We start from the raw sequence: 56,600 nt of genomic DNA on the forward strand, positions 1-56,600 counted from the left end.
CCACCGCGTCTTCCAGGCGGCGGATCTGCTGGCTCACCGTGGATTGGGTCAAGTGCAGGCGCTCGGCGGCGCGGGTGAAATTGCCGCAATCCACCACGGCGACAAAACTGCGCAATAACACAGGATCAAACATGCTCGTCACCATTGCGTTTGCCACTGATTGGCATGGTTATATTTAATTTCAGAATACTCTGGCGGCTGGGCATACTTCACGCCTCTTTTGCGCAGACGACAGGCCGTGCATGACGCTCAACCATTCATTCGCGGGAAAACTCGCCGGCTGGGGCCTTTTGGTCGTACTGGGCCTGAACCTGCGCCCCATCCTCAGCTCTATCAGCCCCTTGCTCGGCGAGATCCGCCAAGCCACCGGCCTGAGTTTCCAAAGCAGCGCCCTGCTCACCAGCCTGCCGGTGGTGTGCATGGGCCTGGTGGCGCTGGTCGGTGTGCGCGTGGAAGCACGTCTGGGCGAACGACGCGGCATCGCATTGGGCCTGATGATGATTCTGCTGGCCTGCCTGGCGCGCTGGTTGATGGGCCAGGCGTCGGCGCTGCTGGTTACCGCGTTGCTGGGCGGCGCCGGTGTGGCGTTGATCCAGGCATTGGTGCCGGCGATGATCAAGCGCGAATTTCATCACCGCGTGCCGGTGGCGATGGGTGTGTACTCGGCCTCGTTGATGGCGGGCGGTGGCCTGGCGGCGTTGCTCAGCCCGCTGGTGGCTACGCATTTTCAGCAATGGCAGGCGGGGCTTGGCGTGTGGCTGTTACCTGCGCTGGGGGCATTGCTGCTGTGGGCCTGGCTGCCGTTGGGCGCGGCGAGAAACCTGCAAATCGCGCCGGCATTCAAGGGGCTGCGCAATCGTCGGGCCTGGCTGCTGGCGTTGTATTTCGGGCTGGTGAATTGCGGCTACATGAGCATGGTGGCGTGGCTGCCGGCCTACTATCAGCAACTGGGCTGGGGCGTGTTGCCCAGCGGTTCGTTGCTGGCGTTCATGACCATTTTCCAGGTGATCGCCGCGCTGCTGATGCCGGTGCTGGCTCAGCGCGGTATCGACCGTCGCCCGCTGCTCGGCATCAGCCTGCTGGCACAGACTGTCGGCTACCTCGGCCTGATCCTCGCACCGCTGGAGTACCCGCACCTGTGGGTGGCCTTGTGCGGTTTTGGTCTGGGCGCGTGTTTCGCCCTGAGCCTGCTGCTGACCCTCGACCACCACCGCGACCCACGCCAAGCCGGGCAACTGGCGGCCTTCGTGCAGGGCGTGGGCTTTTTGATCAACGCGGTTTCACCCTGGCTGACCGGCTGGCTGCGCGAACTCACCGGCAACTTTGTCAGCGCCTGGGTGGTGCTGACGGTCACGGTGCTGGCGATGCTGGTGGTGACTCGGGTGTTCAGCCCGGCCACCTACCGCACTGGCTCAGAAGTCGTAGCGGCCCGTCACGCCTAGGGTGCGCGGCGTGCCCAGCAAGCCTTCGTAGCCGCCGTTGCCGCCGGTCCACAGGGTGGTGTAGTAGGTTTTGTCGAAGGCGTTTTTCAGCCACAACGACACATCCCACTGCCCTTGCTGGTAGTTGCCGCGCAGGCCGGTAGAGAGGTTGACCACCGCGTAGGCCGGAATCTGCCCATAGTCGGAATCCTCCACCGTGCCCACCGCTTTGGAGCGAAATGCGTAGCTGGCGGTCACGTAGGGTTCGAAGCCGTTATCCAGGTTCCACTTGTACTCGCCGTTGGCGTTGGCGATCCACTTGGACGCGCCCACCACTTGGTGGCCGCTCAGGTCGCAGGAGGCCGGCGCACCCGGGCGCAAGCTGACTTCCGGTGGGCACGGCGCATCTTTGTAAGACAGGTAACTCACATCGTTGAACGAGCCATTGATATTCAACGTCAGGCCCCGGATCGGCACCAGCGTGCTTTCCACTTCCACGCCGCGCGAGCGCACGGAACCGGCGTTGGTCAGGTATTGCACGCGGTTTTCCTGGTCGTAGGCGTTGGTCTGGTAGCCGTTGACCTGGGTCCAGAACAGGTTGGCATTGAGTTGCAGGCGGCGGTCCCACAGCGTGCTTTTAAACCCCAACTCGGCGTTGTTGGCGCGCTCGGTGCCCACCAGCAGCGAATCCGCCCCGGCCGTCGGCGCAGAGCCCACCACCAAATTGACCCCGCCGGACTTCTCGCCATGGGACAACGTGGCGTAGCCGAGCAGGTTGTCGTTGAAGTGATAGCTCAGGTTGAGCAACCCCGACGGCGTGGCGCTGTACTGGTTGAGATCGCCGGAGTCATACGCGCCGGTGCGCCCACGCCGCGCCGTGGCAGCGGCGCCGGTGACCGCAGCGCCACCCAAAGGCGCATTGCGGCTGACCCAGGCGCTTTTTTCTTCGTAGGTGCCGCGCACACCGGCGGTGAAATCCAGGCGCTCCGTGAGGTGCCAGGTGCCCTGAGCGAACAGGGCAAAGCTGTCGGTGCGAATATGCCCGTTGCCGACGCTGCTCACATCATTTAGCGCGCCGGTTGGCGTGCCATTCCAGATATCCGCCTTGGGCCCGTAATAGGCGAAGGATTTGTTATCCAGCGAGTTGCCGAAGTAATAGGCGCCCAGCACATAGTCGAAGAAACCGCCGGTGGGCGAGGCCAGGCGGAATTCCTGGGACCACTGCTTATCTTCCACCGACACACCGGCGTTATACGACGCCGGCACGTTGAGGCCGTCGTCATTGCGCGGGGTGAAATTCCACCAGCGATAGGCGCTGACCGAAGTCAGGGTGAAGTCACTCGGCAACGTCCAGTTGGCCTCCAATGAAGTGCCGCCCTGGAACACGGTGACATGCTGGTCGTTGTCCAGGTTGACCTTGCGATGGGTGCCATCCACCAGGCTCGCGCCCGCCGCTGCGGCCCGAGACTGATAGAGGTTGGTGCCATTGATGGTCGGCCCCGTGCTGTACAGCACGCGGGTGCCGGCGCTGGAATCCTCCTCGTTGTAGTCACCGATCCAGCGCAGGTTGAAGGTGTCGCTGGGCTTGTACAGCAACTGCCCGCGAAAGCCCTGGCGTGAGCCGCCGTTAAGGTCATGGCCGTTGTATTCGTTTTTGATGTCGCCATCGCTGCGTGTGCGATAGGCGGAAAAACGCCCCGCCAACTCGTCGGTGAGCGGGCCGGAAATCGTGCCCTTGGTCTGGAAATAACCGTCCTCGCCCAACGAGGTTTCAATGCTGCGCTCCGGCGTAAAACTCGGCGCGCGCGTGCTGATATTGATCACGCCTGCCGTGGTGTTCTTGCCGAACAAGGTGCCTTGCGGGCCGCGCAAAACTTCAAGCTGCTCGATGTCCATCAAGTCGAACACCGCCATGCCCGGCCGCCCAAGGTACACGTTGTCGATATACAGCCCCACGCTGCCCTCCAGGCCGTCGCTGGCCGGGTTATTGCCCAACCCACGAATCGACACGCTGGATTGACGCGCATGCATGTAAGCGACGTTGACGCTGGGCACCAGTTGCTGCAAGTCCTGAATGCGGTAGACCCGCTGGCTCTCCAGCGCCTGGCCGCCGATGACGCTCATGGGCGTCGGCACTGCCTGGGCGCTTTCGGTGCGCCGCCGGGCGGTGACAGTGACGGTCTCAAGCTGGCCGCTGGCGTTTTCGCCCTTGCCGGCAGGCGCAGGTGTTTCGGCGGCCTGGGTCGGCGACCAACTGGTGCTGCCGGCCACCAACATGGCCAGGGGCAAGGACTTCAACAGACTCATAAGCGGCTCCGAAACCCGGAAATATCAACTATCAGATATTCCAAAAGGTTATTTATTTATGTTTTATCGAACATTTACTGCATAAGAGATAGCCTTTATAAGGAGTCGACCTAATGCATAGCCAATGCATTTCCCGGATATTTTTGATGTGAAAAATGCATATCGACTTACGCCAACTTCGCCACTTCATTGCCCTTGCCGAACAACGCAGTTTTGTCGCGGCGGCGCTGGCCGTGAACCTGTCGCAGTCGGCGTTCAGTCGCAGCATCCAGGCGCTGGAACACAGTGCCGGTTGCCAACTGGTAGACCGTGGCCGCAAAGACCTGGCGCCGACCAAGCAAGGCCAGGTGCTGCTCGAACATGCACGGCGCCTGGTCAGCGGCGCGCAGGCGCTGGCCAACGAGATCAGCCAGTTCAATGGCCTGGAAGCCGGTGAACTGCGCTTCGGCTGCGGCCCGGCGCCCGCTGCCGGGTTGATCCCGCGTGCCATCGGCAGTTTTATCGGGCGCTACCCCAAGGCCCGCGTGCAGTTCCAGGTGGATGACTGGCAAAGTTTGAGCAAACGCCTGCTCAGCGAAGAGTTCGAGTTTTTCGTCGCCGACACCCGCCACTTCGAAGCCAACCCGGACTACCACACCCACCGCCTGCGCGCGCGGCGCTGGTACTTCTGCTGCCGCGCCGGGCACCCGCTGGCCGAGCGCGAAAGCGTCAGCGCCGCCGAGCTGATGAGCTACCCGCTGGCGGTGACGATTCGCCCGCCGAACCTGCGCAAAGTCATCGTCGACCTCAGCGGCCGGCCGGATTACCTGCCCAATGTGGAGTGCGAAAACGGCTACAGCTTGATGGGTGTGGTGCTGCGCTCGGATGCGATCGGCATCGTCAGCGCCAACAGCGATGTGCTGCACATGGCCCGGAGTGAGTTGGTGTGCTTGAAGATTGATGGGCTGGCTGAGGACTTGGAAGAGCGCTATACCCGCTACGGGATTGTCAGTCGGGCGGGGTATCGGTTGTCGCCGTTGGCGGAGGCGATGATTGAGCAGATCAAGCAGATCGATGAAAGAGACGAGGATGCTTACGCGTTGGAAAATATTGCGGTTTGAACGGAACAATCGAGCTCGATTTCCCCCCAAGCAAAAGCCTCAAAAAATATAGAATCCATGCCAGCAACAAAAAATTAATAAAGAATAAATAAACACCTAACAACTCATTCATATCCTTTTTAATCACTAAATACCGAGTAATTCCTCAAGCTGAAAGACGGTATTCGACACTCAGCCCGAATAGCACCACACACTGGCTGAGACTCCCTCAGTCAATCATGCCGAGCTTCGGCCCGTTAAATTTCAATATTGCTGCGCTTATGGCCTCCGGAATAATAACGTCCATCGCGTCCAATCTCTTCGGCGAACAACGATCGCATTATATTGAGTGGGATGCCGCCCAGTGGCCGTTGGGATATAGCACCCACTATTTTGATGACAATCAGGCAGGTGTTTAATGGACTGTATTTTCTGCAGCATTGCCCGCGGGGCTGCTCCCACTCATCTCCTATGGGAAGATCAGACCCACATGGCGTTTCTCTCCATATTTCCCAACACACCGGGGTTCAGTGTCGTTATACCCAAAGCCCATCAGGGCAGCTATGCGTTTGCCGAGTCCGACAGAGTGCTTTGCGACTTGGTCATCGCGGCCAAAAAAACTGCGAATCTTTTGGACCAAGCGCTGGAAGGTGTGGCGAGAACGGGAATGATTCTGGAGGGTTATGGCGTCGATCACCTGCACGCCAAATTATTCCCAATGCACGGGACCGGGGAAGACAGCGCCTTCAAAAAAATCAGCTCGAACGTGGACAAATATTTTGAGCGTTATGAAGGCTATATCTCCTCCCATGACGCAGCCCGGGCAGACGATAAATGGCTGGCAGAACTGGCTGTTCATATCAGATCTTTCGCCAGGCAAGGCAGCTCCCATACTTGAAATGCATTCCCCCTGTGGGAGCGGGCTTGCTCGCGAAGGCGCCAGAAGCAACACCCATGCATTCCCTGCATAAAACCCAGTCCTCAAATGCACTTGCCAGCCCACCACCCGAACAGCGAAAACCTTCACCTTTCCTCTGTCCGGTGAAGCCCCATGTCCCAACCCAACCCCGTGCGCAATGTGCTCTACATCATGTGCGATCAACTGCGCCGCGATTACCTGTCGTGCTACGGCCACGCGCATTTGCACACGCCGAATATCGACCGCCTCGCCGCTGCCGGCGTGCGCTTCAGCCGCGCCTACACCCAGGGCACCATTTGCGGGCCGTCGCGGATGTCGGCGTACACCGGGCGTTATGTCAGCAGCCATCAGGTGGCCTGGAACGCGGTGCCGTTGCCCTTGGAAGAGCTGACCATCGGCGACTACCTGCGCCCCCATGGCATCCGCACCGCACTGGTGGGCAAGACCCACGCCACGCCGAACCTGGAAGCGTTGCAGCGCCTGAATATCGACCCTGAAAGCCCGCAGGCCGAGCCCTTCAATGAGGTGGGTTTCGACGCGTATTTGCGCCACGACGGCATCTACCCCGACAGCCCGCTGTTCACAGAAAAACGCGAGTCCGCGCCCTACACCCAGTACCTGCGCGAGCACGGCTACGACGGCACCAACCCTTGGCATGAATGGGCCAACGCCGCCGCCGGTGAAAACGGTGAGGTACTCAGCGGCTGGCATATGCGCAACGCCGGGCTGCCGGCGCGGGTAGCCGAGCAGCATTCGGAGACCGTCTACACCACCGACCGTGCCATCGACTTTATCGCTGAACAAGGCGAGCAGCCGTGGTGTTTGCACCTGTCATACATCAAGCCGCACTGGCCCTACATCGCGCCAGCGCCGTACCACGCGCTGTATGGCGCCGCGCATATCCAGGCGCCGATTCAGCCTGCGCACACCAGCGATCATCCGGTTTACCAGGCTTTTCGTCAGCATCAGGAAAGCGTGAATTTTTCCCGTGATGAAGTGCGGCTCACGGTGATCCCGACCTACATGGGCCTGATCAAACAGGTCGATGATCAACTCGGGCGGCTGTTCGACGTTCTGCAAAGCAACGGCCGCTGGGACGACACGCTGATCGTGTTCACCAGCGACCATGGCGACTTCCTCGGTGACCACTTCCTGGGCGAAAAAGAGTTTCTGCTGGAGCCTGCGGTGGGCATTCCGCTGATCGTGCGCGACCCGCGTGCCAGTGCCGATATCAGCCGTGGCACGGTGGATGAGCGCCTGGTGGAAACCATCGACGCCCTGCCAACGTTCCTCGATGCCCTGGGCTTGCCTGCCGCAGACCATCGCCTGGAAGGCCGCTCGCTGATCCCGCTGCTGCACGGCGAACCGATCAGCTGGCGTAATTACGCCATCGCTGAATACGACTATGCCTTCCAGGCCCCGGCGCGCGAGCGTTTGGCGCAGCCCATCGACCGTTGCCGCATGACCATGGTGCGCAGTGAGCGTTGGAAATACCTGGCCTATGACGGTTTTCGTCCACAGTTGTTTGACCTGCAGAATGACCCGCAGGAGTTACACGACCTGGGCGCCGACCCGGCCTATGCGGCGGTGCGCGAGACGCACTTGGGGTATTTGTTCGAATGGCTGCGTGGGTTGAAGCGGCGTACCACCATCAGCCATGCGGAGGTTGATTCGCGTGGCCAGTGGTTCCGGTACGGTGAGCCGGAAGCGGAAAAGGTGGTGAAAATCGGCGTCTGGTAAACATACAAAAAACTAATGTGGGAGCCGACTTGCTCGCGAATACGGTCTGTCAGTTGCAAATATGCTGACTGATCCACCGCATTCGCGAGCAAGCCCGCTCCCACATTTTTGATCTGCGACTTAGCTCATAATCCCTTTGTGGTCTGGCTGCGCTGCCCTTGCACACTCACCGGCACATCGCCCTTGAGCGTCACCCGACGCACGATGCGCTCCTGGGTGCCGTAATCGTCCACCGCGTAATGCTGAGTCGCGCGGTTGTCCCAGATCGCCACGTCGCCGGTGTCCCAGCGCCAGCGCACGGTGTTTTCCAGGCGGGTGACGTGGCCTTGCAGCAGGTTGAACAGCTGCGCAGATTCGGTCTGGGAGTAGCCTTTGAGGCGTTTGACGAAGTGGCCCAGCAGCAAGGTTTTTTCGCCGCTGACCGGGTGTACACGCACCACTGGGTGCTCGGTTTCATACACGGTGGAAGTAAAGATTTTGCGGTATTCCTCAAGCTTTTCTACCGACACATCCGGCTTGCGCCCGGCGTAGTCATACTCGTTGCTGTGCACGGCCCACAGGTTGTCGGCGAGTGCGCGCAGGTCGGCGCTGAGGTCGTTGTAGGCGGCGGCCGTGTTGGCCCACACCGTGTCGCCACCAGACTTTGGTGCCAGCACCGACCGCAGGATCGAGGCTTTAGGGTAGGCATCAACAAAGGTCACGTCGGTGTGCCAGGAATTGGCGCGCTGGCCACGGGCACCGTCCAGCTCCAACAGGAAGCGCGTACCGTCGCGCACCGGCACCGTCGGGTGTGCGATCGGCTCGCCGAGCAGGTGCGCGAAGGCTTCCTGGCTCTGATCATCGAGGTGGGTTTGTTCGCGGAAGAAGATCACTTTGTACTGCACCAGCGCTTGCTGGAGGGCCTCGACGGTGGCGGCATCCAGGTCACCGGAGAGTTTGATGCCACGGATCTCGGCGCCGATGCGGCCGGCCACCGGGTGGATGTCGAGCGTCTGGGCGACGGGTTGAACAGCTAATGCGGCGTTGCTCATTGTGATGACCCTCATGTGCCTGCTGATGGTGGGATGCTTTCCTGCAACGCTCTATTCATATGCAATTTAGATCTAGCAAATGAATCAATGCTTCGTTGACGGAATAAGAGCTTGCATTTAAAACCTCAGCTCCCACGGTCGCAAATGCCTTCGACCTATTTTTCAAATGCCGGGAAAGCATATGGATCTTCGCCAACTTCGGTACTTCATCGCCCTCAACGAACACCGCAGTTTCGTGCGTGCAGCCGACGCCATGGGCATCACCCAACCGGCGTTCAGCCGCAGCATCCAGGGGCTGGAACAGGAGTTCGGCTGCGTGCTGGTCGACCGTGGCCACAAGGACTTGCGCCCCACGCCAGAGGGCCAGGTAGTGCTGCAACATGCCTTGACCCTGGTGCACGGCGCCGCGCTGCTGAGCAGTGAAGTCACGCGCATGACCAAGCTCGACGCCGGCGACCTGCGCTTCGGTTGCGGCCCGGCGCCAGCGGTAAAACTGGTGCCGGACGCAGTGGCGCGTTTTATCGGCGCGCACCCGAAAATCCGCACCCGTTTCCAGGTGGATAACTGGGAGAAACTCAGCCGCGCCTTGAGCCGCGAAGAGATCGAGTTCTTTATCGCCGACATCCGCCAGTTCGAGGCCGACCCGAACTTCCAGACCCGCGCATTGACGCCCAAGCGCGGCGTGTTTTTCTGCCGCCCAGGGCACCCGTTGCTGGCCAAGGACAGCCTGTCGACCAACGACATGTTCGACTACCCGCTGGCCTCGCCGCTGATCTCCCAGGGCATTCGCAAACTGCTGGCGAACCTGAGTGGGCGCATGGATTTTTCACCCAGCATTCAGACTGAACACTTCCCGGCGCTGGTAAAAATCGTGCTGCAATCGAATGCCATCGGTGTGGGCACCGAGGAAGCCTTTGCCGAGGATATCGCACAGGGTTCGCTGGTGCTGCTGCACTGGCGCAACCTGCCGCAGAACATGGAGACCATGAGCGCGCGCTGCGGGATTGTCAGCCGCACGGGGTCGAGGTTGTCGCCGGCGGCGAAGGCGATGATTGAGACGCTGGTGGAGGTCGACAGGCAGGAGGTGAGTGTGGCGGTTTGATGGGCCTCTTCGCGAGCAAGCCCGCTCCCACAGGTTGGAATGCATTCCAAATGTGGGAGCGGGCTTGCTCGCGAAGACGGCAGCCCAGACACCACCTCTGTCAGAGGCCCGCAGCGGCCAGGTTCGGCGCCACCCAGTCACTCACCTGAAACGACTTGCGAATCAGCCGTTCCTTGGACGCCAAGTCCACCGCGCCCTGCAACTTGCCCAGGAACACCGGGTCCAGGGTCGCCGGGAAAATCTCGCTGAGCTGTTGGTCTTTCAAGTCGTTGGTCAGGATCACCGGCGGATAACTGGCACGCCCCGACACCAGCTCGATATAGGCTTGCTTGTTGCTGTCGGTGGTCAACCACTGCACCGCTTGCTGCTGGGCCTTGAGCAACTTGGCCACCGCATCAGGGTGTTCGTCGACAAATTGTTTGCTGCCTACCAGCACCGCCTGGATGCTGCCGGCACCGCCGAGGTCCTTGGTGGTGAGCGGTATTTCCGCCAGCCCTTTAGCCTGCAACGCCGTCAGGTTCGAACCGCCCCAGGTCGCATCAATCTGCTTGGCGGCCAATGCCGCGCCCGCCGCGTTGAAATCCAGGTTGATGACTTTCAGGTCCTTTTCATTCAAGCCCTGGCTGGCCAATGCGCTGTCGAACGACAACTGGCTGGCCGTGCCACGGAACACCGCCACACGCTTGCCCTTGAGGTCCTGCAAGCTTTTGATCCCCGAGCCCGGCACCACGCCCAGGTACTGTTTGATGTCACGCGCGCTGGCGCTGAGCAAACGTGTGTCCAGCCCATTGGAGCGACCGATGATCGCCGCCAGATCGCCCAGGTAGGCCAGGTCTACCTGGCCATTGGCGAAGGCTTCATTGATCACGGGACCGGCGCCCTTGAAGTAATTCCACTGAATCTTGATGCCTTGATCGGCAAAGGCTTTTTCGAAGATCTGCTGCTCGCGCAACACATCCGTTATACCGCCGCCGCTGTGCTGGCTGCCGGCACTCAGGTCAGGCACCGCGATGCGGATTTCCTTGAGGTCGGCAGCGTGCACCAACCCGGCCAGGGCGGTGCCCGCGAACAGGCTGATCAGACGTTTGAAGGGCAGTTTCATAAGCGCAGCTCCTGGTGGGCGACGGTCGCCTGGGGAGCAGAAAGTAGGCATAGCCCGAGCAAAACTTTAAATACTATAAATTCACAATTTAATAGCTTTTTGGACTATGCGAGCTAAAACGCTGGCTCCAGCGGCGTATGCATAAACAGCATCAAAAATATTCTTCGAATGCATTGGATGCGTGCCGGGCAGAGGCTTTAAATGATTTTTCTTATCTCACAATCATCTTGATTCCATTTTTATAAGATCGAAATCACATAACGCCGACGGAGGTCAGCCATGGCCCGCACTTCACAGTTGAGCCTGCCGCTTTCAGCCTCCATGCCGCGCTGGCCCTTGCTCGGTGAGCGTCTGCTGCCCTGGCTGTTGCCGCTGGCGCTGTTTGCGCTGTGGTGGTTGGCCAGCCGTCATCAGTGGATGAGCGAACAAATTTTGCCCGCACCTTCACTGGTGTGGAGCAGTGCTGTGGAACTGGCCGGCGGTGAATTATGGAGCAACCTGGCGATCAGCTTGCAGCGTTTGTTCTGGGGGCTGCTGGCCGGTATCGGCGCGGGGGCCGTATTGGGTGCGCTATTGGGTTTCAGCGCTCGCGCCGAACGCCTGGTATTCCCCACGTTCAGCGCGTTATCACAAGTGCCGACCCTGGCCTGGATCCCGTTGTTCATGGTGTTTTTCGGCATCGGCGAAACCTTGAAACTGGTGGTGCTGGTGAAGGCGATTGTGGTGCCCGTCACCCTGCACACACTGGTCGGCGTGCGTGACGCGCAACCCACTCTGCGTGAAGCCGCCCGCGTACTGCGCCTGCCTACCCATCTGCTGATTCGTCGGTTGATACTGCCCGCTGCATTGCCGGCCTTCATGGCCGGTGTGCGCCTGGCGCTGGCGGCGGGCTGGACCTCGTTGCTGGCCGTGGAGCTGCTGGCGTCCAGCGAAGGCATCGGCTACCTGATGGTCTGGGCGCGCCAGTTGTTCATGCTCGATAGTGTCTTCGTGTGCATCGTGGTCATCGGGGTGCTGGGCGTGGTGATGGATCGCGGCATCGGCTGGCTGGACCGCAAATGGGTGCACTGGCCGCACCCGGCCACTGCGCAGATTCGCCGCGGCCCGCGTTATGAGGGGTGGCAACGCCTGCAACCGTGGGTGTTGCCGCTGCTGTTGCTGGCGTTGTGGCAGCTGGCGACGGATCAGGCTTGGGTAGACCCGAATATTCTGGTCAGCCCATGGGCCGTGCTGCAAACCGCCGCCGCCGGCGTGCTGGATGGCAGCCTGTCCGGCGCCTTGGGCAAAAGCCTCGGCCGCACGCTGGGAGGCTTGTTGCTCGGCGGCAGCCTGGGGTTTGCCATGGGTTTGTGGCTGGGTTTGTCGCGACGCAGCGAGCGAGTGCTCGGGCCCACCCTGGCCGCACTGCGCCAGATCGCAATTTTCGCCTGGGTGCCATTACTCACCGCCTGGTTCGGCCTGGGTGAATTGGCCAAGTGGGTGTTTATCGCCCTGGCGGCGTTTTTTCCGCTGTTTATCGCCACCCAGCGCAGCGTGTTGAACCTGTCGCCACAGCTGCGCGAAGCCGCGCAAGTGCTGCGCCTGAATCTGTTCCAGCGCCTGCGCCGCCTGGTGCTGCCGGGCGCGGCGGCGGGGATCTTCGCCGGCCTGCGCCTGAGCCTGATCTATGCCTGGCTGGGCACCATCGGCGCGGAATATTTCATGCCGTCCAATGGCGGCATCGGCAGCCTGATGATCGGCGCCCAACAGCTGCTGCGCATGGACCTGATCATGGGCGGCATGTTGCTGGTCGGCCTCACCGGCGCCACGCTCAACCTTATCGGCCAACGCATCGAAACCCGCGCCACGCGCTGGAGACACGCATGAACGCACCTATCGTCAGCTTCAACCATGTGGGCAAGACCTTTGACGTCGACGGCTTTGAGCTGGAGGCGATTCGCGAATTCAACCTGGACATTGCCGAAGGCGAGTTTGTGGCGATTGTGGGTTCCAGCGGCTGCGGCAAATCCACCCTGCTGCGCCTGCTGGTGGGGCTGGACACGCAGTTTCGTGGCGAGATCCGGGTGGATGGCAACGCCGTAAAGGGCATTGGCAGCGAACGCGGCATCGTATTCCAGGAACACCGATTGTTCCCCTGGCTGACCGTCGCAGAAAACATCGGCCTGGGCCTCGTCAACGAGCCGTTGAGCGAGGCCGAGCGCAACCGGCGCATCGGTGACTTTATCGAATTGGTGGGCCTTACAGACTTTACCCGCGCTTACCCGCATCAGCTGTCCGGCGGCATGGCGCAACGTGTGGCTATCGCCCGAGGTCTGGTGGCCAGCCCGCGCATTCTGTTGCTCGACGAGCCGTTCGGCGCCCTCGATGCGCTGACCCGCCAGCAGATGCAGGACGAGCTATTGGCGATCCGCGCCCGCGCTCAAATCACCACGGTGCTGGTGACCCACGATGTGGAAGAAGCGATCTTCCTCGCCGACCGCGTGGTGGTGATGGAGCCGCGACCCGGGCGGATCAAGCAGGTGGTGGACATCGCCCTGCCCCATCCGCGCCAGCGCAGCAGCTTCGAGTTCCACCAACTGCGCGAAGAGCTGCTACATGAGCTGATCAGCGACGACCACTATCAGCCGCCGTTGCGCGAACAGATTCGCGACCTGCCGCTGGCGTTTATTGCTTGCTGAACGCCAGTTCGGCGTCCGGCCGTTCCTGGCGTTCAAGCCGGTTGGCGCGGGTAAACGTACCGATATCATTGAAGCGCACGCCCATCTCGCGCATCACCGGGTGGGCGACCTTGGCGGTCATCTGGCGGATGTAGAACGGCTCCTTCACCACAAAATGGTGGATGCCGTGAGTGCTGCCGAAGTTGAAGCAGAACGCCTGCAACGGCCACATCCACCACGGGTTGAGCACCTGGGTTTGCTGGATCACGTTGCCCAGTTCCACATCACCGTAATAGTGCATGTTGGAGCTGACAAAATGCAGGCAAAAGGTGCGCAGCACGTTAGGGCCGATGATCACCACGGCGGCGATATCAATCACCTGCATCATCTGCAAGGTACCGGCGGACCACTGGATTGGCACGCCCATCAGGCTGGCGATGCCATTGGCGGCATGAAAGCCCAGGAACACATACCACGCGCCCCAATGCAGCAGCGCCAGCGGTGCGTAGACCAGCAGCGAGCGTTTGAGGATCTTGAGTTTGTGACGCCAGGTTTTGGCCCGCAGCATGCGGATAAACGCCGACATCACGTTATCGCCCACCATCAGCAACCGCGCGAACCCCCACGGCTCGCCATTGGTAATGGCGCGCTCTTCCATATCGGTTTCGGTGCCGGACACCTTGTGGTGGTTAAGGTGCAAATGCCGGCGTATCCACGGGTTGATGGTGCTCGGCCGCGCCAGCCACACCAGGCCCATCATCAGGTTGTGCGGCACGCGTTGCTTGCGAAAATACATGCTGTGGATCAGGTCATGTTCCAGCTCGTGGGTCAGCGAAGCGAGGAAGGCATTGAGCAGCAGGCACGCCCACCAAGCCATATGGCCGGTGATGTAGAGCGCCGCCGAGCCGAGCATGCCGAGCAAGGCAAAGGCCAGGATACCCGCGCCCAACGCGTCCTGATGCAATAGCCAGGGGTGCTGTTGGCGCAACCGCACGCCTTCGGCGAGCACCACTTCACGGATTTTTGCCGAGCGCTGTTGCGCGTTCATCTGTTGGGGACTTGCAGAAGTACCGTCCATGCTCCCATCCTCTTGTTAAGTGATACGTCCATCCTGCCCCACGCGATCGGGCGGGACGCTAGCCCCGGACGCCAACCTGTTGACCGCAAGCGCCAATCACCATGACTGAACCCACCTCCCTCGCCAGCTGGACCCGCGCCCTGCGCAAGCAGCTCGACGCCCTGAACCTGGACAGCGCCGCGCTGTGCATCGAGGCCGGGCTCGACCCGCAGCAGATGGACGACCCCAATGCGCGTTACCCGCTGTCGGCCACGACGCGCCTGTGGGCGCTGGCAGTGCAGGCCAGCGGCGACCCGGCGATCGGCTTGCGCGTGTCGCGGTTTGTGAGCCCGACCACCTTCCATGCGCTGGGTTATGCACTGGTGGCCAGCGGCAGCCTGCGTGAGGTGTTCGAACGCATCGTGCGGTATCACCAGGTGGTCAGCGATGCCCTGACCCTGGAGCTTAGCGGAGATGGCGAGCGTTACCGCTTTCGTCTGCTGCAACCTGCGGACAGTCCGGCACCCGCGCTGGAAGCGATTGATGCGTTTGCAGCGATCTATGTGCGCACCTGCCGTAATCGCCTGGGCCGTGACTACGCGCCGTTGGCGGTGTACCTGCGGCGGCCGGAACCGGCGGATCCAAAACCCTGGCACACGGTATTTCGCGCACCGGTGTTTTTCGATGCCGAGGAAGACCGCCTTGAATTTTCCGCCCAGGACTTCGACAGCCACCTGGACGACGCCAACCCGGAGTTGGCCGAGCACAATGAAACCGTACTCAAGCGCACCCTGGCCCAACTGCAACCGCTGACGTGGGAGCGCAAGGTGCGCGCGGCCATCGAGGCACAACTGCCCGAGGGTGAGCCGAGCGCCGAACGCATCGCCCAGGCGTTGCACCTGAGCCTGCGCAGTCTGCAGCGGCATCTGGCGGATGAAGGCTGTCGGTTTGATGCGTTGCTCAACGAGTGCCGCGAGAACCTGGCACTGCTGCACTTGCGCGATCCGCACTGCTCATTGGCCGAGATCGGTTATTTGCTTGGGTTTGCCGATACCAGCAGTTTCAGCCGCGCGTTCAAACGCTGGACGGGGATGACGCCGGGGCAGTTTCGCGATGGGCTGCGTTAGGTAGGGCCTCATCGCAGGCAAGCCAGCTCCCACAGGGGAATGCATTCCAACTGTGGGAGCTGGCTTGCCTGGGATAGCGGTGGCTCAGCGACCACGCCGCAAGAGTTTTTTCACCCGCGCGACAAGCACCTTGGCATCAAACGGCTTGAGCAAATAATCATCCTCATGCAGTTCCAACCCACGCAAGCGGTCTTCAATCCCGCCCGGCGTGGTCAGGAACAACACCGGCGTCTCACCCTTCAACCGGATCGCCTGCTGCAACTTCCAGGCATTCAGGCCCGGCAGCATCACATCCAGGATCACCAGGTCGTACTCAGTGCTTTCAACCAGGCGCAACGCCGCCATGCCATTGGCCGCGACTTCGACGCTGTAACTGGCCTCGTTCAAGCCCTGGGCCATCCGCTGTGCCTCTTCGGATTCATGTTCCACTAACAGCACGCGCATAACACACCTCGATTAATCAGGCTTGCAGGCTAACACCCTCAGGTGTGCGCCGCCTCACGCAGTCGCCGGGCATCGAGGATTTCGATCTCGCCGTAACCCAGGCGCACGATGCCTTGGGCCTGCAGGTCCTTGAGCAAGGCGTTGGTGGTCTGGCGTGACAGGCTCAACATGGCGGCCAGGTCTTCCTGGGGCAGTTGCAGCACGCTTTTTGAAGACTCGGCCTCGCCGTAACCCTCGACGATCATCAACAACCGATGCGCCAGGCGCACCGAGGCCGGCATCAGGCTCAGTTGCTCGATATTGATAAAACTCAGGCGCAGCTTCTGGCTCATCAATAACGCCAGATCACGCCAGTACTGCGGGCTTTCATTGAGAATATTCAGCAGCGCCTGTTGCGGCACCTGCAGCAGCGTGCACGGGCCGACGGCGCAGGCGTCATGGGTACGCGGCAGGCCATCGAACAGGCAAATTTCACCCAGCCAAAACGGTGATTCCACCAGGCTCAACAGGGCTTCCTTGCCATGCTCATTCACCGCGCTGATGCGCAAGGCGCCGTCGAGCACCGCGTACAGGCCACAGGGCGGGTCGCCACGCTTGAACAGGTATTGCCCGGCCGCCAGCTGCCGCTGCCGTGCGTGGGCCAGCAGGCTATGCTGAAAAGGCGCAGGCAGGTGGCTGAACCAGTGGCCGGTGGCCAAGCGAGTACGCCATTTCTCTGTGTCCATGAGCACTCCGAAGATTGTCGCCCAGTTGACAGTCAATCCCAGGCTGGCAGGGCATGATCAAGCATCCTACAGGAGGAACAACAATGAAAAGCCTCGTCGACCACCTCAGCCAATACGCCGCCTACCACCGCGACCCGCGCAATATCGCCAGCCACTTTATCGGCATCCCGCTGATCGTCGTCGCCGTGGCGGTGCTGTTGTCGCGCCCCGAATGGGCCGTCGGCAACCTGTGGATATCTCCGGCGGTGGTGCTCGCGTTGTTGTCGGCGTGGTTTTACCTGCGCCTGGAACTGGCGTTGGGCGTGCTGATGACGGTACTGATGGGCTTGTCGGTGTGGGCCGGGCACGAGCTGGCGGCGCAGAGCACACTGGTGTGGCTGAGCAGCGGCATCGGCCTGTTTGTGGTGGGCTGGGTGATTCAGTTTGTCGGGCACTACTACGAAGGCAAGAAGCCGGCGTTTGTGGACGATGTGTCGGGGCTGATTGTGGGGCCGTTGTTTGTGGTGGCGGAGCTGGCGTTTTTGCTGGGGGTGCGGCATGAACTTAAAGAGCAGATTGAGGCGCGGTCCGGCCCGGTAGAACGCCGCGACCTGAAGTCGAGCCAGCTCCCACATGATCGTTCCCACGCTCTGCGTGGGAATGCAGCCCAGGACGCTCCGCGTCCCAAAGCGTGACGCAGAGCGTCACAAGAGGCGTTCCCACGCAGAGCGTGGGAACGATCGGAGGGTCAGGCTTTTTGCCAGACCTTGGGCTTGAAGAACAAGGTCTCGCCACGCGCCAAACCCGTCAGGCTGTCGTGATCTTTCACCACTTCGGCCTCGATCAGCTCGCTTTGGCCTTCGACCTTCAGCGTTACCCGTGTGGTGGCGCCGAGTGGGCGAATATCGCGTACTTGCGCCGCGTGGTGGTCTTCCAGCTCATGGCGTGACAGCGACACTTCGTGCGGGCGGAACAGCACGTGCTTGTCTTCGCCCAGGTGCAGACGGTTGGAATCACCGAGGAAGTGATAGACAAAATCGCTGGCCGGGTTTTCGTAGACTTCGCCCGGTGAGCCGATCTGCTCGATCACGCCCTTGTTCATCACCACGATACGGTCGGCGACTTCCATGGCCTCTTCCTGGTCGTGGGTCACGAACACCGAGGTGAGGTTGATGTCTTCGTGCAGGCGCGCCAGCCAGCGGCGCAGCTCTTTACGCACCTTGGCGTCGAGGGCGCCGAAGGGTTCGTCCAGCAGCAGCACTTTGGGTTCTACCGCCAGGGCGCGGGCCAGGGCGATACGCTGGCGCTGGCCGCCGGAGAGTTGTTCCGGGTAGCGATCCGACAGCCAATCAAGCTGCACCATGTTCAGCAACTCGTGAACCTTGACCGCAATCTGGCTTTCGCTCGGGCGCTGGTTTTTCGGCTTCATGCGCAGGCCGAAGGCAACGTTGTCGAACACGGTCATGTGGCGGAACAACGCGTAGTGCTGGAACACAAAGCCGACGTTGCGATCCCGCACGTCGTGGCCGGACACGTCTTCACCGTGGAACACGATGCTGCCGTCATCCGGGGTTTCAAGACCCGCGATGATGCGCAACAAGGTGGTTTTGCCGCAGCCGGACGGGCCCAGCAACGCCACCAGCTCGCCACTCTGGATGTCCAGATTGATGCTGTTCAGGGCCTTGAAGGCGTTGAAGTTCTTGCTGACATTACGGACTTCGATCGACATGACTTATTCCTCACCGGCGCTGTTGCGCAGGCGGTTGATACGGTTCTCGCTCCACTGCTTGAGCAGCAGGATGAAGAGCGCCAGGATCAGCAACAGGCTCGCGACGGCAAACGCGGCGACATGGTTGTATTCGTTGTAGAGGATCTCGACGTGCAGCGGCAAGGTGTTGGTCACGCCGCGAATGTGGCCGGACACCACCGACACCGCGCCGAACTCACCCATGGCCCGCGCGGTACACAGCACCACGCCGTAGATCAGGCCCCACTTGATGTTCGGCACGGTCACGTGCCAGAACATCTGCCAGCCGTTGGCGCCCAGCAGGCGTGCGGCTTCTTCTTCCTGGGTGCCCTGCTCCTGCATCAGCGGGATCAGCTCACGAGCCACGAACGGCACCGTCACGAAGATGGTCGCCAGCACAATGCCGGGCAGGGCAAACACGATCTGGATGTCATGGTCTTGCAGCCACGGGCCGAAGAAGCCCTGGGCGCCGAACATCAGCACGTAGACCAGGCCCGCGATCACCGGCGACACCGAAAACGGCAGGTCGATCAACGTGACCAGAATGCTCTTGCCACGGAACGAGTACTTGCTCACACACCACGCGGCGCTGACGCCAAACACCAGGTTGAGCGGCACCGAGATCACCACGGCGATCACCGTGAGCTTGAGTGCCGACAGTGCGTCGGGTTCAAGGATCGCGGTGAAGAACGCGCCGAGGCCGTTCTTCAAGCCCTGGGACACCACGATAAACAGCGGCAGCAGCAGAAACAGCGCGAACACCAGCCAGCCCAGTGTGATCAGGATGCGCCGCGACACCGCGCTGCCACGACGGGCAGCGTTGGCCGAGGACGCGGCGGAAATAGACGATTGGGACATGTTCCGCGCCTCCTTATGGGGTTTCAATGCGTCGCTGCAGCAAGTTGATCAGCAGCAGCAGGACAAAGGAAACCACCAGCATCATCACGCCGATGGCGGTGGCGCCGGTGTAGTCGTATTGGTCGAGCTTGACCATGATCAGCAACGGCAGAATCTCGGTTTTCATCGGCATGTTGCCGGCGATGAAGATCACCGAACCGTACTCACCCACGCCTCGGGCAAACGCCAGCGCGAAGCCGGTCAGCCAGGCGGGCAGCAATGCGGGTACGAGAATGTAGCGGAACACCTGCAAAGGCTTGGCGCCCAGGCAGGCGGCGGCTTCTTCGATCTCACGCGGGATATCGGCCAGCACCGGCTGCACCGTGCGCACCACGAAGGGCAAGGTCACGAAGGTCAGTGCCAGGGTGATGCCGATGGGGGTGTAGGCGATTTTAAAGCCCAGGTCGGTTGCGAACTGCCCGACCAGACCGGCCGGAGCGTATAGCGCGGTGAGCGCGATACCGGCCACGGCGGTGGGCAGGGCAAACGGCAAGTCGATCATTGCATCGATGATCTTGCGACCGGGGAAGGTGTAACGCACCAGCACCCAGGCCAGCAGTGTGCCGATCACGCCGTTGATGATCGCCGCGACGAACGCGGTGCCGAAGCTCAGTTTCAACGCCGCCAGCACCCTCGGTGCGGTAATGATGGCCCAGAACTGATCCCAAGTGAGTTGAGCGGCATGTACAAACATCGCCGCCAGGGGGATGAGTACGATCAGGCTGAGGTACACCACGGTGTAGCCCAGCGTCAGCCCGAAGCCGGGTATGACGGGGGAAATACGACGCGACATAAGAGTCCTTGGTTAGCGGAACTGACACACAAAACCCGCAGGTGAATGCGGGCTTCGTGAGTGTGTGTTTCTCGGCTTACTGCGCCGTGTAGATCTGGTCGAACACGCCACCGTCGTTAAAGAATTTCGGCTGGGCAGTTTTCCAGCCGCCGAAGTCTTTGTCGATAGTCACCAGGTCCAGTTTCGGGAACTGCTGGGCGTATTTGGCGGCAACTTTTGCATCGCGTGGGCGGTAGAAGTTCTTCGCCGCAATCTCCTGACCCGCCGGGCTGTACAGGTGTTTGAGGTATTCGGTGGCGATCTCGGTATTGCCCTTTTTCTCGGCGTTTTTGTCGACCACGGCAACCGGCGGCTCCGCGAGGATCGACAGGGACGGCACAACGATATCGAACTTGTCGGCGCCACCGTCTTCTTTAAGTGCCAGGAACGCCTCGTTTTCCCAGGCCAGCAACACGTCACCCTGACCGTTGTTGACGAAGGTGATGGTCGAACCGCGAGCGCCGGTGTCGAGGATCGGCACGTGCTTGAACAGCTCTTTTACGTATTCCTGGGCCTTGGCTTCGCTGCCGCCGGATTTGAGGCCGTAGGCCCACGCGGCGAGGAAGTTCCAGCGCGCACCGCCGGAGGTTTTCGGGTTAGGCGTGATCACGGAAACGTCTTTCTTGATCAGGTCGCCCCAGTCCTTGATGCCTTTTGGGTTGCCCTTGCGCACCAGGAACACGATGGTCGAGGTGTACGGGGTGCTCGCATCCGGCAGGCGGGTTTGCCAGTTTTCCGGCAGGGTTTTGCCCAGTTTGGCGATTTCGTCGATGTCGCCGGCCAGGGCCAGGGTCACCACGTCGGCGCGCAGACCGTCGATCACCGCCCGGCCTTGCTTGCCCGAGCCGCCATGGGATTGCTGGATCTTGACGTTGTCGCCAGGGTGAGACTGTTTCCAGTAGCTGGTGAACTCAGCGTTGTAGTCCTGGTACAGCTCACGGGTCGGGTCATACGAGACATTGAGCAACTCGTAGTCCTTGGCAACGGCGGAACCGGCAAACACGGCGCTGGCCAGGGCGGCCAGGGCGTAACGGCGAATCGACGACATAGAAGCTCCTGAAATTCTTGGGTGTTGGCTTTTTCTTATAGTTGCGGGTCCAGCATGCGAATCGCCGTCGGTGCTTAGCTCGGTTTGTTACCGGGGTTCTGCAAACGGAATTTTTCCTTGCGTTCGATCTGCACCACTTGGGCGTTATGCACCGTGATTTCCACCGCGCCAAACCGCAGGTCGCGCAAGGCGCTCTGGATCTCACGCAAAATGGCTGCTTCGTCCTGGCCGTCGACGCTACGTAGAGATGCGCTCATGGTCTCGCTCCTGAAATGAATAGTGCCCGGCAGTGGCGGCACTGCTTGCGGCGTGAGGGCGATAGTAGATAAGCGCGGATATTCTTAAAAATACTATTTAAGAATGTTTATATAACCAGAAAGAATTTTCTGACAGGACGTGGGGTTGCGCGGGTATTTACGAGTTCAGCGCAGAAAATAAGGCATGCCGAGATCCAAATGTGGGAGCGGGCTTGCTCGCGAATGCGGTGAATCAGCTACACATTTATTGACTGACAGTCCGCTTTCGCGAGCAAGCCCGCTCCCACATTGGCCTGTATTTCAAGTCATGATGGTCGGTGACCTGGCCCAATCCATTTCTTGCGCCGGCACCGGCCGGCCAAACCAATACCCTTGGCCCAAATCACACTCCTGCTCCAACAAAAACCGCGCCTGCTCCACCTGTTCAATGCCTTCGGCGTGAACCTGCATGCCCATGCTTTTTGCCAAGGCGATCACCACGCGCACAATCGCGGCGTCGTCCTCATCCCACGGCAACCCGGCGACAAAACCCTGGTCGATCTTGAGCTTCTGCACCGGCAGGCGCTTGAGGCGCAGCAGTGACGAATAACCGGTGCCAAAGTCGTCGATCGCCAGGCGCAAGCCCAGCTCGCGCAGGCGGTGCAATTGTTCAAGGGCCACTTCCGGGTCTTCCATCACCGCGCTTTCGGTGACTTCAAGTTCCAGATAAGCCGGATCCAGGCCGGTGGTGTGCAGCACCTGGGCGACTTGCTCATACAGCTCACGCCGGGCAAACAAACGGCTGGAGACGTTCACCGCAATAAAGCTCAACGGCGCGCCATCGGCCAGCCATTGGCCCATCTGGCGGCAGGCCTGGTCCATCACCCAGGCATCGATATCGGCAATCAGCCCGGTGCGCTCGGCAATCGGGATAAATTCGCCCGGCGGCACCAGGCCGCGTTCCGGGTGTTGCCAGCGCACCAGGGCTTCGACGCCGACCAGGCGGCTGCCTTGCAGGTCGTGCACGGGCTGGTAATACACACGCAGCTCTTGCTGATCGAGGGCGCGGCGCAATTCGCTGGCGATTTCCACGCGGTGCTGGGCGTGGGCGGTCAGTTCTTCGGTGTACAGCGCATAACCTTCACGACCGGCGCTCTTGGCTTTGAACAGTGCGGAGTCGGCATTGCGCAGCAGTTGTTCGGCGCTCAGGGCATCACTGGGAAACAGGCTGATGCCGATGCTGGCGCTGATAAACAACTGGTTGCCGTCGAACACAAACGGCTCTTTCATCGCATCGAGCATACGCTGCGCCAGCGCGGCAGCCTGAACCACCTGTGGACAACTTTCCGCCAGCACGGCGAACTCATCGCCGCCGAGGCGCGCCAGGGTCACGCCGGTGCCGAACAGGCCTTTCAGCCGCTCGCCGACGGCCTTGAGCAACTGGTCACCGACGTTATGGCCGAGGCTGTCGTTGATGATTTTGAAGTGGTCCAGGTCCATCAACAGCAACGCGCAGCCGCGCTTGTGCACTTGCGCCGAGGCCAGCGCCTGCTCGGCACGATCGGTAAAGAGCAGGCGGTTGGGCAGGTCGGTGAGCGGGTCGTGGTGGGCCAGGTGCGCCAGTTCGTGCTCGGAGTCTTTGATGGCGCTGATGTCGGAAAACACCGCAACATAATGGCTGACCTGGCCCTGGTCATTGTGGATAACCCGGATGGTTTGCCACTGTGGATAAATCTCGCCGCTTTTGCGCCGGTTCCAGATTTCGCCGCTCCATTCGCCTGTGCGCTCGAGGGTCTGGAACACCTGTTGATAAAAATTCGACGAATGGCGCCCGGACTTGAACAGGCTCGGCCGTTGGCCCATTACGTCCTCACGGCTGTAACCGGTGATCTCCATGAACGCGCGGTTCACATGCACGATCAGCCCCTGGGCGTCGGTGACCAGCACGCCTTCACGGGTGCAATCGAACACGGCGGCGGCCTGTTGCAGGCGTTCGCGGTTTTCTTTCAAGGGTTGCTGCAGCCGGTGGGTGCGGGCAAAACGGGCACAGATCAGGTAAATGACCAGCGCGCTGAGGGCCACCCATACATAGCCGCGCACCTGCAGCCAGTGCCCTAACTGCCATGGGTCATCGAGAAAGTTGATCAATAGGTGATTGCTGAGCTGGAGCCACACAATGGAAATCAGCAGGTATACCAGCCCCGCACGCAGGGCGCCTCGGTATGAAAACAGCATATGGTCAGTAATCCTTACCCAAAAAACAAAATCGCCCTACAAAGGCTGCGGATTATAGAATAAGAAACATCCAGTCACTCCTATCTGAAAGGGCGGCTGGTTTTCTCTGTAGGCTTAGTGATAATGCGTGAGCTGTTTTTTTCTTTATCTGAGGGCCATACAGCCTATGTGGTACAACGGTTTTCTTGACCTGTCAGCCTGGCAACTGGTGGCAGTCACGCTGTTGATGACCCACGTGACCATTGTTGGGGTCACGGTCTATCTGCACCGTTATTCAGCCCATCGCTCCCTGGAGCTCAATGCCGGCCTGAAACACTTCTTCCGCTTCTGGCTGTGGCTGACCACGGCGCAGAACACCCGCGAGTGGACCGCCATCCACCGCAAACACCACGCCAAGTGCGAAACCGTCGACGACCCGCACAGTCCGGTGATCAAGGGTTTGTCCACCGTGCTGCGCAAAGGCGCCGAGCTGTACCGCGCCGAGGCCGAGAACCCCGAGACCCTGCGCATCTACGGCAAAAACTGCCCGGACGACTGGATCGAACGCAAAATCTACACGCCTTACCCGCTGCTGGGCGTGGCGATCATGGGCGTCATCGACCTGCTGCTGTTCGGCACCATCGGCATCACCATCTGGGCGATCCAGATGATGTGGATCCCGTTCTGGGCTGCCGGCGTCATCAACGGCCTGGGCCATGCGGTCGGTTATCGCAACTTCGAGTGCCGTGACGCCGCCACCAACCTGGTGCCGTGGGGCATCATCGTCGGCGGTGAAGAGCTGCACAACAACCACCACACCTACCCGAACTCGGCCAAGCTGTCGGTGAAAAAGTGGGAATTCGACCTGGGTTGGGCATGGATCAAAGTGTTCAGCTTCCTGCGCCTGGCCAAGGTGCAACGCGTTGCACCGATTGCCCACCGCGTCGAGGGCAAAGGCCACCTGGACATGGACACCGCCATGGCGATCCTCAACAACCGCTTCCAGATCATGGCCCAGTACCGCAAGTTGGTGATCGGCCCGCTGGTCAAGCAGGAGCTGGAAAAGGTCGATCATTCGGTGCGCCACCAGTTCCACCGTGCCAAGCGCCTGCTGTCGCGTGAAACCAGCCTGCTGGATGACCGCCACCACGTGCGCATCCAGAGCATGCTCGAACACAGCCACGCGTTGACCGTGATCTACGAGAAGCGCCTGGCGCTGCAACAGATCTGGCTGAAGACCAGCACCAATGGCCACGACATGTTGGCGGCAATCAAGGAATGGGTGCATGAGGCTGAGGCCAGCGGCATTCAGTCCCTGCGCGATTTTGCCCACCAGTTGAAGACCTACTCGCTGCGCCCTGCAGCGGTCTGACAGGCCGGCTTGTTGTAGTGAGCGGGCACGCCCGCTCACTACATACTGGTTTCTGACGCCATTTCTTAGTCAGCCCGTTCACGGAACTTCACTGCAAATCCCCTCTCTCAAGGAACACTTCGCCATCATGGTGGCCCTTGTACTGACCGCTGCTCCATCCTGCGGCGAGCCCAGAGAGAGTTGTGCCGATGGTTCCCGAAAAGCCCTATTCAACCGATGCCCCTGTCGCTGAGCACCCACGCCCGGCTGCGGCGGCCACCCTGCTGGCGCTGATGCATGCCCAGGGTGAAGTCGAACGGCTGAGTGAGCGCGAACAACTGCTCAGTTCACTGCTGGTCAGCGTGAATGCCGTGCTGTGGGCCATCGACTGGGAAACCCGGCGTGTGCTGTACGTGAGCCCGGCGTACGAGCGGGTGTTTGGCCGATCCGCCGGTTTGTTGCTTGCCGATTACCGCGAATGGCGTAACAGCATTCACCCCGAAGACCTCGACTACGCCGAACACAGCCTGGCCCGCGTGATGGAAGACGGCGCCGTGGAGGACCGCGAGTACCGCATCATCACCGCCGACGGTCAGATTCGCTGGTTGAGCGACAAGTGTTACATCAACCAACAGGTCGAACCCGGCAAGCCGGTGATTGTGGTCGGCATGGCCGAAGACATCACCGAAAAAAAGCACATGGAGTTGGAGCTGCACCGACTCGCCACCACTGATGTGCTGACCCAAAGCAGCAACCGCAGGCACTTTTTCGAGTGCGCCAACCAGGCGTTCGACAGCGCCTGCGCCCAAGGCGCCCCACTGGCGTTCCTGCTGCTGGACATCGATGACTTCAAAGACGTCAACGACAGCTACGGCCACCTGGAAGGCGATCAGGTGTTGCGGCGTATCGCCGAGAGCGGTCGCGGCGTACTGCGCCGTGGCGACCTGTTCGGACGCATTGGCGGCGAAGAGTTCGCCGCCGTACTGCCTGGCTGTGCCCCGCAGATGGCGTTACAGGTGGCCGAGCGGCTGGGCAAGGAAATCCAGGCCCTGAGTTTCAGCTTTGAAGGCCGAGATTTTACCGTGACCGTCAGCCAAGGCCTGGCCAACCTGCGCGAAGACGACTCAACCCTGGACAGCCTGTTCGCACGGGCCGATGCCGCGATGTACGAAGCCAAGCGCCAAGGCAAGAACCGCGTCATAGAAGGCTAGCACTCGATCAAAATGTGGGAGCGGGCTTGCTCGCGAATGCGGTGTGCCAGCCACCGAAAATATTGACTGATCCACCGCATTCGCGAGCAAGCCCGCTCCCACATGGGTTCCTCGCTGCCCGCTAGGTTTTGCGCACCCGCATCAGCTCCGACAAGCCCACCTTGAGCAGCCGCGCCGTCTTGCCCTTGGCCAGCGCTTCCAACCCTTCATGCTCGGTCAATCGCGCCATTTGCGCCGCCAGGTTCACCACCAGCGCGTCGCGCGAATACACCCCGCCTTCAAGTGAGTAGGTCGCTGCAATCAACTGCCGCAACTCCAGCGGCAAGCGCCAGCGCGTGCGCAACGCCGAACCGTAAGCGGCGCCGAAGGTGAACAGGGATTCGCCAATCACTTCGTCATCCAGCGCCCCGCCACCCAGGCGCCAGTCTTCCAGGCAGCGCAACAACGCCAAATCACCCAGCCGATGCAGGATGCCGGCGCAGTAACAGCGCTCGTGATCCAGCTCCAACATGCGCGCCAGGCGGCGTCCATAGTCGGCGGTGTCCTGGGACAACTGCCAGTGGCGCTCGGCGTAGGCCACCAGCGCCGGGTCACCCAGCACCACGTTGTGCTTGAGCGCCAGGCCCAGAATCAGATTCATGCTCTGCCCGGCGGCGAGCTTTTGCAGTGCAGCGGCCAGGGTCTGCACCGGCGTGCCGTGATGCCCGGCGCTGTTGGCGGCGGCGATCAGTACAGCAGTGATTTGCGGGTCGGTTTTTACCTGTTCTTCAAGTTGCCTGAGGTCCAGGCCGTCCGGCGCCAGGCTGTGTTGCACGGCGGCCTTCACATCGACCCGCAGCGGCGCGCCATCGCACACGTCGCGGCGGCGTTCCAGGAACATTGGCAAGGCCATGCCCGGGGCGAGCGGCGGTATCTCGCAATACACACTTTCGCCTTCATTGAGCAGCAGGTCTTGCAGGCGCTGGGTCAGGCCTTCCATGTTCAGGGGTTTGGTCAGATATGCCGTGGGCGCCAGGGGCAAGGCTTCGCGCACGCTGGCGCTGTCATTGCGACTGCTCAGCAGAATAAACGGCAGCGAACGGTGCTTCTGGCGCACGCTGCGCAGCAGGCTCAAGCCGTCGATGCCCGGCAACTCCCAATCGGCCAGGATCAGGTCGTAGGTTTTGTCTCGCAACAGCGTGGCCGCTTCCTGGCCATCGGCACACACATCCAGCCGCGCGTCACAGCGCACATTCAACAACACTTGCTTGAGCAGGTCCCGCGACCAAGGGTCCGCCTCGGCAATTAACACGCGGGGTACAGCGGGTAAATCAACAGCAGTCATCCAGCACGCTCCATCGGCAATGCTTGCACCTTAGTCAATCACCCCGCCTGCGTACAATGAACATGGCCTGAATGTGCTGCAGCGGGCACAAAAAAACCCGCCTAGGCGGGTTTTTTCTGTCGATCAGATCAAGCGCCGCTTACAGCTCGGAGAAGCACTCTTCGATGATCGCCAAACCTTTGTCCAACTGCTCGTCCGGCGAGGTCAGCGGCACCAGTACGCGCAACACGTTGCCGTAGGTGCCGCAAGACAGCAGGATCAGGCCCTTGTCACGCGCCTTGGCCACCACGGAAGCCACGGCAGCCGCGTTCGGCTTGTGGCTGTCGCCATCTTCGAACAGCTCCACCGCGATCATCGCGCCCAAGGCACGCACTTCACCGATCACCGGGTACTTGGCTTGAATGGCTTTGAGGCCCGTCACCAAGCGCTCGCCAACCGCCTTGCAGCGGTCCAGCAGGTGCTCTTCTTCGAACACTTCCATCACCGCCAGCGCAGCCGCGCAAGCAATCGGGCTACCGGCATAAGTGCCGCCCAGGCCGCCTGGCGCAATGGCGTCCATGTATTCAGCCTTGCCGCACACACCGGCCAACGGGAAGCCGCCAGCGATGGATTTGGCGAAAGTGGTCAGGTCGGCAGCCACGCCCATCTGTTCCATGGCAAAGAACGTACCGGTACGGCCGGCACCGGTTTGCACTTCGTCGGCGATCAGCAGGATGCCGTGCTTGTCGCACAGTTCGCGCAGGCGCTTCATGAAGGATTTAGGCGCGACGTAGAAACCGCCTTCGCCCTGCACCGGCTCGATGATGATGGCAGCGATATCACGCGGCTCGGCATCGTTTTTGAAGATGCGTTCGATGCTGGCGATGGCATCGTCATCGCTCACGCCGTGCAGTTCGTTCGGGAACAGTGCGCGGAACACGCCGCCTGGCATCAGGCCCATGCCGGCCGAGTACGGCACGACTTTACCGGTCAGGCCCAAGGTCATCATGGTGCGGCCGTGGTAAGCGCCGGTAAACGCGATTACGCCAGCACGGCCAGTGGCGGCGCGGGCGATTTTCACGGCGTTTTCGACCGCTTCGGAACCGGTGGTGACCAGCAGGGTTTTCTTGGCGAAATCACCTGGCACCTTGGCATTGATTTTTTCGCACAGCTCCACGTACGGCTCGTAGGCCAGTACCTGGAAGCAGGTGTGAGTCAGCTTGTTCAGTTGCTCGGTCACGGCCGCGATGATTTTCGGGTGCACGTGGCCGGTGTTCAACACGGCGATACCGCCGGCGAAGTCGATGAACTCGCGACCTTCAACGTCGGTCACGGTGGCGTTCTTCGCGGATTCGGCGAAGATCGGGTGAATCTGGCCAACACCGCGCGGCACAGCGGCCTCGCGGCGTTTCATCAGGGATGCGTTGGTCTTGCTCATAAAGTCCTCATTCGCCACTCATCGGGTGGCGTGGTCCAAGGAATACGTGGCGGGGAGGCAACTACGGCAGCATGCGATGATCGACTGCCACAGCTTTCCCGGCCACTACGAATAACGTCTTGAAACACGCAAAGGGTCAGCGCTCTCGTGCCCTCTGCGTTTGCTGCAATCTCGTGCCGAGCTTAGATGCCCAGGCAGAGGTATTTGATTTCCAGGTAATCCTCGATCCCGTACTTGGAGCCTTCACGGCCCAGGCCCGAAGCCTTGATACCGCCGAACGGTGCCACTTCGTTGGAGATCAACCCGGTGTTGACGCCAACCATGCCGTATTCCAGCGCTTCAGCCACACGGAACACACGGCCCAGGTCGCGGGCATAGAAATAGGAAGCCAGGCCGAACTCGGTGTCGTTGGACATCGCGATCACTTCGGCTTCATCTTTGAAGCGGAACAGCGGCGCCAATGGCCCGAAGGTTTCTTCCTTGGCGACCGCAGCATCTTTGGGCACGTTGACCAGGATGGTCGGCTCAAAGAAGTTGCCTTCCATCACCTTGCCACCGGCCAGCAGCTTGGCGCCTTTGCTCAGGGCATCGGCGATGTGTTCCTGAACCTTGGCCACGGCTTTTTCGTCGATCAGCGGGCCAGTGGTGGTGCCTTCTTCCAGACCGTTGCCGATCTTGAGTTTGGCCACGGCCACTTTGAGTTTTTCGGCGAACGCGTCGTACACCGAATCCTGGATGTACAGGCGGTTGGCACACACGCAGGTCTGGCCGTTGTTGCGGTACTTGGAGATGATCGCGCCTTCGACGGCCTTATCCAGGTCGGCGTCGTCGAACACGATAAACGGCGCGTTGCCGCCCAGTTCCAGCGAGACTTTCTTGATGTCCTTGGCGCATTCGGCCATCAACTGGCGCCCGATTTCGGTGGAGCCGGTGAAGGACAATTTACGCACGATCGGGTTGCTGGTCAGCTCGCTGCCAATATCACCGGCGCTGCCGGAAACCACGCTGAACACGCCTTTCGGAATGCCCGCACGCTGGGCCAGTTCAGCCAGGGCGAACGCCGAAAACGGCGTTTGCGAAGCCGGCTTGAGCACCATGGTGCAACCGGCGGCCAGGGCCGGGCCGGCTTTACGGGTGATCATCGCAGCCGGGAAGTTCCACGGCGTGATGGCCGCGGTAACGCCGATCGGTTGCTTGATCACGATCAGGCGCTTGTCCGGCTGGTGGCCAGGAATCACATCACCGTAGACGCGCTTGGCCTCTTCGGCGAACCACTCGATAAAGGAAGCGGCGTAGACGATTTCGCCTTTGGCTTCGGCCAGCGGCTTGCCCTGCTCCAGGGTCATCAGGCGCGCCAGGTCGTCCTGGTTCTCGATGATCAGCTCGAACCAGCGACGCAGCTTGTTGGCGCGGTCCTTGGCGGTGAGTGCACGCCAGGCCGGCAGGGCCTTGTCGGCGGCTTCGATGGCACGGCGGGTTTCAGCCGCGCCCATCTTCGGCACGGTGCCGAGAATTTCGCCCGTGGCCGGGTTATTGACCTTGATGGTTTGACCGTTGTCCGCATCGACCCAAGCGCCATCGATAAAGGCTTGTTGGCGGAACAACTGGGTATCTTTGAGCTGCATGTCGGCTTTCCTTAACAGCACCGCGCGCACGCGGAGCGAATTAGAGTTGTTGAAAGGCGCCTTGTGGGCTGCCGTCAGGGAAATCAGCCCCAGCACGCGAGATAAGTGAAATAGCGCACGGGAGACAGAGCGTTTGAAATCTCAAACGAATCCTAGGATCAATGGGGGTACAGGGCAATAGTCTGTTCGAAAAAAAGAACGAAAACGGCGCATTTGCCGAATATTTCTGATCAACGTGTTTCGGCCGGGTTCCAACGTATTGATCACTGGTAGCCGGTGTAGAGCCTCTTGGCAGCAAATTCCTACCCATAAACGGCCAAAGACCAGCATGGACGCCCAAGGTCGACATGGGTATGATGTCGCCCGCACAAGCATCCGTAGCTCAGCTGGATAGAGTACTGCCCTCCGAAGGCAGGGGTCGTGGGTTCGAATCCCGCCGGGTGCACCAAAATGATGTTTCTGGTTGTCTCCTGATGACTACGAAACGCCCCGCAAAGCCCGCCCTGTGCGGGCTTTGTTGTTTCTGCTTGTCTATAGTCATCTCCCCTCATACTTCAGCTGTGTGTATCCCTCGGTGTATCCTTGGGCATATCTAGAACCGAGGGGATACACGAGCGTGAAACGGTCAGAAATCAAACGCAGGCCGCTCAGTGACACCGCGCTAGCAAGCATCGAACCCGAGACCAGGGAATATCGCGAGCTCGACGGCAGCGGCCTCTATCTGCGCGTTAAGCCGGATGGCCAGAAATCCTGGCAACTTCGATACAAAAACCAAGCGGGCAAGTGGAGCTGGCTTGGCTTAGGCGGCTACCCGGAGGTCAGTGGTGCGCTGGCCAGGAAAAAGGCCGCCGAGTACCGCAAGGAAATAGCCAACGGCGGCGACCCTATCGCTGCACGCAAAGCCCGCAAGGCGGCTGAACTCGAAGCGGCAACAAACACGTTCGAGATTCTGGCTCGCGAGTGGATCGAAATTCGCAGCCCTGGCTGGGAAGTCAGCACCGCAAAACGCACAGTCGGCGCTCTACAGCTCCACGTCTTCCCCGTTTTCGGCAAAAGACCGTATGCAGAGATAACGCCCAAGCAATGGATGGACTTTCTACAAACACTTGAGCGAAAGGGAATCCTTGAACAAATGAGCCGCGTTCGCCGCTCCTGCAAGGAAATCTACGATCTGGCGAGAGTGACAGGCAGAGCCATTCACAATCCGCTGGAAGGCCTTAGTCGTTTCCTGCAATCCAAGCCAGCCGAGAACTACGCCCACGTCACGGCGAAAGAGCTTCCTGAACTGCTCCGCGCCATCCGCACATATCCTCACGCTTTAGATCTGCGCCTTGGCCTGCACCTATTGACGCTGACCGGCGTGCGGCCAAGCGAGCTACGTGAGGCGCCTTGGTCGGAGTTTGACCTTGAAAACGCACTTTGGAGCATTCCGGCTGCCCGCATGAAAAAGCGGCGCGACCATCTAGTACCTCTGTCAAAGCAGGCGGTTAAAGCGCTCCGAGAGCTACACACGTTGAATGGTCGTTATCCACTGCTCTTCCCTGGTCGTAGTGACCGGAAAAAGCCTCGCAGCAATATGGCATTCAACATGGCCTTACGACGCCTGGGATACGAGGGGCGACAGACAGCCCATGGCTTCCGACACATCGCATCGACCCTACTACGCGAAAATAACTTCCCTCGTGAGCACGTGGAGGCCCAGTTAGCTCACGTTGAAGGCGGAGTCTCCGGGGTTTACAACAAAGCTATTTACCTGGAGCAACGCCGGCAAATGATGCAGTGGTATGCCGACCGTCTGGACCTTTTGGAGCGCGGCAATGTTGTGAGCGTCGATTTTCATGCAAAGGAGCAAGCGTGATGACTAGCTATGCATTCAAAGAGTGGCTGACATTCGACGAAGCAGCAGCTTGGCTCACCGACGCAACCGGAACCCCCTATGACAAAGAGGCGATTTCACGAGCAGCGGAAAACGACCGGCTACCTGTGCATTACTGGCCAACCGATGACGCTCATATAGGGCTGTACCGACTCAAGCTGCTACCAGGCTCAGGGGACGTAGTGGAATCACCGCTGAACCTTGACAGTGATGCATCCGAGGTTTTGTGCCTCATAGATGGGCCGGTCCCCGTTCGGCTCTATCGACTCTTAAGGTCAGCGGCACAGATGCTAGCTCACGGGCGACCAGTGGGGATTTCAGCCAGCTTAGGACCCGATGGACTCTACGGGTGTTATCGCATTGGTGAGAACGACCGGCCTCTGAGCATCATGCAGGGGAACTACGAAATATTGATTCACCTTGCTGATCTTGAACGCCTCAAGAACAACCTACCGATGCCCGCGTCGGCGCCCCCTCACGACTTCATCTTCACTGAAGGTACTTTTCCAGCGCTTGAGCAAACCCTATGTCTGGCCCGCAGCGCTGTTAACTGGAGCAGCTATCCAAACGCAGAGCCGCCAATACCTGAATTCGTTGCTGAGTCCGAGCGGCGTCCTGAGCCACTATTGAGGGCGCTGGGCCTAGCTGCCCATCTGATCGCAGAACTAGGCGGCGAGCTGGATCAGAACGAGCAGCTAGTGAGTCGACGTAGACGATACACACGAGGGGACTCACCCAACATCACGACCATCTCCAAAGCGCTAGCGAACACCGCCACCAAGCTTCGTCATGATGGCCATAACTTCCAAGGAGCAGGGTTCGAAAAATTACTCAGGCAAGCTTTGAAGGAGATTGAGTAACCCGATTTCCGAACTCGGAAATCGGAAGGAATCCAAATGGGCTCAGGCTCTAAGCATCCTCGCCACGTAGTCGCAAACCGCACTTACGGAGACGAAGATGCCTCTATCCATCACTACATCGCACACCGCTGACCTCTGGACACCAGCTCGCGCCGCGCGTGAGTTGGGCATATCAGTTCGCACTCTTGCATCCTGGCGTAGCAGTGGACGCCACAATCTCCCCTACGTGAAAGTAGGCCGCCTGGTGCGCTATCGCGAGCGAGATGTAGGCACCTGGCTCGAGAGCCACCTAACAGGTATCTCCGGAGGGACCAATCGATGACGTCTCTCATTGCTGGCAGTTTCTGGAGCGCGGAATCTACCTGTCGCGGCGCCACCTACAACTCCTCAAGGTTCCAGGCCAGGGCGGGATTAGGGATGCTTGAGGCGTCCAGACCCGGAGGCAAAATCCCGATGCTCACCAGCGCTCAATCCAGCAGACCACAACAAGGCACGAAGCGCCGCTGTCCAGATTGCGGTTCGGCGCTAATCAAACGCAGCTCAAGCAGTGAGCATCTGCTCATGTCAAAAACGCTTCTTGTGTGCAAGAACGCAGTTTGTGGTGCCACGTTCACTGGCGTCGACGAAATCACCCATCGCCTGAGCCCGCCCAGTTGGCCAAATCCAGAAATACAGTTGCCTTACGCCCCTAGCGCAATTCGCAGAAGCATACACAGAGAGCGGGACCTACCTACACACGAAGATCATCCACCCGCCCTCAGCCAGCCTCAAAACGAAAGCGAGGTACGGCCATGAGTAAGCAGATAGATAGACGAGACAACATGGTCGTCGCACTGGTACGCATGCCAGAACTACAGATGCTCACCGGGCTAGCACGCCCCACTGTCTACAAAATGATTCAGCGCGACCCTACGTTTCCTCGACCGGTGAAGCTCAACGACAGCGACGCCCGAAATGCGCCAGTGGCGTTCGTGCTGAGTGAGGTTCAAGCCTGGATCAATGGACGCATAGAGGCACGGGAGCAACGAGCATGAGCAAAGCGGTGCGTAAACCATTCCAACCGATCAAACGTTTGGAGCTGGGAAACCGCCTCCTACGCCGCCGCGACGTGGAGCAGAAGACAGGCAAGAGCAGAGCCGCAATCTATGCAGATATCCGGTCCGGCACCTTCCCGGAACCTATTCCAATTGGCATCAACAGCGTGGCCTGGCTGGAGGCTGAGATCGATCAGTGGATTGCTGACCGTCTGGAGGAACGTAACCAAACACGAGAGAAAAAAACGATGCGGGGGACGCATTCGGCTGAATTACTTTCGGAGATTCACTCATGACCACAATCACATTATCTGTCGACGGGCATTCGATCCGTTTTCCCCTAGACGACTTACGCAGCCTGGAGACGGTTCTCCTGAACGCAGCACGTCGCCCTGGTCAGGAGGCCTTTTGCGCGACCGCCGGTGGACGCATGACAGCCATCCTCGAACTCAATACCGCCAAGTCCGGCATGACCAGTACAGCTAGCCCAAGCGGGCAACATCACTTCAATGAAAGTGGTAGCGGTGCGATTCAACTAACCGACTGCTAACCCCTAACTGCACTGAGTATTCAAGCTGCTGCCTAGCTTAACGCCGGGTGGTCTGGAGTTTTTCATGCCTAAAAAAAGACAAAACCCCGGCAAGCGCGCCAACGCTGCCAGGGCCACATACCACACCACACACAGGTCGAAGTTTATCACCACAAGCAACGGGATGAGCATTTTCGGCAGCCAGATCAACTTGCAATCTTCATGCGGTCGGGCCTATAGTTTGCCCGTCGCTGCCAATTCAGCGACCGGGCTTGGTAACCCGATCAGCAAAAGGCGCAACAGCGCCCCCATTATGATTGCAGGCGCTTTTTTTGTGCCCGCAGTTACGTGTTATGGCGGCTGTGCGTGGGAGACCTTCGGGTCTGCCGGGTTCCTTTTGCCCCGGTTTACCAACCTGCGTACAGCTGCCACCCATTCGCTTGGTAACGAACGTGGCAGCTCCTCAGCAAAAGGAGCTCTACCCATGCACGCCCTCAATCTGTCCGCACGTTCTACCCGCGCCGCCGCGCACAAGGCCATGGCCTTCGCAGCCCTTCGCGCAAACTCCAGTCTTTCCACTCGCCTCAAACGCTACAACCACCATATGCACCTCGCCCATCTTGCGGCCTCAGAGCAAGCGATGGTTATGGAGGTGCGCCATGCTTAAGACCACCGTCAAAACCTTCAGCCACATTCCTCTCTCACGGTTACCGCTCTTCGCTGTTCAGCCTGATGTGCCTGTAACCGATGCTCGCGACCGCACCTACTGCCTGCTTGATCTTGCCCAGGAGATGGCCGAGCAAGCGGCTCTCACTGAAAACAGCCAACAGCTTTGTCATGTGATCGTCTACCTGATCGACATGGCGAAAGCCACTGTTGACGCTTGCTCAGAGGGCATCCTGACCTCTGTGGAGGTGGGTCATGAATAAGCTCATTCCGCTCACAACAAATCCCAGCAAAACCCCTGTGCTGCTGATTGATACGAGCGCCGCGTACGCTGACATTCAGGAATATGCAGAGCAGCGACTTTGTGCGGCTAAGGCACTGCTTTTCAGCCTGTCCTGCATGGGCATCAACCGGGCCGACGCAAAAGATGTGAACGGCATTGCGGATGCCGCCTACTTGCTCCTGGAGGACGCCAGCGACCTCTTCAACGCAGCCCGAAAAGCAGCGGAACGTGAGGGGGTACAAAATGCCTGAATTACTCAACGCCGTGCTGCCATCTGCCGACGGCCAACCCGCAATCGAAACGCAGTGGCCCGCCAAATACCAAGAAGTAATCGACGGTGGCGTTGATGCCTTCGAACGATGGTTGGCCGAGCAAAATGAACCGTTGGCCAGGTGCCTAATCAGTCACAAACAGCGCCTACCTGGCCGGATCGTTGACGCGTTTGAACTCGGGTTCTTGCACCGCCTGGAACAACGGCTACGCAGCCAAAACCCAACACCATGCAAAAATGTTGAGCAGTTCACTGGAGTCCTCGCCCTGGGCAACCGCGCCACCGCAATGATGCGTTTGAGTCTGGAAAGCACGCTGCAACTTGCCAACAAAGGGGAGCTCCGGCCCTGCACCGAAGAAGCGGCGCAGCACCTCGCGAAAACGGCGGATCTGGCCGCGGCTATTAGCATGCCTGACGCGTCATTCGTATCGTCAGAGGTCCTGCTCCATGACTGATAACGACACTGTAGACCTAATTCGTTTGGTGGCACTTCGTGCCCTTCCTGCTGCCCCTACTCTGCTTAAAGAATGGCTGCCGGAGGGGCGCCCAAACGGACGTGAATGGGTTGCTCGAAACGATGTCCGGGGAGACCGCCAAGCCGGATCGTTTGGTGTGTCCCTCGACTCTGGCCGGTGGAATGACTTTGCCGACGATCAAGCGCACGGTGGCGATCTGGTTTCACTTCTGGCGTACCTGCGCCAATGCCGCCAGGTCGAAGCTGCGCGGGAAATCGATCAACGCCTGGCACTCGGTTTGTTTGAGTCATCTGGAGCCCCGAGCGCACCGAGCGCCCAGCAAGCAGAAGCGCTCAAAGCTGCCCGCACCAAGGCGGAAGAAAACCGACGCCGGTCCGATGCGGTACAGCAGGAAAAGCAGCAAGCAGCGACTCGGCAGGCAGTGCAGTTGTGGCAGCGCTCAAAGCCTGCTGATCGACTGCATCCGTATCTGGTGGCCAAGGGCGTGAGCCCACTCAAACTGCGTCAAATGTCTCAGGGGAAATTACTGGTCCCTCTATGCATTGATGGTCGCTTGGTAAACCTGCAAGTCATCGACTGTGCCGGCGCAAAACGTTTCCTCAGTGGTGGCCGTGTCCTGGGCTGTTACTCGCCATTGGGGCGGGTCATTGAGGGCAGCCGCCTGTACGTCTGTGAAGGTTGGGCGACGGGAGCAACGCTGCATATCCATACCGGCCAACCGGTGGTGTGCGCCATGAACGCCGGCAACTTGCGCGCCGTGGCACTAGCCATGCGAGCGCTTCATGGTCAGAGCGTCGAGCTGGTGATCGCTGGTGACGATGATCGCCAAACGCGGGGCAATCCCGGGCGCACTTCCGCCAACCGTGCAGCGTTCGATGCCGGCGCTCTGGTGGTATTTCCAGAGTGGCCCCAACAGGCACCGCCTGAGCTATCCGACTTCAACGACTTGCACCTTTGGCGCAACCAGCTATGGGAGGCAAAGCCGTGAGCAGGCTCAAGGAAAAACACGCTGATTTGAGTCTTGTAGGAGACCCAAAGGCGCCGGAGCCCGACAAACTCGACCGGCCCCGTTTCGCTGTCTATGAACACGCCTGCACGGTTGAAGGAAAGGTCTACAAGGCCGGCACCTGGTATCACAGCGTGAAGCAAAGCGGGCCGGAAGAAAAAGCCATTCCAGTCGATCACTGGATCTGTGCGCCGCTGAACGTCGAAGCCGAAACGGTCAACTCAGAAGACGGCAGCATTGGCCGTCTGCTGTCCTTTCACTACAGGGGTCGGCGTATCGAATGGGTCATGCCCATGGAGTCCCTTGCAGGTAAAGCAGATGAGGTGATGAAGGCGCTCATGCGCCAGGGGCTGGCCATCGAGTACCACCAACGCCGTCATATCGCGCCGTACCTGGCGAGCCATCACGCCCCTGACCTGGTGATTGCCACCACCACGAAACCGGGCTGGCATGAATCAGGAGCCTTTGTGCTGCCCTCACGGGTCATTGGCGGCGACAACGTTCGTTTTCAGGACTCAGGTCGTGCAGCAAACATCTTCAACTGCAAAGGCTCTCTCAGTGGCTGGCAGACCGAGATAGCCGCACGCTGCCTCGGCAATCCAGTACTGATTTTATCAGTGTGCTGTGCATTGGCAGGACCGCTGCTAGCCAAGGTAGGCGTCAACGGTGGCGGCATTCACCTAGTCGGCGACTCATCAAGCGGCAAGTCACTCGCGCAACTGTTGGCTGCATCGATCTGGGGCAATCCTGGCACCTTCGCAGCCTCTTGGGACGTGTCAAAAGGTGGGGTAGAGATTGAGGCTGCGTCTCGTAACGATACCGTGCTGATCCTTGATGAAATCAAGCGGGCCGACCCCAAGCGCGTGCAGGAAATGGCCTACGCAATCGCCAATGGCATGGGCAAAAGCACCATGACCCGCGAGCGTGAAGGGAGGGCTAAATTGACCTGGCGCGTGCTGGCACTTTCCAGCGGCGAACGGTCGCTGTCGGAGCATGCCGCCATTGGAGGTAACGGCGCACACGCCGGCGCCGAGTTGCGCATGGTGGATGTGAACGCCGGCACCCGTACTCACCGCGCCTTTGATGATGTGCATGGCATGACAGGGCAAGAGTTCCATCGGGCTCTTAACGATGCTGTCACGCAACACTATGGGCACATAGGTCCTACATTCGTTGAAGCACTGATTGAGCAGTCTAAAGATCTGTATATCGCCTTTACACAAGTCCGTGATGCCTTTGAAACCAAGAGTTCACAGGCCGGCCGTGTGGCTGATCGGTTCGCCATCATGGCGTTAGCCGGAGAATTGGCCATTGAACATAATCTGGTTGGCTGGCCTACAGGTTCAGCCACTCAAGCTTGTCTGCTGCTGTTCAACGAATGGCTAGCCCGTATGGGAGATGGCAACGCAGAAGACCGCCAGATACTGCGCGGTATCGCTGACTTCATCGCATTACACGGTGACAGCCGGTTTTCTGATGTGCGCGCCGAACACGCCAACCTCACTGTCCGAGAGCGAGCAGGTTTTTATGAGGTGAATGACGATAAACGCCTGTACCTGTTCAACACACCGGCATTGCTTGAGGCGGCTTCAGGTTTCGGTAAAGAACGGATCGTACGGACGCTGGTAGGCGCCGGGGCGCTGGCCAAGGTTGACGAAGAAACCAAGGGCAGCCGGCGGGCGAAAAAGTACCGCACGCCAGGCGGTGGTAGTTCCCGTTTTTACGTAATTGACCCCGACCTGCTCGAAAGTGAGGGAGAAAGTCAATGACGCTCAACCTATGCAGCTATCGACATTCGACGTTTTTCAGCGGGAACACGGGAACAGCGGGAACAGCCCAGCAAAGCCGTGGCTTTCAGCGTTCCCTTATAAGACATGAGAGTGGGAACAAGGGAACACAACTCTGTTTAATAGAGAGCCTCCCCCCCTACCTTGTTCCCGCTCAAAAAACGCCGGGAACAAGTTTCCTCTCTGAAAGGCCCGTTTTAGAGCCTTTGTACCCACGTTCCCGCGTTCCCACCGATTTTGAATTCAGTCGTGTGAACAAGGGGGGGTATGTGCTGTTTTTGTTGACAGAACTCGAAGCACTCGTTCCGAGCTCTTCTCCCCGCCCTACCCCTACGAGCAACCAACTCTCACTGATTGCCGACTCGCACCATCAACCCTGGCCGGCGTCGGCCTGCAATCACCACCGGAGAAACCTATGAACGAGCATCACCTATCACTGCCAGATAAAATTCAGGCGGCCCTAAAAATCCACGACGAAAACAAACAAGCCTATTTGTCTATTCGGGAGCGCTTTGCGGGCTTGAGAGCGCGGGAAGAAAAACATCGCAAAACAGCCAGTGCGGCCGAGCAGCAAGCGATGCTGGATGGTAGTACCTGGCGGAAGCTATTCCGGGAAAGCGACGGCGTACTGACCAAAGATATTCGTAACTTTAAGCGCCAGGAACTGGACAGCCGCGAATTGGCGTTGGAGTACGCTTGCCTGGCCGGCGAACTGCAACCAGAAATGGAAGTGTCCCAGATAGATACATATGAAGCCCGTGAGCGCTACCTGAGCAGTCGTGAGACGGCGTTTGCGCTTTATGGCGACCATTGCCTCACTACCTCTGCGACCTCTCTTTTCGCACTGCCAGAAGCAAAGGCGTTTCTTAAAGCGTTGCAGCGCAAGAAGCTCATCATCCAACGAGACATAGAGAAGGATGCGTTCTATCAGGAGGCGACGTTTAACGACGATCAACTGGCTGTAAGCAGCGAGCAAGCACGACGCCTAGGGGAAGTCTTATTCGGTTTTATTGATCGAGCCTCCGCTGCATTATCGGTCGACGACAATACCGTGTGGCAGGCGCTTTCAATCGTTCCGCGTGATGACTTCACCACCGGCGAGAAAGAGTTGAAGAGCCCGATCTATCGAGCGCGTCGTCGTTCAGAGTTGAATGCCATGATTGAGCAACACACTCAAACGCAAACGTCCTGAACTCGATCCCACACACAGCATGCAAGCCGCCTTAGGGCGGCTTTTTCGTTTTCAATGAGATAACCCACTAGCTCAATGGAAGTGCTCGCCATGGCGCCAGCTGAGCTCCTGAGAGCCAATTTCCGGCTGATCCCACTGGTCGAGCTCCCGGCGCTGGATGGCGAGCCTCCACCCCGGCGCGCGCTGTTGTCCCCCCACCACACCTGGGGTCTAAACAGGTTGCTTTTTCCGCATCGATGCATCACCTGACGCCCAAGCTAAATGGGCCTCAGGGCTATGTCAGACACTGAATCAGCCACCTGCGAATCCCTGCACCTCCGGGCCTATAGGCAGCTATTTTTGGGGTCACACACCCGTGGTAGTAACGCCAGATAGCTTTATGCCATGCTCTAGCAAGCTTTAGGAGGCTTGGTGAGTCCTAAAACGCAGAAAACGGAATACGTTTCACTATTCAGCCAATGCAGTACAGAAAGGAATCAACGCATGGAAATTGAAAAGGTCATTATTACGGGCTTTAGGAACTATGCTAAAGCAACTGTCAACCTTCAAAGCAAAACATTGCTCATTGGCGCGAATGACTCTGGCAAGACGAACTTTGTATATGCTCTCAGACTACTATTGGACAAATCTCTATCCGAAAGCGATCTGGAGCCTTCCGAATCAGATTTCCACATAAGCAAAAAAGGACTTCAAAACGAAGAATTATCGATTGAAGTTCACTTTAAAGAAATAACGGAAGATGCAGTTTTATCTGTACTCAAAGGCAACGTATCCAGCGAAGGAAAATCAGTACTGCGGTATGAGGCAGACAGAAAAACTCTAGACTACACACTTAAATCAGGCACTGATGAGAAGCACCTATCTACAATTAACAGCAGATTCTACCTGAAGTACCTAAACCTTAAATATGTAAAATCTAGTCGAGATCTAGAAAAATTCGTCAACCTAGAGAAAAGACATCTTCTCAAGCTATCGCAAGAGCTCAGATCAACAGAAGAGGTTGAAGCAGATCAAAAGCAACTTGAAACAATTGAAGAAAACCTTGACACCATAAACGGACTAGTAAGCAAGCTTCACTACGTAAACAATGCGACCAATGCTGTAAACGAAGAACTATTGAAACTTTCACACGACCTTACAAACTATTCAGTACACCTAGATTCTGGCGCAATTCAAACACAACAATTCATTGATAACTTAAGACTCGGGGCAAGTACAGCCGGCTCAAAAATATCTCTAGGAGGCGATGGAAGAAATAATCAGATTCTAATGGCTTTATGGAAAGCAAAAAGCCAAAGAGAGTATGACCCTGAAAGTGAGGTTATTTTCTACTGCGTTGAGGAACCTGAGGCTCACCTCCACCCTCACCAGCAAAGGAAACTTGCAGACTATTTAATTAAAGATTTACCCGGCCAGACAATCATTACTAGTCACTCACCTCAAATTACTGCACGCTATTCACCTCACGCAATCGTACACATCTTAAACTCGATAAATGGCAGCTATGCAGCTAGCGAAGGGTGTTCTGACTGCATAAGCAGCGAATGGGATAAACTTGGCTATCGAATGAGTATCTTGCCAGCGGAGGCTTTCTTTTCCAAATGCGTATTTCTAGTTGAAGGTCCTTCAGAGCTACTGTTTTACAACGAGCTAGCAAAACAAATTGGCATAGACCTAGACTATTACAATATCTCGATACTTAATGTAGAGGGAATACAATTCAAAGTTTATACACAGATTTTGGATGCCATGGAGATCCCATGGATTATCCGCACCGATAATGATATTTCAGCAATAACCGTTCAAAAAACTGAACTACGGAACCCTGCCGGTATAAATAGATGCCTGTCACTTGCAGGAAAGGAAAAAATGGCTTACATGCCGATAGACGCAACCCAACAGAGCGTCTACGAATCAGGAATCTGGACTAAGGTAAATGAAGTAGTAAACCCCCACGGTATATATTTAGCCAAGATAGATCTAGAAACAGATTTATGCGAGGAGTTTCCGACCCAACTCCAAACCTTTAGCAATACCACTGATCTGGCAACTGCCGTTAATTTCCTCCAAGGCAAAAAAGCTATCCGCATGAGGGCCTTCTTGAGCCAGCATTGCTCCGCTCTAGCTTCAGCAGAACTAGGTTTATTAGCAAAGCCACTGCATCACTGCGTTGCGAAAGTGGAAGGCTTAATATGATCAACTACACTGAAGAGCAAATAGAAGCCATCAAACCTCAAGGCTCATTGGTGATTACGGCGTGCCCAGGCAGTGGCAAAACCGCAGTTATTGCTGAGAAAATAAGAAATGAACTAGCCGAGCTGAAATCCTACCAAGGAATCATCGCTATAACTTTCACCCGTAAAGCGAGCAAAGAGTTAGAGGGGCGCTGCCGAGTAAACGGGGCAGACACTAAGTGCAGTTTCTTTGGAACCATCGATTCGTTTTGCCTCTCAGAAATAATATATCCATTTTTGAACCAAATATTTGATGGAAACACAGTAGACTTAGAACCAAAATACGAATCAGACTTAACTCTCGCTGAAACTTCAATTGCCACTCAACTGAATGACATTGACAAAGTCGAAACAGAAGAACTAGAACTCATTAGAAAGTTATATCTAAGTGATACAATTTACTTTCCAACCATACCAGCCCTCGCGATGTACATCCATGAAAACTGCGCAGCTTGCAGAACCTACATCAAGGCAAAATACACAAGCATATACATAGACGAATACCAAGACTCTTCGAAAGCCCAACACAATCTTTTCTTGAGTATTGTTGACTCCGGATTGATCGGAATCGCCGTTGGCGACTTACAGCAGTCAATATATGGATGGAGACGGTGCAGCCCCGAATACCTTAAAGAACTGATCAGGCGACATGACTTCACACACCGAACTGTTTCCTACAACCATAGATGTCACGCATCAATCTCAAACTATTCCAATCGCTTATTCAATCCTCAATTTGAACTAACGCCAACTGACTCAATACAAGTATGGCAGTGTCAATTTACCGGTACACAGCGTGATGCAGCATCTCACCTTAACACTATTATCCCTTCGATATTAGACAAGAATAAAACAATCAAGGCTTCTGACATTGCCGTTCTTGTAAGAAACAATCGTAGTTTAGGATATTTGAGAGACCACCTCACGATACCTTGCAGAATATTTGCAGACGACCCTATAGATGAGCTGCAAAGCAGAACAGGTTTTTTGTGGTCGGCGTTATTGAAGTACCGCTTCGATACAAGCACGAACCCTGATCAAATTATAGAAATACTACCTGAGCACTCAAACACATCCAAAGCAAAGTTAATAGATATCCGAAGAACCATTAGAAAAGCAAGGAGTGTAGATCAACGCTTTCTTGAAAGTTATCTTGCATCGACTTCAAAAAAACTATTAAACATCGAACCAAAAGACTCAGAACTAGCCGCACTAAAACTAGTCGCATCTGATATTGACTCATTAAAACAATACACCACTACTACCACGAATGAAATCCAATGCATGACTATCCACAAGGCTAAAGGATTAGAATTCGAAATAGTAATTCACCTCGATCTCAACGAGTGGCTATTCCCTTACAGGGTAATGGGTGAAAGCTTTTCGGATAAATTATATCCAAGTTGGGAACAGGACTTGAATTTGCACTTTGTTGGCGTAACTCGAGCCAAAACAATGTGCCTACTGGTGCATACCACTCAACGGTTGAATGCTAAGGATGAAACCAAGAGTGGAGAGCCATCAGCCTTTCTGCGACTACCCGGCGTGCAAACGCTTTACAAAACCTACAGCTCTCCAAAATGAATAATTCCCTCCTGTATCCCAACCTGTATCCCAACCACATACATATTTTAAATAATGCATATCTTTCAATAGCTTAGAATTCCAGTTATAAGCCCGCCGGGGCACCAGATACAGATGAAAAAGCCCCAGGTCGAAAGACCTGGGGCTTTTTTGTGCCTGCCGATTTACCGCTTCTGCAACGCCTCCAACCGCGCCGGCAAATCCTCCTCGGGAAAGCGCTCATGCAGCGCCAACAGCTTTTCATCCGCCGCTTTGGCTTGCCCCGCCAGGCGCAGGTTCACAATCTCCTGCAAACCTTCCTCCAACGAAGGCAACGCCAGCGGTGCGCGCTTGCTGAGTTTTGCCATTGGCGCATCCGCCATCGCACCAGCGATTTCAGCTTGAACCGGCGCGGACTCTGCCCTCGGCGCAATCGCCATCCGCGCCATGGGCGCAGCCGCAGGCGCGGCATACATCTGGGGCGCCGGCGCCGCGGAAAACGTCGCGGTGGATATCTCCGGCTGCGGCACGGGCACGCGCATCACTACGCCGATCATCAGTGCCACACCGGCAACGGTGGCGAATGCCATTTGCCAGCGCGGTTGGCGGCAGGCTTGCAGCCAGCGTTGCCACAGGCTGGGTTGCGGCGCCGGGGCTTCGCGGCGGGCGGTGGCGAGGATGAAGGCGTCGAGGGACGCGGGCGGCTCGCCGGTGCTGTGTTGACGAAAATGCTGCATCAGTTCGTCGTCGGGGGTGTGTGGGTCGTGGGTCATACGAGTATCTCCTCGGCCAGCAGGCGGCGCAGTTTCTGCTGGGCGTAACGCAGGCGGCTTTTTACGGTTTCCAGCGGGGCGCCGGTGAGGGCGGCGATTTGCGGCACTTCGAGGTCGCCGTGCAGGCGTAGCAGGAAGACTTCGCGCTGGTCTTCGGGCAGGTCTTGCAAAGCGGCGTCGAGGCGGGCCTGGTCGCGGCTCAGGCTCAGTTGCTGCTCAGGGCCGGCGCTGTCGTCGGCCTGGGCGTGCAGGTGTTCGTCGTAGCTGTCGTGCAAGGGGTTGTGGATGCCATGCTTGCGCCAGTGGTCGATCAAGCGGTTGCGGGCAATCTGGAACAGCCATGTACGAAAACTCGCCCGGCCCTGTGGCTGGGTGGCGCTGCGGATCAGGCTGAGCCAGGTTTCCTGGTACACCTCTTCAGCCAGTTCGGCCTTGTTGCTCAGTGATACCAGGAATCGGTAAAGCCCTTGGCGGTGCCGCGCGTACAACACTTCGAACGCGGCAGCGTCGCCGGTTCGGTAGCGGGCCAGCAGCGATTCGTCGCTGGGTGAGTCATCTGTTACGGCCATGTAGGTCGCGAACTCCTTTCGATGGATCGATGCACATTGACTGTTAGGGCTGGCTTGCCTGCGATGCAGACGATTCGGTACATCCTGTACACCGAGTGGCTGCCATCGCAGGCAAGCCAGCTCCCACAGTTGATTGGTGCCATGTTCGGGATCAGCGTTTGAGGCTCTGCGCCACTTCCACCAGTTGCACGAACTCGTTGCGCAACCCGAACGGGTCATCACCGCGTGCCGAGCGGGCCAGTGCGGCGGTGTCCTTCAAGCTCATGCTGCCAGTGTAGCGGCCATCGCCCTTGAGCTGTTGGGCGAAGGCGGCCACCGCTGCCGCAAAGCGCAGGTCGGCGCTGGCCGGGGCGGTTTCGTTGCGGATAGGCCGTTCAATCAGTTGGCTGGCACCGCCCGCCGCCGGTTTGTAGCGTACGCGCAGCATGGCCAGCTCAGCGGAGGTGTTTTCGGCCGCAGGCGCGGCGGCGTAACGCAACGGCTCCAACCAGCCCTTTTCGCCCTTGGGCACAATTTCGTACAGGGCGGTCACGGTGTGCCCTGCGCCGATCTCTGCGGCGTCGACCTTGTCGTTGTTGAAATCCTCACGTTTGAGTGCGCGGTTTTCATAACCCAGCAAGCGGTATTCGCTGACCTGGGCCGGGTTGAATTCCACCTGTATTTTTACGTCCCGCGCCACTACCGCCAGGGTCGAGCTGAGCTGGTCCACCAGGACTTTGCGGGCTTCACGCAGGTTGTCGATGTAGGCGTAGTTGCCGTCGCCGGCGTCGGCCAACTGCTCCATCAGGTGCTCGTTGTAGTTATCCACACCGAAACCCAGGGTAGTCAGGGACACGCCGCTTTTGCGCTGGTCGACGGCCATCTGCTTGAGGCTGTCGAAGTCGCTGACGCCCACATTGAAGTCGCCGTCGGTGGTCAGCAGGATGCGGTTGATGCCCTTCTCTATAAAGCCGGCACGGGCCATCTGGTAAGCCAGCTCGATGCCGGAGGCGCCTGCCGTTGAGCCGCCGGCGGTGAGTTGGTCGATGGCGTTGCGGATCCTGGTTTTGTCGCGCCCGCTGGTGGGTTCAAGCACCACACGCGATTCACCGGCGTAGACCACCAACGATACGCGGTCTTGATCACGCAACTGGTCCACCAGCAATTTCAGCGTGCTTTTCACCAGCGGCAAACCTTCACGGCGGTCCATGGAGCCCGACACATCCACCAGGAACACCAGGTTGGCCGGTGCCAGGTCTGCCACTGCACGGTCGGAGGCCTTGATGCCGATGCGCAGCAGTCGTGTGTGCGGGTTCCAGGGTGTGGCGGCAACTTCGGTGGTCACGCCGAAAGGCGAGCTGTCAGTGGGCAGCGCGTAGTCATAAGGAAAGTAGTTGAGCATTTCCTCCAGTCGAACGGCGCCGTCAGGTGGCAGCCGCCCTTGGTTAAGGAAACGTCTCACGTTGGCGTAGCTGCCGGTGTCGACATCGGTGCTGAAGGTCGAGACCGGGGTTTGTGCAACGCTGTAGACCGGATTGTCGGGCAGGTCCTGATAGCGTTCTTGAGGCTCGACCCGATATGCCAGGGCCACGGCTTCGCGCATGGCCATTGGTGCGGCCATCAGCACAGGCATCGCTGCCTGCTTGCTCAAGGCACCCTCGGCCTGAGGCACGGCGGCCGCTGGCACGGGAGGCTTGGCCGCCTCTCGAGACGATGAAAGCCCACAGCCGGCCAGCGAAGCCAGTACGGCAACCGCAACGCTGCAGATAAGGGGATGCAGCACTAAACGAGCATGTGACATGGCGCAGAACCTCAACCGTAAATAATCCGTTCATAGGCTCAGACGCAAAACACTGCGGATTCGGGTTAACGCTCAAAATTTAAGCGTCCAACACGCTTGGCCTACCGAGCACTGCGCCATTGCTCGTCAGCTAAAACCACCGAGCGCTGTAGTTCACTAAACAGTGCAGCGTCCGAAATAAGTTACTGTTACGCGCGAAACCTATAATGGCCCGAACAAAAAAACAACAATGTAAGCAAATCTATATTTCCAAAAAAATCATATTAAACACGATTGAAAAGATCATCTTTCAAAAAGACCAGCAGTGCTTAGAAAACCCGCCCCACCGACATAACGTTTAAAAACAAATAAACATAACACCCATTTCAAACAATTTCACACCCGCGTATTGACACACCCTAGAAACAAATACCCTATTGGAAAACAACTTATAGGATGCGAAGGTATTTCCAGCACACAGACATGCTCTTCCCTACAAAATGAATATCCCTCAACAAGAATATGGATTTATTTTATGAGAGTCGACTTTCGCCCGCCTGTCTTCCCGCAACCAGACTACAGCCAAAGTACTATTGGATCGTTTGTTCAGTCGTTTACCCAGCCTTTTTTCAAAAACCCGGTCTTCCGGCCTTTCGTGCAACCCTTCTTTAAACACCCGTTCGTACGTAAGTTCGTACAGCCCTCTGTTCAGCCATCGACACGGCGACCATTTAATCCAACCACAACAACCCGTTCCACGACATTCGACACCGCCACTAAACGCAACTGGGACGGTAAAGATCCGACCCTGCGCCCCAACGATCCCTATGCGGCTAACGTCAGAGTGCGCTCTTTCGATGAACGCCAGGCAACCGACAATCTCACTCGGGGAAACCATAAGTGGCATGACAAAAATGGCGATGGAAAGGTCTCTGTTTCCTACTCGTTCAACAGCGACGCCTGGCAATTCGATGGTCGCCAGAGAGAAATGGCACGACGTGCCATGCAGTCATGGAGCGATGTGTCCAAGCTTTCCTTTGAAGAGAATGGGCCACGCACAGAGGGCAAAATGTCATTTGGCATATCGAACGCCGTCAGCACCGCCGTAGGCTATTACCCAAGCAACCATTACCAAGGAGGCGCCACCCTGTATAACCCCAACAGGGTCACGCGCCACGACCTGATTCATGAAACGGGTCACGCCTTGGGGCTGTACCATACCGGCAACTACAATGGCGGCTATAACGAGAACCGAAGGAGCCACGTACAGGATTCCCAGGCTCATAGCGTCATGAGCTATTTCGGGGCGTCACTGAGCGGCAAAAACCATGGCGGCGCCAAACCAACATCAGCAATGATGGACGATATTTCCGCCATCCAGGCGCTCTATGGCGTCAACCGCAAAATCCGTCATGACGACACCACCTACGGTTTCAACTCCAATAGCCAGCGCGACTACTACACCCTCAATTCCAATCAGGATAAAGCGGTGTTCTGCATTTGGGACGGGGACGGCAAAGATACCCTGGACGTTTCCGGCTACCGTTCCAACCAGACCATTAACCTCAAGGCCGGCTCGTATTCCGATGTCGGCGGGCTCAAGGGCAACGTTTCCATCGCGCGCGGTGTCGTCATGGAAAACGCCATAGGCGGCTCAGGCGACGACGCGATGATTGGCAACGATGCCGATAACCGGCTCACCGGCGGCGCGGGTGGTGACCGGCTGCGCGGCGGCGGCGGCGCGGATACATTTGACTACAACAGTGCCAGTGACTCCACGCCCGACAACCCCGATACGATCATGGATTTTGTCAGCGGCACGGACAAAATCAATGTGTCCGTGGCCATGAAGAATGCCAAAGTCGGCGCACTTGCCTTCGTCAGTGAGATGACAGGCAAGGCCGGTCAGACGGTGCTCACCTACGATGAGCAAAGCGGCAAGGGCAGCCTGGCGATTGACCTGACGGGCGACGGCAAGGCCGACCTGCTGATCCGCACCTATGGGCAAGTCAAAGCAGAAGATATTGTCGCCTCCACAAGCGCCGAGCCCCAACATCAACGGCTTGAAGCCCCGAGCATTCGCTCCGCAATCACGCCGGCCCGACCACCCCACCGTTCGATAACACACGCTTACGAAAAGGTCAGCGACTCGCCCTATCACAATGCCGACTTGATTGAGAACTTTGTCAGTGGCAAAGACAAGATCAACCTCGCCGACCTGGTAAAGAATACCGGTATACCACTGCGGCTGGTCGACAACTATTCGGGCCGCGTTGGCGATACCGTAGTTAAGTTTAACTCACACAGTGGTCGATACTTTGTGGGGGTGGATTTGACGGGTAATCGCCGGACCGACTTCCTGATAAAAAGCACTCAGCTATTAGACCCCAGGGATATTATGGGTTTGACTGAAAACATTGAAAGCCACGCCAAGGTATTTCCACGCCGATAGAAACTCAAAACATTTAACCCTTTCAGCCACCCAGAGAAACCCCATTGCCCATGAGCTTCAACGTTCACACTTACGCTCGCCTACTAAAAGGATTCAAGTAGATGCTCTCCGTTAATAACAAGCTTTATAGGACGTTTGCATTATTTGAGCCTGCGCATCAACAACCCGGTGCCGTCAGGGACACGCCATTGGTGTCCTACACCACCGCCCAAGCCGCCAGGCACCTGCTACGCGCCAGCCGGGAAATGGGATTGAAATGGCAAGACCATAACCGCGACGGCGTCATTGATATTGCCTCTGAATTCTTTACGCCGGATGAGTCACACCGGGTCAGTCATGTGCCCAAGGGGGCCCGTGAGTTGAATGAACAACAAAAGAAACGGGCGCTTACGTCGATGCAAGCCTGGGCGGATGTAGCCCGTATAAAGTTCTCGCATAAAAGCGCCAGTAACGAGGGGCGGCTGACCTTGGGTGTTTACGAAGGCAACGAGGAATCCTATGCGACCCTGCCCTTTCCCAAAAGCTTTAAAAAAGGCGGTGAGGCATGGCTGGACTCAGAGCATGCACGGCCGAGGACTGACCGTTACGACCAACATGTCATGGCCCACGAAATTGGGCATACGCTGGGCCTTGACCATACCGGTGACTATAACCGGCAACCGGCCAAGCGCGGATACATTGAAGACTCTCAAGCCTACAGCCTGATGAGCTATAACCCCGAAATCAGCAGCGGGCAAAACTTCGCAAAAAACGCACAGTGGACCCACTACTCGGTGGCGCCACTGATGCATGACATTGCCGCGATACAGGCCGCCTACGGCGCCAACTATCAAACCCGTAGCGGCGATACCGTTTACGGTTTCAACTCCAACACCGAACGCGACTATTTCAGCCTGACGTCCTCACAGGACGCGCCGGTTTTTTGCATATGGGATGGCGGCGGCAACGATACGTTGGACTGCTCCGGTTTCAATCAGAAACAAACCATCAACTTGAACGCCGAAGCCTTCTCTGATGTGGGCGGTATGAAAGGCAATGTTTCCATTGCCAAGGGCGTGACCATCGAAAATGTCATTGGCGGCAGCCACGACGATACGTTGATCGGCAACCGCGCAAACAACCGCCTCAAGGGCGGGGGCGGCGCAGATACCTTGAGGGGCGGCGGTGGCGCGGATGTCTTTGTGTACGACAAGGCGAGCGACTCCACCCCGGCGAGCGCCGACCTGATCACCGACTTTGTCAGTGGCCGAGACAGGATCGACCTTACCGGGTTGAGCCAGGACACCCGTACTCAACTGCAACGGGTGCACACCTACACCGGCCGCGCGGGCGACACGCTGGTGAGGTTCAACGCCTACAGTAATCGGTACTTTGTCGCCATTGACCTGACCGGCAACGGCCAGACGGACTTTCTGCTGAAAAGCACGCGGTTGATAAGGCCCCAGGATATCAGTGGGCTGACCACCTCACGGTATGCCTCCGGATAAGCTCGCGGTCGCGCCAGGGCTCAACGTTGCACCTGAAAACGTGTGAAAACCGGTCATCGGCGATGGCCGCTTTTTCTGATGCGGGGCGAAAATTCAGCCCAGGACCGGGCATTGGCTTAACGCTGTGTAGGAACACTGTACCTACAAGAAAAACGACTTACTCGGACACACATCAGGCTTTGGAAAGTGACGCCAACGCTGTCAACTTTCCACTCAGCAAAATGGAACTTGCCTGCCTCACCAAGAAGGAAAATTGCCAATACCCTGTGAGAATAACGACCTTGAGAATTAATCCTGTAACGCCGATGTACAACCCAAATTCAAGCAGCGCTCAATCGACCCGAAGCCCTGCATACCGCCGCTGGGACGCCCCCGCTGTCCGTTCTGTGAGCAGCACTGGGGGCAACTATGACGCCACTCTACGCCCTGACGACCCTTACATACACAAAGCCAACAGGCAGTCCTTTAATAAGCAACAGGCCATTGAGCAGCTCACGCGATATACAACAACATGGCGAGACTTGAACCAAAACAAGCAGATTGAAATTTCTTACAACTTCCTTAACGAAAAGGGTCTGGGGTTTAACGACTACCAGAAACAAGAGGCCCGCCGTTCCATCCAGTCCTGGGGTGACGTGGCCAAGCTGGACTTCACTGAAAATGGCGCCCCGGCAGAAGGACGGTTGACCTTTCGCATTACCGATACCATCAGGTCTGCCGACGGTGCCTACCCTTACAGTCAATACAAAGACAGTTTCAGCGGTGATACTCGCTACAACCCAAGACATATGAACCGTCACACGTTCACCCACGAAATCGGTCACAGCCTCGGTCTGTCGCACCCAGGCACCTATAACGGTCTAGAGGACGATAATAAACGGGTGTATGCCCAAGACTCTAAAGCCCATACCGTCATGAGCTACTTCGGTGCGCAAAACAGCGGCAAAGCGATCAACGGCAACCCCATCGCGCCCATGATGGATGACATCAGTGCCATCCAACACAAATACGGCGCCAATTACCAAACCCGCAGAGAAAACAACACCTATGGCTTCAACTCCAATACCGGCAGGGACTATTACTCCCTGAGAAACCCACAGGATGCGGCGAATTTCTGCGTATGGGACGGCGCCGGCAACGACACACTGGACGTATCGGGTTACCACACCAACCAGGTCATTAACCTCAGGGCGGGCTCGTTCTCTGATGTAGGCAACGGCAAAGGCAACGTTTCTATCGCCCGCAACTGCCTCATCGAAAACGCTATCGGTGGCTCAGGCCACGATGTGATGATCGGCAACGAGGCCGATAACCGGCTCACCGGTGGGGCGGGTGCGGACCGCATGCGCGGCGGTGGCGGCGCCGACAGTTTCGTCTACAACTACGCCAGCGACTCCACACCTGCCAACCCCGACGTCATCATGGACTTCACCAGCGGCACCGACAAGGTTGACCTGCGCGGGCTGGAGCGAAGAACCAAGGCCCAATTCAAGCCCGTCAAGGCATTCAGCGGGCGCATTGGCGACGCGATCGTGGGTTTCAACCCACAGACCCAGCGCCATTTCATCGCCATCGACTTGACCGGCAACCGCACAGCAGACTTCCTGGTGACCAGTACGCAAGTGATCAGGCCACAGGATGTACTTGTGAACTGACTGCAACGCGTGAGCACCAAACCCGCGAAGCCTTTGCGGACCGAAGCGGCCAGCAAAGGCTGTTCACGGTTGAACAGGCACTCAGTCGGTGCCGTATTTCGGGTTGCGCGGGCCATACAAAATGCCGGTGCGCTGCCCCGCCGACAGCAGGCGGACACTGGCAATACCGGCAATCGGGTGCGCTGCGTCGGTGGAGCTGTTGATCACCTGCTTCACCGCTGCCGAGACCAGCATGCCCACCAGGCCGCCGCCATTGTTGTTGCCTTCCTCGCTGGAAGCGCGTGCCGAGCCGGTCCACAACGTGGTGCCGGTGCGCAGGTCCACCAGCTTGGCCGAGGCCGTCACGGAGGTGTCGCTGGAGATCAGCATGTACTTGGTGCCGTAGTCGCTGATGGTGATGTACAGCGCCGCGTCCGCACCAAAAATGTCATGCAGCTTGCCCGGCGCCACGCCCTGGATATCGTTGGCGGTGGTCAGGCCGTTCTGGCGGAAGGTCTCGTCCACCAGGGCAATCGGCAGCACGTAGTAACCGGCTTCGGCCAACGGGTAGGTGACCTGCGAAACCAGGCTGTAGGACGCCTGCACTTCCGGCGATTCATTGATGGGGGGCAGTACCAGGATCGACTTCGGCCGAGCCTGTTTGAAGGCCGTGTAATCAATGGTTTTGGGCGCCGCGCAACCGCCGAGCAACGCCAGGGCCAGCAAGGCGCCGGTGAGTTTTAACAGGTTCATTTAGTGGCGACTCCAGCCTTGGCGTTTTTAAGCAGAAAATCCATGTACGCGGCGGACTCAGGGAACAACGCCTTCTCGGTACGGAATTCCTGCACCATCTGGTCATCCTTGCCCATGCTCAGGTACAGCATGCCCAGGTGCGCGTGGTAACCCGGCGGGGCCTTGCGGCCACTGGCGTTGATTTTTTGCAGATCACGCTCCAGGGCTTCCACTTGCGCTTCCTTGGGCTCGCCCTTGAAGTACTCGTAAACCTGCGGCTGGTAGCTTTCCCACTGATACAGGGGTTGGGGCGCCGTGTGGCACCCGGCGACCGTCGCGATTGCTGTCAGCATCAGCGCCAACTTAACTGCCTTGCTCATCCGTGTAGTGCTCCTTGGCGTTCTTGTTATCAGTTACGCGGGTTCCAGGCGCCGGCGTTGATGCCGTCTACCAGGCGGTTGATCGCTTCGCGCATGGCCAGGTCCAGAACCTTGCCATTGAGGGTGGAGTCGTAGCTGGCAGTGCCGCCAAAACCGATGACTTCGCGGTTGGACAGCGCGTATTCACCAGCGCCCTGGGTGGAATACACCACTTCGGAGGTGCTGATGTTGACGATATTCAGCGCAACCTTGGCGTAGGCCACTTGGGTTTTGCCACGGCCGAGAATGCCGAACAACTGGCGGTCGCCGGTCTCTTTGCGGCCGAACTCGGTCACGTCCCCCGTCACCACGTAGTCAGCGCCTTTAAGCTTCTGCACGGCGCCTTTGATCGCGGCTTCCTGGGAGATTTCGCCCATGTTGTCGCGGTCCAGCACGCTGAAGCGGTTGGTCTGCTGCAGGTGGGTGATCAGGATGGTCTTGGCCTGGCCGCCCAGGCGGTCAACGCCGTCGGAGAAGATGCCGCGCATGTAGCTGGAACGGTTATCGAACTTGCCCACGGCAATCGGCACACGCACGCCGGAATAAGCGACGTGGGCGCTGGCAACTTGCTCCACCGGCATCGCGCGGTTGCTCTCGGTGGCGCAGCCGGCCACGTTCAGCAACGCTGCGGCGGTGAGGCCCGACAGCAGAATTTTGGACAGTGTTTTCACAGGGTGCTCCTAGGGGTGAAACCAACGGAAAGGGCTGTGGTGTACGTTATCAACGAAGTCGCGGCGATCAGATTTTGCTGAAAAAGCGCGCGCGTTTGCACACGGCCTCAACATCGATAATGTCGAGCCCGCCAATAGCGGTATCAGGAAGAGTGACTGCCATGCAGCAGTGCGGTTGAAACATGCGGCCCGCGGTGAGGCGGGTGGCAGGGAGAAAAGCAGAGAGGCGCATTGCTTGATTCGTCCTTGAAAAATGCCGTGTATCCAGTGCGCGGTATTTTACGGGGTTGCCCTGTGTACTCAAGCGGTTTCACCGCTTCGCAAGCGTTCCCCGCTCAACGGCATTCTGTTACGTTGCGCGCCCGCCTCAAGTTACACAGCCATCGGTCGAGACATTGACTTGGCTTGTTCATTAAATAGGGATATTGCGTGTTGAAAACCCTCCTTCGGGCTGCGGCCCTGCTCGCGACGCTGTCGATGACCGGCTGCGTTTCCTACACCGTCAGCGGCCCCATTGGCGCCCCGCTCCACCCGGCCCCCATCAGCAGCCCACGCAGTGCGCAAGTCGCTGATGTGACAGTGAGCGCCGCCGACGTCAACGACGCCAACAAAACCGCGATCAGCCGTTCGCTCACGGCCCAGCTCAATCAGTACGTGCGTACGGCGGGCTACTTCAAGCAGGTCACTGAGTACCCGGTGCGCCTTGGCGAAAACGACGTCGCGCTGAAATTCAACATGACCTCCCTCAAGGGCCACCGTGGCGTTCACCCCGCCTACGTGCCTGGCGCGCTGTTGACGCTGACGATCTGGATCTGGGTCAACGGCCCGATTTTCGTCGACACCTTCGACGTGGCCGGCGACCTGGTGATTGTCGACCGCGACGGCAAGGAACTGGCGAGCGCCAAGCAAGAGGTCAAGTTTGAACGCAACGTGGGCCTCTACGGCCGCGAATACTGGGCCCCGACCATGGGCGCCAAACAGCTGAACGAACTGGTCGCGCAACTGCTCGACACCGCCACTGCCAAGCTGGCCAAACCGTAATTTCAGGGAGCAACACATGAAAGGGTTGATCAAACACAGCCTGGTCCTCGCCGCCGTCTTGTTGACCGGTTGCGTGTCCTACTCGCAACACGAATTGCCAGCCGTGCAAACCTGGCCGCCGACCGCCAGCACATCGGCACAGAAACCCACCGCCTACGTGCGCACCACGGCGCTGAGCCAGGTCAACGGTGGCCCCGGCAATACCACTGCCGGTGCACCTGCGGCGCTGTGGGAAAAAACCGTGGCCGATGGGTTCCGCCAGTCCAACCGCTTTGCACGGGTGAGCACCGACAAGGTCGACTCGGACATCTATGCCGATGCCACGCTGTACAACAACGAACAGTTCAGCATGGCCTCGGCGATCATCACCGGCGCCACGTTCTTCATCATCCCGTCCACGGCGAAGAACACCTTCACCCTGGAAACCGTGTTCAAGGACAAGGACGGCAAAGAGTTGGGCCGCGTGAAGAAAAGCGAATCCGTGCGCACCTGGATGCACCCGGTGCTGATCGTGGGCATTCCGTTCCAGGCCAATACCGCTGAAGTGGTTGAAGCCCTGACACGCAGCACGCTGGATGAGGCCGTGCAGCGCAAGTTGTTCTGACATCAGGAAGCTGATCGTTCCCACGCTCCGCGTGGGAATGCATACGGTGACGCTCTGCGTCACGGCCTTAAGGGCAGACGCAGAGCGTCC

Annotated in this window: 54 protein-coding genes, 1 tRNA gene and 1 pseudogene (1 of these 56 only partly in view); 33 read left to right on the forward strand and 23 right to left on the reverse strand. The window is 58.4% G+C overall.

All coding sequences use genetic code 11. From position 1 onward, the window contains the following. Positions 1–133 carry the 5' portion of a LysR family transcriptional regulator gene (locus tag BFP92_RS20710; RefSeq protein ID WP_065930876.1) on the reverse strand. It extends 719 nt beyond the left edge of the window, so only the first 133 of its 852 coding nucleotides appear in the window; its start codon is at positions 131–133; its stop codon lies off the left edge, out of view. A gap of 109 nt (positions 134–242) precedes the next feature. On the opposite strand from BFP92_RS20710, the gene BFP92_RS20715 reads away from it, so the two are divergent. Beyond that, positions 243–1,442, forward strand: a complete 1,200-nt coding sequence (locus BFP92_RS20715) for a CynX/NimT family MFS transporter (protein WP_065930877.1) — start codon at positions 243–245, stop codon at positions 1,440–1,442. On the opposite strand, the gene BFP92_RS20720 is transcribed toward BFP92_RS20715, so the two are convergent. After that, positions 1,413–3,728: a TonB-dependent receptor gene (locus BFP92_RS20720; RefSeq protein WP_065930878.1), complete on the reverse strand. Its 2,316-nt coding sequence runs from the start codon at positions 3,726–3,728 to the stop codon at positions 1,413–1,415. The genes BFP92_RS20715 and BFP92_RS20720 overlap by 30 nt on opposite strands. Positions 3,729–3,883: 155 nt before the next feature. Between BFP92_RS20720 and BFP92_RS20725 the strand changes: the two genes are divergently transcribed. The 3 genes from BFP92_RS20725 to BFP92_RS20735 all read left to right on the forward strand — a co-directional run bounded on the left by BFP92_RS20725 (position 3,884) and on the right by BFP92_RS20735 (position 7,466). Beyond that, positions 3,884–4,828 (forward strand): LysR family transcriptional regulator, encoded by a 945-nt coding sequence (locus BFP92_RS20725; protein ID WP_065930879.1) that lies wholly within the window; start codon positions 3,884–3,886, stop codon positions 4,826–4,828. Between the two features lie 397 nt (positions 4,829–5,225). Beyond that, positions 5,226–5,705 (forward strand): HIT family protein, encoded by a 480-nt coding sequence (locus BFP92_RS20730; RefSeq protein ID WP_065930880.1) that lies wholly within the window; start codon positions 5,226–5,228, stop codon positions 5,703–5,705. Between the two features lie 153 nt (positions 5,706–5,858). Next, positions 5,859–7,466: an alkaline phosphatase family protein gene (locus BFP92_RS20735; RefSeq protein ID WP_065930881.1), complete on the forward strand. Its 1,608-nt coding sequence runs from the start codon at positions 5,859–5,861 to the stop codon at positions 7,464–7,466. Positions 7,467–7,591: 125 nt separating this feature from the next. On the opposite strand, the gene BFP92_RS20740 is transcribed toward BFP92_RS20735, so the two are convergent. Then, positions 7,592–8,497 carry a TauD/TfdA dioxygenase family protein gene (locus BFP92_RS20740; protein WP_065930882.1) on the reverse strand — a complete coding sequence of 302 codons (906 nt, stop codon included), beginning with the start codon at positions 8,495–8,497 and terminating at the stop codon, positions 7,592–7,594. Positions 8,498–8,678: 181 nt separating this feature from the next. Between BFP92_RS20740 and BFP92_RS20745 the strand changes: the two genes are divergently transcribed. Further along, positions 8,679–9,599, forward strand: a complete 921-nt coding sequence (locus BFP92_RS20745) for a LysR family transcriptional regulator (RefSeq protein WP_065930883.1) — start codon at positions 8,679–8,681, stop codon at positions 9,597–9,599. Positions 9,600–9,699: 100 nt separating this feature from the next. On the opposite strand, the gene BFP92_RS20750 is transcribed toward BFP92_RS20745, so the two are convergent. Next, on the reverse strand, positions 9,700–10,701 hold the full coding sequence (locus BFP92_RS20750; protein ID WP_065930884.1) for an ABC transporter substrate-binding protein: 1,002 nt from the start codon (positions 10,699–10,701) through the stop codon (positions 9,700–9,702). A gap of 279 nt (positions 10,702–10,980) precedes the next feature. Between BFP92_RS20750 and BFP92_RS20755 the strand changes: the two genes are divergently transcribed. Beyond that, on the forward strand, positions 10,981–12,567 hold the full coding sequence (locus BFP92_RS20755; protein WP_065930885.1) for an ABC transporter permease: 1,587 nt from the start codon (positions 10,981–10,983) through the stop codon (positions 12,565–12,567). Then, positions 12,564–13,379, forward strand: coding sequence for an ABC transporter ATP-binding protein (locus BFP92_RS20760; protein ID WP_065930886.1), 816 nt, complete (start codon positions 12,564–12,566; stop codon positions 13,377–13,379). The genes BFP92_RS20755 and BFP92_RS20760 overlap by 4 nt, the downstream gene beginning before the upstream one ends. Here the strand turns inward: BFP92_RS20760 and BFP92_RS20765 are convergent. Further along, the gene (locus BFP92_RS20765; protein WP_065930887.1) at positions 13,366–14,436 is read right to left on the reverse strand and encodes a fatty acid desaturase; all 1,071 of its coding nucleotides are present in this window, start codon (positions 14,434–14,436) and stop codon (positions 13,366–13,368) included. The genes BFP92_RS20760 and BFP92_RS20765 overlap by 14 nt on opposite strands. Positions 14,437–14,537: 101 nt before the next feature. On the opposite strand from BFP92_RS20765, the gene BFP92_RS20770 reads away from it, so the two are divergent. Further along, positions 14,538–15,542 carry an AraC family transcriptional regulator gene (locus BFP92_RS20770; protein ID WP_065930888.1) on the forward strand — a complete coding sequence of 335 codons (1,005 nt, stop codon included), beginning with the start codon at positions 14,538–14,540 and terminating at the stop codon, positions 15,540–15,542. Between the two features lie 84 nt (positions 15,543–15,626). On the opposite strand, the gene BFP92_RS20775 is transcribed toward BFP92_RS20770, so the two are convergent. Both BFP92_RS20775 and BFP92_RS20780 read right to left on the reverse strand, forming a co-directional pair. Then, complete coding sequence (locus BFP92_RS20775) at positions 15,627–15,986, reverse strand: response regulator (RefSeq protein ID WP_065930889.1); 360 nt, start codon at positions 15,984–15,986, stop codon at positions 15,627–15,629. 38 nt (positions 15,987–16,024) lie between these two features. Beyond that, positions 16,025–16,711, reverse strand: coding sequence for a Crp/Fnr family transcriptional regulator (locus BFP92_RS20780; RefSeq protein ID WP_065930890.1), 687 nt, complete (start codon positions 16,709–16,711; stop codon positions 16,025–16,027). An 83-nt stretch (positions 16,712–16,794) separates the two neighbouring features. On the opposite strand from BFP92_RS20780, the pseudogene BFP92_RS20785 reads away from it, so the two are divergent. After that, positions 16,795–17,289, forward strand: a pseudogene (locus tag BFP92_RS20785) (Mpo1-like protein); the annotation flags it as partial. A gap of 149 nt (positions 17,290–17,438) precedes the next feature. On the opposite strand, the gene BFP92_RS20790 reads toward BFP92_RS20785, so the two are convergent. The 6 genes from BFP92_RS20790 to dibA form a co-directional block, all read right to left on the reverse strand. Further along, complete coding sequence (locus BFP92_RS20790; RefSeq protein ID WP_065930891.1) at positions 17,439–18,419, reverse strand: sulfate/molybdate ABC transporter ATP-binding protein; 981 nt, start codon at positions 18,417–18,419, stop codon at positions 17,439–17,441. Between the two features lie 3 nt (positions 18,420–18,422). Then, positions 18,423–19,295, reverse strand: coding sequence for a sulfate ABC transporter permease subunit CysW (cysW, locus tag BFP92_RS20795; protein WP_017136696.1), 873 nt, complete (start codon positions 19,293–19,295; stop codon positions 18,423–18,425). A gap of 13 nt (positions 19,296–19,308) precedes the next feature. Further along, a complete protein-coding gene (gene cysT, locus BFP92_RS20800) occupies positions 19,309–20,127 on the reverse strand; it encodes a sulfate ABC transporter permease subunit CysT (protein WP_065930892.1) in 819 nt (272 codons plus the stop codon). A gap of 76 nt (positions 20,128–20,203) precedes the next feature. Further along, positions 20,204–21,214, reverse strand: coding sequence for a sulfate ABC transporter substrate-binding protein (locus tag BFP92_RS20805; protein WP_003170959.1), 1,011 nt, complete (start codon positions 21,212–21,214; stop codon positions 20,204–20,206). Positions 21,215–21,288: 74 nt separating this feature from the next. Continuing rightward, positions 21,289–21,471, reverse strand: a complete 183-nt coding sequence (oscA, locus tag BFP92_RS20810; protein ID WP_003170956.1) for a sulfur starvation response protein OscA — start codon at positions 21,469–21,471, stop codon at positions 21,289–21,291. 300 nt (positions 21,472–21,771) lie between these two features. Then, positions 21,772–23,685, reverse strand: a complete 1,914-nt coding sequence (dibA, locus tag BFP92_RS20815; protein ID WP_065930893.1) for a phosphodiesterase DibA — start codon at positions 23,683–23,685, stop codon at positions 21,772–21,774. 166 nt (positions 23,686–23,851) lie between these two features. Here dibA and desA point away from each other — a divergent pair, with 166 nt between their 5' ends. Continuing rightward, complete coding sequence (gene desA, locus BFP92_RS20820; protein WP_017136693.1) at positions 23,852–25,036, forward strand: delta-9 fatty acid desaturase DesA; 1,185 nt, start codon at positions 23,852–23,854, stop codon at positions 25,034–25,036. Between the two features lie 188 nt (positions 25,037–25,224). Continuing rightward, positions 25,225–26,226, forward strand: coding sequence for a sensor domain-containing diguanylate cyclase (locus tag BFP92_RS20825; RefSeq protein WP_065930894.1), 1,002 nt, complete (start codon positions 25,225–25,227; stop codon positions 26,224–26,226). 121 nt (positions 26,227–26,347) lie between these two features. On the opposite strand, the gene BFP92_RS20830 is transcribed toward BFP92_RS20825, so the two are convergent. The 3 genes from BFP92_RS20830 to gabD form a co-directional block, all read right to left on the reverse strand. Further along, positions 26,348–27,550 (reverse strand): HDOD domain-containing protein, encoded by a 1,203-nt coding sequence (locus BFP92_RS20830; protein WP_065930895.1) that lies wholly within the window; start codon positions 27,548–27,550, stop codon positions 26,348–26,350. Between the two features lie 139 nt (positions 27,551–27,689). Next, positions 27,690–28,967: a 4-aminobutyrate--2-oxoglutarate transaminase gene (gene gabT / locus BFP92_RS20835; RefSeq protein WP_012721619.1), complete on the reverse strand. Its 1,278-nt coding sequence runs from the start codon at positions 28,965–28,967 to the stop codon at positions 27,690–27,692. A gap of 182 nt (positions 28,968–29,149) precedes the next feature. Continuing rightward, positions 29,150–30,592, reverse strand: a complete 1,443-nt coding sequence (gene gabD / locus BFP92_RS20840) for an NADP-dependent succinate-semialdehyde dehydrogenase (RefSeq protein ID WP_017136690.1) — start codon at positions 30,590–30,592, stop codon at positions 29,150–29,152. A 371-nt stretch (positions 30,593–30,963) separates the two neighbouring features. Here gabD and BFP92_RS20845 point away from each other — a divergent pair. The 17 genes from BFP92_RS20845 (at position 30,964) to BFP92_RS20915 (ending at position 44,390) form a co-directional block, all read left to right on the forward strand. Next, a tRNA-Arg gene (locus BFP92_RS20845) sits at positions 30,964–31,040 on the forward strand. A 168-nt stretch (positions 31,041–31,208) separates the two neighbouring features. Further along, complete coding sequence (locus tag BFP92_RS20850; protein ID WP_065930896.1) at positions 31,209–32,450, forward strand: tyrosine-type recombinase/integrase; 1,242 nt, start codon at positions 31,209–31,211, stop codon at positions 32,448–32,450. After that, positions 32,450–33,328, forward strand: a complete 879-nt coding sequence (locus tag BFP92_RS20855) for a hypothetical protein (RefSeq protein WP_065930897.1) — start codon at positions 32,450–32,452, stop codon at positions 33,326–33,328. The genes BFP92_RS20850 and BFP92_RS20855 overlap by 1 nt, the downstream gene beginning before the upstream one ends. Positions 33,329–33,425: 97 nt before the next feature. Then, the gene (locus BFP92_RS30615; RefSeq protein ID WP_083221770.1) at positions 33,426–33,650 is read left to right on the forward strand and encodes a helix-turn-helix domain-containing protein; all 225 of its coding nucleotides are present in this window, start codon (positions 33,426–33,428) and stop codon (positions 33,648–33,650) included. Positions 33,651–33,781: 131 nt separating this feature from the next. Beyond that, the gene (locus BFP92_RS30620) at positions 33,782–34,123 is read left to right on the forward strand and encodes an ogr/Delta-like zinc finger family protein (RefSeq protein ID WP_083221772.1); all 342 of its coding nucleotides are present in this window, start codon (positions 33,782–33,784) and stop codon (positions 34,121–34,123) included. Next, positions 34,120–34,362, forward strand: a complete 243-nt coding sequence (locus BFP92_RS20860; RefSeq protein ID WP_239694288.1) for a helix-turn-helix transcriptional regulator — start codon at positions 34,120–34,122, stop codon at positions 34,360–34,362. Before BFP92_RS30620 ends, BFP92_RS20860 begins: the two co-directional genes overlap by 4 nt. Continuing rightward, complete coding sequence (locus BFP92_RS20865) at positions 34,359–34,658, forward strand: helix-turn-helix transcriptional regulator (RefSeq protein WP_065930898.1); 300 nt, start codon at positions 34,359–34,361, stop codon at positions 34,656–34,658. The genes BFP92_RS20860 and BFP92_RS20865 overlap by 4 nt, the downstream gene beginning before the upstream one ends. Next, the gene (locus BFP92_RS20870; RefSeq protein WP_065930899.1) at positions 34,655–34,912 is read left to right on the forward strand and encodes a hypothetical protein; all 258 of its coding nucleotides are present in this window, start codon (positions 34,655–34,657) and stop codon (positions 34,910–34,912) included. Before BFP92_RS20865 ends, BFP92_RS20870 begins: the two co-directional genes overlap by 4 nt. Positions 34,913–35,375: 463 nt before the next feature. Beyond that, the gene (locus tag BFP92_RS20875) at positions 35,376–35,558 is read left to right on the forward strand and encodes a hypothetical protein (protein ID WP_065930933.1); all 183 of its coding nucleotides are present in this window, start codon (positions 35,376–35,378) and stop codon (positions 35,556–35,558) included. Further along, positions 35,551–35,820 (forward strand): DUF3077 domain-containing protein, encoded by a 270-nt coding sequence (locus BFP92_RS20880; protein ID WP_065930900.1) that lies wholly within the window; start codon positions 35,551–35,553, stop codon positions 35,818–35,820. The genes BFP92_RS20875 and BFP92_RS20880 overlap by 8 nt, the downstream gene beginning before the upstream one ends. Next, positions 35,813–36,091, forward strand: a complete 279-nt coding sequence (locus tag BFP92_RS20885) for a hypothetical protein (protein ID WP_170875852.1) — start codon at positions 35,813–35,815, stop codon at positions 36,089–36,091. The genes BFP92_RS20880 and BFP92_RS20885 overlap by 8 nt, the downstream gene beginning before the upstream one ends. Next, the gene (locus BFP92_RS20890; protein WP_065930901.1) at positions 36,084–36,566 is read left to right on the forward strand and encodes a LasR-specific antiactivator QslA; all 483 of its coding nucleotides are present in this window, start codon (positions 36,084–36,086) and stop codon (positions 36,564–36,566) included. Before BFP92_RS20885 ends, BFP92_RS20890 begins: the two co-directional genes overlap by 8 nt. Next, positions 36,559–37,575, forward strand: coding sequence for a toprim domain-containing protein (locus BFP92_RS20895; RefSeq protein WP_065930902.1), 1,017 nt, complete (start codon positions 36,559–36,561; stop codon positions 37,573–37,575). Before BFP92_RS20890 ends, BFP92_RS20895 begins: the two co-directional genes overlap by 8 nt. Further along, on the forward strand, positions 37,572–39,362 hold the full coding sequence (locus BFP92_RS20900; protein WP_239694289.1) for a DUF927 domain-containing protein: 1,791 nt from the start codon (positions 37,572–37,574) through the stop codon (positions 39,360–39,362). The genes BFP92_RS20895 and BFP92_RS20900 overlap by 4 nt, the downstream gene beginning before the upstream one ends. A 433-nt stretch (positions 39,363–39,795) precedes the next feature. Next, positions 39,796–40,572 (forward strand): hypothetical protein, encoded by a 777-nt coding sequence (locus BFP92_RS20905; protein ID WP_065930904.1) that lies wholly within the window; start codon positions 39,796–39,798, stop codon positions 40,570–40,572. 483 nt (positions 40,573–41,055) lie between these two features. Next, a complete protein-coding gene (locus tag BFP92_RS20910) occupies positions 41,056–42,768 on the forward strand; it encodes an ATP-dependent nuclease (RefSeq protein ID WP_065930905.1) in 1,713 nt (570 codons plus the stop codon). Continuing rightward, positions 42,765–44,390, forward strand: a complete 1,626-nt coding sequence (locus BFP92_RS20915) for a UvrD-helicase domain-containing protein (RefSeq protein ID WP_065930906.1) — start codon at positions 42,765–42,767, stop codon at positions 44,388–44,390. The genes BFP92_RS20910 and BFP92_RS20915 overlap by 4 nt, the downstream gene beginning before the upstream one ends. A 164-nt stretch (positions 44,391–44,554) precedes the next feature. Here the strand turns inward: BFP92_RS20915 and BFP92_RS20920 are convergent, their stop codons facing one another. From BFP92_RS20920 to BFP92_RS20930, 3 genes are all read right to left on the reverse strand, one after another. Further along, positions 44,555–45,142, reverse strand: a complete 588-nt coding sequence (locus tag BFP92_RS20920; RefSeq protein ID WP_065930907.1) for a hypothetical protein — start codon at positions 45,140–45,142, stop codon at positions 44,555–44,557. Then, complete coding sequence (locus tag BFP92_RS20925) at positions 45,139–45,711, reverse strand: RNA polymerase sigma factor (RefSeq protein WP_065930908.1); 573 nt, start codon at positions 45,709–45,711, stop codon at positions 45,139–45,141. The genes BFP92_RS20920 and BFP92_RS20925 overlap by 4 nt, the downstream gene beginning before the upstream one ends. Positions 45,712–45,862: 151 nt before the next feature. Continuing rightward, positions 45,863–47,491: a vWA domain-containing protein gene (locus BFP92_RS20930; RefSeq protein ID WP_065930909.1), complete on the reverse strand. Its 1,629-nt coding sequence runs from the start codon at positions 47,489–47,491 to the stop codon at positions 45,863–45,865. Positions 47,492–48,005: 514 nt separating this feature from the next. Between BFP92_RS20930 and BFP92_RS20935 the strand changes: the two genes are divergently transcribed. From BFP92_RS20935 to BFP92_RS31780, 3 genes are all read left to right on the forward strand, one after another. Further along, positions 48,006–49,922 (forward strand): M10 family metallopeptidase C-terminal domain-containing protein, encoded by a 1,917-nt coding sequence (locus BFP92_RS20935; protein WP_239694290.1) that lies wholly within the window; start codon positions 48,006–48,008, stop codon positions 49,920–49,922. 101 nt (positions 49,923–50,023) lie between these two features. Further along, on the forward strand, positions 50,024–51,409 hold the full coding sequence (locus BFP92_RS20940) for a M10 family metallopeptidase C-terminal domain-containing protein (protein ID WP_170875853.1): 1,386 nt from the start codon (positions 50,024–50,026) through the stop codon (positions 51,407–51,409). Between the two features lie 521 nt (positions 51,410–51,930). Further along, positions 51,931–53,064 carry a M10 family metallopeptidase C-terminal domain-containing protein gene (locus tag BFP92_RS31780; RefSeq protein WP_239694291.1) on the forward strand — a complete coding sequence of 378 codons (1,134 nt, stop codon included), beginning with the start codon at positions 51,931–51,933 and terminating at the stop codon, positions 53,062–53,064. Between the two features lie 81 nt (positions 53,065–53,145). Here the strand turns inward: BFP92_RS31780 and BFP92_RS20950 are convergent, their stop codons facing one another. From BFP92_RS20950 to BFP92_RS31785, 4 genes are all read right to left on the reverse strand, one after another. Further along, on the reverse strand, positions 53,146–53,796 hold the full coding sequence (locus BFP92_RS20950; protein ID WP_017136674.1) for a DUF799 domain-containing protein: 651 nt from the start codon (positions 53,794–53,796) through the stop codon (positions 53,146–53,148). Continuing rightward, on the reverse strand, positions 53,793–54,155 hold the full coding sequence (locus tag BFP92_RS20955) for a DUF4810 domain-containing protein (RefSeq protein ID WP_017136673.1): 363 nt from the start codon (positions 54,153–54,155) through the stop codon (positions 53,793–53,795). The genes BFP92_RS20950 and BFP92_RS20955 overlap by 4 nt, the downstream gene beginning before the upstream one ends. Before the next feature lie 29 nt (positions 54,156–54,184). Beyond that, a complete protein-coding gene (locus tag BFP92_RS20960; protein WP_065930911.1) occupies positions 54,185–54,865 on the reverse strand; it encodes a CsgG/HfaB family protein in 681 nt (226 codons plus the stop codon). A gap of 67 nt (positions 54,866–54,932) precedes the next feature. Continuing rightward, a complete protein-coding gene (locus tag BFP92_RS31785; RefSeq protein WP_170875854.1) occupies positions 54,933–55,097 on the reverse strand; it encodes a hypothetical protein in 165 nt (54 codons plus the stop codon). Between the two features lie 197 nt (positions 55,098–55,294). On the opposite strand from BFP92_RS31785, the gene BFP92_RS20965 reads away from it, so the two are divergent. Continuing rightward, on the forward strand, positions 55,295–55,906 hold the full coding sequence (locus BFP92_RS20965; protein WP_065930912.1) for a hypothetical protein: 612 nt from the start codon (positions 55,295–55,297) through the stop codon (positions 55,904–55,906). A gap of 16 nt (positions 55,907–55,922) precedes the next feature. Further along, positions 55,923–56,510, forward strand: coding sequence for a hypothetical protein (locus BFP92_RS20970; RefSeq protein ID WP_065930913.1), 588 nt, complete (start codon positions 55,923–55,925; stop codon positions 56,508–56,510). Positions 56,511–56,600 lie beyond the last annotated feature (90 nt).

The organism is Pseudomonas sp. 58 R 3 (assembly GCF_900006605.1).
Classification (GTDB): Bacteria; Pseudomonadota; Gammaproteobacteria; order Pseudomonadales; family Pseudomonadaceae; genus Aquipseudomonas; species Aquipseudomonas salomonii.

What these genes read in the sequence shown, in the direction of transcription:
- BFP92_RS20715 (WP_065930877.1), top strand. Translation starts at nt 243, where the DNA reads ATGACGCTCAACCATTCATTCGCGGGAAAACTCGCCGGCTGGGGCCTT.
- BFP92_RS20720 (WP_065930878.1), bottom strand. Translation starts at nt 3,728, where the DNA reads ATGAGTCTGTTGAAGTCCTTGCCCCTGGCCATGTTGGTGGCCGGCAGC.
- BFP92_RS20725 (WP_065930879.1), top strand. Translation starts at nt 3,884, where the DNA reads ATGCATATCGACTTACGCCAACTTCGCCACTTCATTGCCCTTGCCGAA.
- BFP92_RS20730 (WP_065930880.1), top strand. Translation starts at nt 5,226, where the DNA reads ATGGACTGTATTTTCTGCAGCATTGCCCGCGGGGCTGCTCCCACTCAT.
- BFP92_RS20735 (WP_065930881.1), top strand. Translation starts at nt 5,859, where the DNA reads ATGTCCCAACCCAACCCCGTGCGCAATGTGCTCTACATCATGTGCGAT.
- BFP92_RS20740 (WP_065930882.1), bottom strand. Translation starts at nt 8,497, where the DNA reads ATGAGCAACGCCGCATTAGCTGTTCAACCCGTCGCCCAGACGCTCGAC.
- BFP92_RS20745 (WP_065930883.1), top strand. Translation starts at nt 8,679, where the DNA reads ATGGATCTTCGCCAACTTCGGTACTTCATCGCCCTCAACGAACACCGC.
- BFP92_RS20750 (WP_065930884.1), bottom strand. Translation starts at nt 10,701, where the DNA reads ATGAAACTGCCCTTCAAACGTCTGATCAGCCTGTTCGCGGGCACCGCC.
- BFP92_RS20755 (WP_065930885.1), top strand. Translation starts at nt 10,981, where the DNA reads ATGGCCCGCACTTCACAGTTGAGCCTGCCGCTTTCAGCCTCCATGCCG.
- BFP92_RS20760 (WP_065930886.1), top strand. Translation starts at nt 12,564, where the DNA reads ATGAACGCACCTATCGTCAGCTTCAACCATGTGGGCAAGACCTTTGAC.
- BFP92_RS20765 (WP_065930887.1), bottom strand. Translation starts at nt 14,436, where the DNA reads ATGGACGGTACTTCTGCAAGTCCCCAACAGATGAACGCGCAACAGCGC.
- BFP92_RS20770 (WP_065930888.1), top strand. Translation starts at nt 14,538, where the DNA reads ATGACTGAACCCACCTCCCTCGCCAGCTGGACCCGCGCCCTGCGCAAG.
- BFP92_RS20775 (WP_065930889.1), bottom strand. Translation starts at nt 15,986, where the DNA reads ATGCGCGTGCTGTTAGTGGAACATGAATCCGAAGAGGCACAGCGGATG.
- BFP92_RS20780 (WP_065930890.1), bottom strand. Translation starts at nt 16,711, where the DNA reads ATGGACACAGAGAAATGGCGTACTCGCTTGGCCACCGGCCACTGGTTC.
- BFP92_RS20790 (WP_065930891.1), bottom strand. Translation starts at nt 18,419, where the DNA reads ATGTCGATCGAAGTCCGTAATGTCAGCAAGAACTTCAACGCCTTCAAG.
- cysW (WP_017136696.1), bottom strand. Translation starts at nt 19,295, where the DNA reads ATGTCCCAATCGTCTATTTCCGCCGCGTCCTCGGCCAACGCTGCCCGT.
- cysT (WP_065930892.1), bottom strand. Translation starts at nt 20,127, where the DNA reads ATGTCGCGTCGTATTTCCCCCGTCATACCCGGCTTCGGGCTGACGCTG.
- BFP92_RS20805 (WP_003170959.1), bottom strand. Translation starts at nt 21,214, where the DNA reads ATGTCGTCGATTCGCCGTTACGCCCTGGCCGCCCTGGCCAGCGCCGTG.
- oscA (WP_003170956.1), bottom strand. Translation starts at nt 21,471, where the DNA reads ATGAGCGCATCTCTACGTAGCGTCGACGGCCAGGACGAAGCAGCCATT.
- dibA (WP_065930893.1), bottom strand. Translation starts at nt 23,685, where the DNA reads ATGCTGTTTTCATACCGAGGCGCCCTGCGTGCGGGGCTGGTATACCTG.
- desA (WP_017136693.1), top strand. Translation starts at nt 23,852, where the DNA reads ATGTGGTACAACGGTTTTCTTGACCTGTCAGCCTGGCAACTGGTGGCA.
- BFP92_RS20825 (WP_065930894.1), top strand. Translation starts at nt 25,225, where the DNA reads ATGGTTCCCGAAAAGCCCTATTCAACCGATGCCCCTGTCGCTGAGCAC.
- BFP92_RS20830 (WP_065930895.1), bottom strand. Translation starts at nt 27,550, where the DNA reads ATGACTGCTGTTGATTTACCCGCTGTACCCCGCGTGTTAATTGCCGAG.
- gabT (WP_012721619.1), bottom strand. Translation starts at nt 28,967, where the DNA reads ATGAGCAAGACCAACGCATCCCTGATGAAACGCCGCGAGGCCGCTGTG.
- gabD (WP_017136690.1), bottom strand. Translation starts at nt 30,592, where the DNA reads ATGCAGCTCAAAGATACCCAGTTGTTCCGCCAACAAGCCTTTATCGAT.
- BFP92_RS20855 (WP_065930897.1), top strand. Translation starts at nt 32,450, where the DNA reads ATGACTAGCTATGCATTCAAAGAGTGGCTGACATTCGACGAAGCAGCA.
- BFP92_RS30615 (WP_083221770.1), top strand. Translation starts at nt 33,426, where the DNA reads ATGCCTCTATCCATCACTACATCGCACACCGCTGACCTCTGGACACCA.
- BFP92_RS30620 (WP_083221772.1), top strand. Translation starts at nt 33,782, where the DNA reads ATGCTCACCAGCGCTCAATCCAGCAGACCACAACAAGGCACGAAGCGC.
- BFP92_RS20860 (WP_239694288.1), top strand. Translation starts at nt 34,120, where the DNA reads ATGAGTAAGCAGATAGATAGACGAGACAACATGGTCGTCGCACTGGTA.
- BFP92_RS20865 (WP_065930898.1), top strand. Translation starts at nt 34,359, where the DNA reads ATGAGCAAAGCGGTGCGTAAACCATTCCAACCGATCAAACGTTTGGAG.
- BFP92_RS20870 (WP_065930899.1), top strand. Translation starts at nt 34,655, where the DNA reads ATGACCACAATCACATTATCTGTCGACGGGCATTCGATCCGTTTTCCC.
- BFP92_RS20875 (WP_065930933.1), top strand. Translation starts at nt 35,376, where the DNA reads ATGCACGCCCTCAATCTGTCCGCACGTTCTACCCGCGCCGCCGCGCAC.
- BFP92_RS20880 (WP_065930900.1), top strand. Translation starts at nt 35,551, where the DNA reads ATGCTTAAGACCACCGTCAAAACCTTCAGCCACATTCCTCTCTCACGG.
- BFP92_RS20885 (WP_170875852.1), top strand. Translation starts at nt 35,813, where the DNA reads ATGAATAAGCTCATTCCGCTCACAACAAATCCCAGCAAAACCCCTGTG.
- BFP92_RS20890 (WP_065930901.1), top strand. Translation starts at nt 36,084, where the DNA reads ATGCCTGAATTACTCAACGCCGTGCTGCCATCTGCCGACGGCCAACCC.
- BFP92_RS20895 (WP_065930902.1), top strand. Translation starts at nt 36,559, where the DNA reads ATGACTGATAACGACACTGTAGACCTAATTCGTTTGGTGGCACTTCGT.
- BFP92_RS20905 (WP_065930904.1), top strand. Translation starts at nt 39,796, where the DNA reads ATGAACGAGCATCACCTATCACTGCCAGATAAAATTCAGGCGGCCCTA.
- BFP92_RS20910 (WP_065930905.1), top strand. Translation starts at nt 41,056, where the DNA reads ATGGAAATTGAAAAGGTCATTATTACGGGCTTTAGGAACTATGCTAAA.
- BFP92_RS20915 (WP_065930906.1), top strand. Translation starts at nt 42,765, where the DNA reads ATGATCAACTACACTGAAGAGCAAATAGAAGCCATCAAACCTCAAGGC.
- BFP92_RS20920 (WP_065930907.1), bottom strand. Translation starts at nt 45,142, where the DNA reads ATGACCCACGACCCACACACCCCCGACGACGAACTGATGCAGCATTTT.
- BFP92_RS20925 (WP_065930908.1), bottom strand. Translation starts at nt 45,711, where the DNA reads ATGGCCGTAACAGATGACTCACCCAGCGACGAATCGCTGCTGGCCCGC.
- BFP92_RS20930 (WP_065930909.1), bottom strand. Translation starts at nt 47,491, where the DNA reads ATGTCACATGCTCGTTTAGTGCTGCATCCCCTTATCTGCAGCGTTGCG.
- BFP92_RS20935 (WP_239694290.1), top strand. Translation starts at nt 48,006, where the DNA reads ATGAGAGTCGACTTTCGCCCGCCTGTCTTCCCGCAACCAGACTACAGC.
- BFP92_RS20940 (WP_170875853.1), top strand. Translation starts at nt 50,024, where the DNA reads ATGCTCTCCGTTAATAACAAGCTTTATAGGACGTTTGCATTATTTGAG.
- BFP92_RS20950 (WP_017136674.1), bottom strand. Translation starts at nt 53,796, where the DNA reads ATGAACCTGTTAAAACTCACCGGCGCCTTGCTGGCCCTGGCGTTGCTC.
- BFP92_RS20955 (WP_017136673.1), bottom strand. Translation starts at nt 54,155, where the DNA reads ATGAGCAAGGCAGTTAAGTTGGCGCTGATGCTGACAGCAATCGCGACG.
- BFP92_RS31785 (WP_170875854.1), bottom strand. Translation starts at nt 55,097, where the DNA reads ATGCGCCTCTCTGCTTTTCTCCCTGCCACCCGCCTCACCGCGGGCCGC.
- BFP92_RS20970 (WP_065930913.1), top strand. Translation starts at nt 55,923, where the DNA reads ATGAAAGGGTTGATCAAACACAGCCTGGTCCTCGCCGCCGTCTTGTTG.